The sequence below is a fragment of the Actinoplanes sandaracinus genome (assembly GCF_030009775.1).
Classification (GTDB): domain Bacteria; phylum Actinomycetota; class Actinomycetes; order Mycobacteriales; family Micromonosporaceae; genus Actinoplanes; species Actinoplanes sandaracinus.
Genome location: NZ_JASCTH010000005.1, coordinates 333,146 through 376,330 on the forward strand (window position 1 = coordinate 333,146; position 43,185 = coordinate 376,330).

General features: G+C 71.6%; 37 protein-coding genes and 1 pseudogene. 18 read left to right on the forward strand and 20 right to left on the reverse strand.

The genetic code is table 11. The features are described from left to right. Positions 1–35 precede the first annotated feature (35 nt). Together QLQ12_RS10170 and QLQ12_RS10175 are read right to left on the reverse strand one after the other, a co-directional pair. Positions 36–2,912, reverse strand: a complete 2,877-nt coding sequence (locus tag QLQ12_RS10170) for a M28 family peptidase (protein ID WP_282758955.1) — start codon at positions 2,910–2,912, stop codon at positions 36–38. Between the two features lie 286 nt (positions 2,913–3,198). Next, the gene (locus tag QLQ12_RS10175; protein ID WP_282758897.1) at positions 3,199–3,786 is read right to left on the reverse strand and encodes a hypothetical protein; all 588 of its coding nucleotides are present in this window, start codon (positions 3,784–3,786) and stop codon (positions 3,199–3,201) included. Between the two features lie 27 nt (positions 3,787–3,813). Here QLQ12_RS10175 and QLQ12_RS10180 point away from each other — a divergent pair, with 27 nt between their 5' ends. Then, positions 3,814–4,488: a response regulator transcription factor gene (locus QLQ12_RS10180; RefSeq protein ID WP_282758957.1), complete on the forward strand. Its 675-nt coding sequence runs from the start codon at positions 3,814–3,816 to the stop codon at positions 4,486–4,488. Here the strand turns inward: QLQ12_RS10180 and QLQ12_RS10185 are convergent. Beyond that, positions 4,485–5,135: a PilZ domain-containing protein gene (locus QLQ12_RS10185; RefSeq protein ID WP_282758899.1), complete on the reverse strand. Its 651-nt coding sequence runs from the start codon at positions 5,133–5,135 to the stop codon at positions 4,485–4,487. The two genes, QLQ12_RS10180 and QLQ12_RS10185, sit on opposite strands and share 4 nt — an antisense overlap. Positions 5,136–5,264: 129 nt before the next feature. After that, positions 5,265–5,810 carry a tyrosinase family oxidase copper chaperone gene (locus QLQ12_RS10190; RefSeq protein ID WP_282758901.1) on the reverse strand — a complete coding sequence of 182 codons (546 nt, stop codon included), beginning with the start codon at positions 5,808–5,810 and terminating at the stop codon, positions 5,265–5,267. A gap of 255 nt (positions 5,811–6,065) precedes the next feature. Between QLQ12_RS10190 and QLQ12_RS10195 the strand changes: the two genes are divergently transcribed. After that, entirely contained in the window at positions 6,066–6,497 is a 432-nt protein-coding gene (locus tag QLQ12_RS10195) for a tyrosinase family oxidase copper chaperone (RefSeq protein WP_282758902.1), read from the forward strand. A gap of 56 nt (positions 6,498–6,553) precedes the next feature. After that, entirely contained in the window at positions 6,554–7,363 is an 810-nt protein-coding gene (locus tag QLQ12_RS10200) for a tyrosinase family protein (protein ID WP_282758903.1), read from the forward strand. A gap of 101 nt (positions 7,364–7,464) precedes the next feature. Here the strand turns inward: QLQ12_RS10200 and QLQ12_RS10205 are convergent, their stop codons facing one another. The 5 genes from QLQ12_RS10205 to QLQ12_RS10225 all read right to left on the reverse strand — a co-directional run bounded on the left by QLQ12_RS10205 (position 7,465) and on the right by QLQ12_RS10225 (position 14,813). After that, positions 7,465–9,726, reverse strand: a complete 2,262-nt coding sequence (locus tag QLQ12_RS10205; RefSeq protein ID WP_282758905.1) for a M4 family metallopeptidase — start codon at positions 9,724–9,726, stop codon at positions 7,465–7,467. A 241-nt stretch (positions 9,727–9,967) separates the two neighbouring features. Further along, positions 9,968–10,867, reverse strand: coding sequence for an SCO6745 family protein (locus QLQ12_RS10210; protein WP_282758906.1), 900 nt, complete (start codon positions 10,865–10,867; stop codon positions 9,968–9,970). A 193-nt stretch (positions 10,868–11,060) separates the two neighbouring features. Beyond that, complete coding sequence (locus QLQ12_RS10215) at positions 11,061–11,882, reverse strand: MerR family transcriptional regulator (RefSeq protein WP_282758907.1); 822 nt, start codon at positions 11,880–11,882, stop codon at positions 11,061–11,063. A gap of 33 nt (positions 11,883–11,915) precedes the next feature. Next, positions 11,916–12,611 (reverse strand): hypothetical protein, encoded by a 696-nt coding sequence (locus QLQ12_RS10220; protein ID WP_282758908.1) that lies wholly within the window; start codon positions 12,609–12,611, stop codon positions 11,916–11,918. A gap of 54 nt (positions 12,612–12,665) precedes the next feature. Next, complete coding sequence (locus QLQ12_RS10225; protein WP_282758910.1) at positions 12,666–14,813, reverse strand: ATP-binding protein; 2,148 nt, start codon at positions 14,811–14,813, stop codon at positions 12,666–12,668. Positions 14,814–15,019: 206 nt separating this feature from the next. On the opposite strand from QLQ12_RS10225, the gene QLQ12_RS10230 reads away from it, so the two are divergent. Further along, the gene (locus QLQ12_RS10230; protein WP_282758912.1) at positions 15,020–16,606 is read left to right on the forward strand and encodes a methyl-accepting chemotaxis protein; all 1,587 of its coding nucleotides are present in this window, start codon (positions 15,020–15,022) and stop codon (positions 16,604–16,606) included. A 27-nt stretch (positions 16,607–16,633) separates the two neighbouring features. Here the strand turns inward: QLQ12_RS10230 and QLQ12_RS10235 are convergent, their stop codons facing one another. The 5 genes from QLQ12_RS10235 to QLQ12_RS10255 all read right to left on the reverse strand — a co-directional run bounded on the left by QLQ12_RS10235 (position 16,634) and on the right by QLQ12_RS10255 (position 21,724). Further along, positions 16,634–17,626 (reverse strand): hypothetical protein, encoded by a 993-nt coding sequence (locus QLQ12_RS10235; RefSeq protein ID WP_282758913.1) that lies wholly within the window; start codon positions 17,624–17,626, stop codon positions 16,634–16,636. 147 nt (positions 17,627–17,773) lie between these two features. After that, positions 17,774–19,447: a DEAD/DEAH box helicase gene (locus QLQ12_RS10240; protein ID WP_282758915.1), complete on the reverse strand. Its 1,674-nt coding sequence runs from the start codon at positions 19,445–19,447 to the stop codon at positions 17,774–17,776. Between the two features lie 10 nt (positions 19,448–19,457). Next, positions 19,458–20,411, reverse strand: coding sequence for a polysaccharide deacetylase family protein (locus QLQ12_RS10245; RefSeq protein ID WP_282758916.1), 954 nt, complete (start codon positions 20,409–20,411; stop codon positions 19,458–19,460). 110 nt (positions 20,412–20,521) lie between these two features. After that, a complete protein-coding gene (gene lepB, locus QLQ12_RS10250) occupies positions 20,522–21,133 on the reverse strand; it encodes a signal peptidase I (RefSeq protein ID WP_282758918.1) in 612 nt (203 codons plus the stop codon). A gap of 27 nt (positions 21,134–21,160) precedes the next feature. Next, on the reverse strand, positions 21,161–21,724 hold the full coding sequence (locus tag QLQ12_RS10255; RefSeq protein WP_282758919.1) for a CGNR zinc finger domain-containing protein: 564 nt from the start codon (positions 21,722–21,724) through the stop codon (positions 21,161–21,163). A 101-nt stretch (positions 21,725–21,825) separates the two neighbouring features. Between QLQ12_RS10255 and QLQ12_RS10260 the strand changes: the two genes are divergently transcribed. Continuing rightward, positions 21,826–22,650, forward strand: a complete 825-nt coding sequence (locus QLQ12_RS10260; protein WP_282758920.1) for an SDR family NAD(P)-dependent oxidoreductase — start codon at positions 21,826–21,828, stop codon at positions 22,648–22,650. On the opposite strand, the gene QLQ12_RS10265 is transcribed toward QLQ12_RS10260, so the two are convergent. Both QLQ12_RS10265 and QLQ12_RS10270 read right to left on the reverse strand, forming a co-directional pair. Further along, complete coding sequence (locus QLQ12_RS10265; protein ID WP_282758922.1) at positions 22,634–22,981, reverse strand: hypothetical protein; 348 nt, start codon at positions 22,979–22,981, stop codon at positions 22,634–22,636. The genes QLQ12_RS10260 and QLQ12_RS10265 overlap by 17 nt on opposite strands. 27 nt (positions 22,982–23,008) lie before the next feature. After that, positions 23,009–26,104, reverse strand: a complete 3,096-nt coding sequence (locus tag QLQ12_RS10270; RefSeq protein ID WP_282758923.1) for a helix-turn-helix transcriptional regulator — start codon at positions 26,102–26,104, stop codon at positions 23,009–23,011. Positions 26,105–26,229: 125 nt separating this feature from the next. Between QLQ12_RS10270 and QLQ12_RS10275 the strand changes: the two genes are divergently transcribed. Next, positions 26,230–27,177: a hypothetical protein gene (locus QLQ12_RS10275; protein ID WP_282758924.1), complete on the forward strand. Its 948-nt coding sequence runs from the start codon at positions 26,230–26,232 to the stop codon at positions 27,175–27,177. Between the two features lie 165 nt (positions 27,178–27,342). Here QLQ12_RS10275 and QLQ12_RS10280 read toward each other — a convergent pair whose 3' ends face one another. Both QLQ12_RS10280 and QLQ12_RS10285 read right to left on the reverse strand, forming a co-directional pair. Continuing rightward, positions 27,343–28,866, reverse strand: a complete 1,524-nt coding sequence (locus QLQ12_RS10280) for a non-reducing end alpha-L-arabinofuranosidase family hydrolase (protein WP_407651444.1) — start codon at positions 28,864–28,866, stop codon at positions 27,343–27,345. A 52-nt stretch (positions 28,867–28,918) separates the two neighbouring features. Further along, the gene (locus tag QLQ12_RS10285) at positions 28,919–30,994 is read right to left on the reverse strand and encodes an RICIN domain-containing protein (RefSeq protein ID WP_282758925.1); all 2,076 of its coding nucleotides are present in this window, start codon (positions 30,992–30,994) and stop codon (positions 28,919–28,921) included. 559 nt (positions 30,995–31,553) lie between these two features. Here QLQ12_RS10285 and QLQ12_RS10290 point away from each other — a divergent pair. The 7 genes from QLQ12_RS10290 to QLQ12_RS10320 all read left to right on the forward strand — a co-directional run bounded on the left by QLQ12_RS10290 (position 31,554) and on the right by QLQ12_RS10320 (position 37,916). Continuing rightward, the gene (locus tag QLQ12_RS10290; protein ID WP_282758927.1) at positions 31,554–33,008 is read left to right on the forward strand and encodes a sigma-70 family RNA polymerase sigma factor; all 1,455 of its coding nucleotides are present in this window, start codon (positions 31,554–31,556) and stop codon (positions 33,006–33,008) included. Positions 33,009–33,130: 122 nt separating this feature from the next. Beyond that, a complete protein-coding gene (locus QLQ12_RS10295; protein ID WP_282758929.1) occupies positions 33,131–33,682 on the forward strand; it encodes an RNA polymerase sigma factor in 552 nt (183 codons plus the stop codon). Then, a complete protein-coding gene (locus tag QLQ12_RS10300; protein WP_282758930.1) occupies positions 33,679–34,479 on the forward strand; it encodes a cupin domain-containing protein in 801 nt (266 codons plus the stop codon). The genes QLQ12_RS10295 and QLQ12_RS10300 overlap by 4 nt, the downstream gene beginning before the upstream one ends. A 24-nt stretch (positions 34,480–34,503) precedes the next feature. Beyond that, a complete protein-coding gene (locus QLQ12_RS10305) occupies positions 34,504–35,304 on the forward strand; it encodes an ABC transporter ATP-binding protein (protein ID WP_282758932.1) in 801 nt (266 codons plus the stop codon). Beyond that, entirely contained in the window at positions 35,301–36,626 is a 1,326-nt protein-coding gene (locus tag QLQ12_RS10310) for a hypothetical protein (RefSeq protein ID WP_282758934.1), read from the forward strand. Before QLQ12_RS10305 ends, QLQ12_RS10310 begins: the two co-directional genes overlap by 4 nt. Beyond that, complete coding sequence (locus QLQ12_RS10315; RefSeq protein WP_282758936.1) at positions 36,623–37,228, forward strand: hypothetical protein; 606 nt, start codon at positions 36,623–36,625, stop codon at positions 37,226–37,228. Before QLQ12_RS10310 ends, QLQ12_RS10315 begins: the two co-directional genes overlap by 4 nt. Before the next feature lie 85 nt (positions 37,229–37,313). Beyond that, the gene (locus QLQ12_RS10320; RefSeq protein ID WP_282758938.1) at positions 37,314–37,916 is read left to right on the forward strand and encodes a hypothetical protein; all 603 of its coding nucleotides are present in this window, start codon (positions 37,314–37,316) and stop codon (positions 37,914–37,916) included. Between the two features lie 18 nt (positions 37,917–37,934). Here QLQ12_RS10320 and QLQ12_RS10325 read toward each other — a convergent pair whose 3' ends face one another. Beyond that, positions 37,935–38,912, reverse strand: coding sequence for an AraC family transcriptional regulator (locus QLQ12_RS10325; RefSeq protein ID WP_282758939.1), 978 nt, complete (start codon positions 38,910–38,912; stop codon positions 37,935–37,937). 82 nt (positions 38,913–38,994) lie between these two features. Here QLQ12_RS10325 and QLQ12_RS10330 point away from each other — a divergent pair, with 82 nt between their 5' ends. The 5 genes and pseudogenes from QLQ12_RS10330 to QLQ12_RS10350 form a co-directional block, all read left to right on the forward strand. Continuing rightward, a complete protein-coding gene (locus QLQ12_RS10330) occupies positions 38,995–39,831 on the forward strand; it encodes an NAD(P)H-binding protein (protein WP_282758940.1) in 837 nt (278 codons plus the stop codon). Next, positions 39,828–40,247, forward strand: a complete 420-nt coding sequence (locus tag QLQ12_RS10335) for a pyridoxamine 5'-phosphate oxidase family protein (RefSeq protein WP_282758941.1) — start codon at positions 39,828–39,830, stop codon at positions 40,245–40,247. The genes QLQ12_RS10330 and QLQ12_RS10335 overlap by 4 nt, the downstream gene beginning before the upstream one ends. A gap of 63 nt (positions 40,248–40,310) precedes the next feature. Continuing rightward, positions 40,311–41,408, forward strand: coding sequence for an NAD(P)-binding domain-containing protein (locus tag QLQ12_RS10340; RefSeq protein ID WP_282758942.1), 1,098 nt, complete (start codon positions 40,311–40,313; stop codon positions 41,406–41,408). A 44-nt stretch (positions 41,409–41,452) separates the two neighbouring features. Continuing rightward, complete coding sequence (locus QLQ12_RS10345) at positions 41,453–42,046, forward strand: TetR/AcrR family transcriptional regulator (protein WP_282758943.1); 594 nt, start codon at positions 41,453–41,455, stop codon at positions 42,044–42,046. Between the two features lie 76 nt (positions 42,047–42,122). Continuing rightward, positions 42,123–42,239, forward strand: a pseudogene (locus tag QLQ12_RS10350) (FAD-dependent monooxygenase); the annotation flags it as partial. Positions 42,240–42,490: 251 nt separating this feature from the next. Here the strand turns inward: QLQ12_RS10350 and QLQ12_RS10355 are convergent. Next, positions 42,491–42,988 carry a hypothetical protein gene (locus QLQ12_RS10355; RefSeq protein ID WP_282758960.1) on the reverse strand — a complete coding sequence of 166 codons (498 nt, stop codon included), beginning with the start codon at positions 42,986–42,988 and terminating at the stop codon, positions 42,491–42,493. Between the last annotated feature and the right edge of the window lie 197 nt (positions 42,989–43,185).

Consider the following 43,185-nt stretch of genomic DNA (forward strand, 5'->3'; position numbering starts at 1 on the left):
CTCCACCATAGGTGGAGCACGCCCGGTGACGAAGATCAGAAGGTCAGGGCCCAGGAGTCCAGCGTTCCGGTATCCCCGCGGTACAGGTCACGGACCCGCAGCTTCCAGGTGCCGGAGGCCTGCTCCGCGGAGGCGTCGACGGTGCTGCTCTGCTTGACGTCGTCGTCGCCGTCGAACCGGTTGGCCTTCTTGATCGAGTACTCGGTGCCGTCCGGTGCGATCAGGTGGATCTCCAGGTCGCCGCGGAATCCGTGCCGCACGTTGACGTCCACCTTCAGCGCGGCCGGCGCCTTGCCGGAGCGTTGCACGGTGATCGGCGACTCCACCGCCGAGCGGTCCCGGATCGCGAAGTCGGCGGGGTTCTCCACCCGGGTGCCGGCCGGTTGCGCCGGGGCCTTCACCCCGGTCAGGGCCCAGACGGCGTGCGCGGCGACGTCGGCGTGCGTGTCGAGGGCGTCATGATCGACGTTGCCGGCGCCGTCACAGTCCTTGTGGTAGCACGGGTCGAACGGCTGCCCCGCCTGCCCGTCCCACCGTGCGGCCTGCGCCGGGCTCATCGTCGGCGCCAGGCTGAGCGTGGCGGTGCCACCGGTCGGGATGCCGGCCGCCTTGAACGAGGCGTGGTCGGAGCGGCCCTTCAGGTCGGCGCTCTCCGGCTCGACACCCTCGGCCGTGAAACCGGAGCGCAACGCGGCGGCGATGGCCGTGCCCCTGGTGTCGTCACCGTAGACGAAGTACCCGGGGTTCGGCGATCCGATCATGTCGAAGTTCAGGTAGGCGGTCACCTTCGCCCGCTCGGCGGCGCTCAGCGAGGCCACGTACGCCTTCGATCCGATCAGACCGTCCTCCTCGGCGCCCCACCAGCCGAAGCGGATGCCCTTGTCGCCGTTGGCGCCGGAGGCGGCATAGGCGAGCGCGACCTCCAGGATGCCGGCCGACCCGGTGGCGTTGTCGTTGATGCCCGGCCCTTCCGCGACGCTGTCGAGGTGCGCCCCGAGCATGACGACCCGGTTCGGGTCGCCACGCCCGGGCAGGTCGGCGATCAGGTTGTAACCCGTCTTGCCGGCGTGGGTGAACTGCTGGACCCGGGTGTTGTAACCGGCCGTGTCCAGGCGCTTCTTGAGGTAGTCGAGGGAGGCTTGGTAACCGGCGGTGCCGTGCGCCCGGTTGCCCCCGTTGGCCTGGGCGATCCGGGCGAACTCGGCGAGGTCGGCCCGCAGCGCGGCGCCGTCGATGTCGGCGGCCCGGACGGTGGGCGTCCCGGGCGCGGAGGACCCCGGAGCACTGGGGCTGGGCGCCGTGCTCGGCGAGGCCGGTGCCGAGGCCGACGCTGACGGCGAGACCGGAGCCGACGGCTGCGTGACCGACGGCGACGGCTGCGGCGCCGTGACGGTGCAGGTCGGGTCGCCCTGCGCGGGCACGCTCACGGCGTCCCACGCCGCCTTGACCACGGCGAACTCGGCGCAGCTGTTCGGGTACAGCTCGCGGGCCGCCTCCAGCGTCGCCTTGCGGGCCTTGGTGTAGGTCCAGCCGGACGTCTTGCGCAGCAGCGCGTGGTAGAAGATCTCACCGGCCGGCCACAGCCCGATCCCGGTGACCCGGCTGCCGTTGCAGGTGGTGCTGGCCGGCTTGCCGGCCGGCGCGGAACCCTCGGCGGTCAGGTAGAACCAGTGGTTGAGCGGGCCGGCGGCCGAGTGCACCTCGGTGTTCGGGATCGACGCCGACCAGCAGTTCGGGTCGCCGACGGCCGACGGGTTGTGCATGTTGCGGATCGGGCCGCGCCCGGAGAGGTTGACCTCCTCGCCGACCAGGTAGTCGGCCGGGTCGTTCGGGTTCGCGGCGAAGTGCTCGGCGAGGGTGCCGAAGATGTCGCCGGTCGCCTCGTTGAGGCCGCCGGTCTCGTTGGTGGTGCCGCGGCTGCCGCCCGGAGTGTGGCAGAAGACGCCGTGGCCGAGCTCGTGGGCGACCACGTCGACCGAGTTCACCTGGCGGGCGCCGTCGCTGGTCCGGCCGTACTTCGTCTGGTCGCGGTTCGCGTCGCCGGTTCCGGCGCAGCTGTAGAAGGCGTTGACGTCGTTGAGCCCCACGAACATCGACGCGGTGCCGCCCTTGCCGTCGATGCCGTTGCGGTTGAACTTGGTCTTCAGCATGTCCCACATCACGCCGCCGGCGTACTGGGTGTCGACGCCGCCGGTCGGCAGGTCGCCGCCGGCGCCGTTGCCCCACTTGTCGTCGGTGTCGGCGAGCACCTTGCCGGTGCGGTCGTCGAGCGTCCGCATCCCGCCGCGCGCCGGGTCCCGCATCTCGAACCCGCCGGCGCCGGAGGTGGTGCCGATCGTGACCTGACCGCCGTAGTGGCCCTGCCCGGTGCCACCGGTGATCTCGTCCCACGATCCCGCGTACTGGCCGGTCCGCGCGTCGACGTAGGCGTGCGCGCGGCTCGTCTCGCTGTCGACGACGACCTCCCACACCAGGCGGTCCTTGCCTTCGGCGATCACGCCGAGCGTCGGTTCCTGGCGCACGGTTCCCTGGTGCTTGCCGAGCGCCACCGACTTCGCCTTGGCGGCGCCGACCTTGGGCGTCGTGGCGACGTCGACCTCATCCGCCGGGACGCTGCTGCCCTTGACGGTGCCCTTGGCGTCGGTGACGACGACGACGTCGCCGCCGACGAAGACCGGGAGATCGTTGTACGTACGTGAGTAGCTCACGTAGTTGAGGCCGCGTGGGGTGGTGATCACCGACTGGCGCGTGTAGGTCGCGTCCGGGTCCTTCGTGAACCCGGTGGAGGTGCCGGTCACGTACTGGTCGGCGGCGGCAGCGGAACTGACCGCGCCGCCGTCGGAGAAGTCCGGCTCCGGAATCTGGCCGGTACCCGGGTAGCCGGCCGTGTACGCCGCTCCCAGTCCGAGCATGACCAGTGTGACGCTGCTGAGCGCGGTGACGCGCAGCGCCCTTCTGCTGCGGGAACGCCTCACTGACGGTCCTCCCAAGGCTCAAAGTCGATCTCTGCGTGCCGCGAGAGTCTCGCCGTGTCTGCCTTAAGAGCACCGGAAGGTTAGCTATCGGACCGGTAACGACATGCCGATGTCGGTCGATGCGCCGGAACGGCTCAGAAGCCATGCCCCTCGATGGTCCGCGCCGCCGGGCCGCTGGTCACAAGCCGTACCCGCTCGATGAGCCGCGCCGCCGGGCCGCCGGTCAGGAGCCGTATTCCTCGATGATCTGCGCTGCCGGGCCGCTGTTCCAGTAGGCGGTGACGACGGAGGTGTGACCGGGCCCGGACAGTCGCGTCACCACCACGGTGTCGCTGCGCCGGTCGGTGGTGACCACATAACCGGGCAGCGGGTCGGCGCCGACCACGTCCACCCGGGTCGACGAGTACGCCACGGTGGCGGTGCCACCGTCGGCGGTGACCCGGTAGCGGGGCCGCCGGTCCGGTTCCGACGGCGACGGCGACGCGCTCGGCGCGGCGGTGGCCGAAGCCGTGTCGGCCGGGCGGCTGGTGGCGGTCCGGCTGGGCGTGGGTGTGGAAGCGGCCCGGGACGGGCGGGCCTTCGAGGGGCTGGCGGCCGGACTGGGCGGCGCGGCCGGACTGGGCGTCTCGGCGAGCCCGAACCGGATCTCGGTGTACCGGCGGTTGACGTCGATCGCCACCGGCGGCTCGTCGGTGATCGCCGGAGCGATACCGAGCCGGACGCCGAACCAGGACACAGTGACGGCGGTGACCGTCACAGCGAGCCACCCCGCGATATATCTCCAGCTCCGGCCCATGGTCACATTCTGCACGAGCGATACGGTGGTGCAATGCCCCAGGTGCTGGTGATCGAGGACGACGATGATGTCCGGCATGCGCTCGGCCGGTTACTCTCCGCTACCGGACACGAGACGCGATTGTGTGCCACCGCGCTCGACGGTCTGCGTGAGGTGGCGGCGTGGCCGCCGGACGTCGTGGTGCTCGACCTCGGGCTCCCGGACCTGGACGGCGCGGCGGTGCTGCGCCGCATCCGGGCCACCTCCCAGGTGCCGATCGTCGTCGCCACCGCGCGGGAGGAGGAGAGCGAAATGATCCGGCTGCTGCGCGCCGGGGCCGACGACTACGTCGTCAAGCCCTACTCGGCCGAACAGATCGAGGCGCGGATCGCCGCCGTGCTGCGCCGGGGCGGCGGTGGCACGGCGGCGACCGAGCTGACGGTGGGCGGGCTGACACTGGACCCGCAGGCGCGCACGGCCACTCTCGACGGGGTGCCGCTGCAGCTGTCCCGGCTCGAGTTCGACCTGCTGGCGTACCTGATGCAGCGGGCCGGCAAGGTGGTCACCCGCCGGCAGTTGCTGACCGGGGTCTGGCCGGCCGAGAGCCGGTCGCTGGAGACCGTCGACGTCCACGTGACGTGGCTGCGGCGCAAGCTCGGCGAACGGGCCGCCCAGCCGCGGTACCTGCACACCGTACGCGGCGTGGGGATCCGCCTGTCCCCGCCGGAGGCCGTCTAGGCGTGCGTGTGGCGGCGGCGCTCGCCGATCTCCCAGGAGTAGACGTACTGCCGGATCAACTGGGCCACGTCCTCGACGGCGTCGAAGGTGAGGATCAGGTGCTGGCCCGGGTCTCCGTGGGGAGCCTGGCGCACCGTGTGCACCCGGCCGCTCAACTCCGCCTCGCTGGCGCCCAGCCACACTCGGGCCAGCACCCGGTCGCCGGCGGCCAGCGATGTGGGCTCGTCGATCCAGCAGCGCAGCCCGCCCTCGCTGATGTCCAGCAGCACCCCTTCGGCCGGCTGGCCGCTCACCTCGGCGTCGAGGCGTACGACCGCGCCGGCGCCGCCGCGGACGAACCGCCGCCGGTTGTCGTGCCGAGCGGGGGCCGTGGGCACGAGCGTCCACCGCAGCGGAGCCGTGGCGGACACTGCGATCAGCCGGCTGGGCACCACGATGCGGGTGCGCGGCGGAGCCCAGAAGACCTCGAACTCGTGGCCCGGTTCGAGGACGGCCGGGCCGGCGATCTCCAGGGGGGCCGCCACGCTGAACGAGTCGCCGTCGACCGCCTCCAGCCGTGAGCGGAAGTTCACGCCCTCGCCGAGAACGAGGAACACCGGAGCGCCGATCTGCGGCCAGTCGATCGCAGCGATCTCCGAGGCGGTCATCGAATCAGCTTGGTTGATCATCATTCACCCTCTGCGGCAACCCGTTACGGCCGGTCCTGGCCCACTCCTCCTATCGACGAGGGGACCGGCGGACCTGAGAAAGCCCGCCGGCCTGTTACGGCGGACTCCCTACTTGCCCGTCTTCGGGGTGACCTTGAACTCAGGGCAGTGCGACGTCGGCTCCTCCGTCGTGGCGCTCAGGCCGAGGTCGCCGAGCGCCCGGACCGACGCCTTGGTGATCGCCCGGAGACCGCGTTGCGGCTGGAAGCTCTGCACGGCGCTGGTGTACATGCCGCCGTCGGCGGGATAGACCACCAGCCGCATGCCGTCGATGTAGGCACAGGCCGCCTCGTCACGCCCCCAGCCCATGATGTGGCGCCCGCGGTACGTCTCGAAGAAGCCGGACTTCTTGGCCTTGTCAGCGGCCGGTTTGCTCGGGGCCACCGCCGCCTTGGTCGGAGCGGCCGCCGGCTTACTCGTGACCGCCGCCGCCGTGGTCGGAGCGGCCGCCGGCTTGGTCGGGGCCACCGCCGACGCACTCGGAGCGGCCGCCGGGACGCCGGGGTCGGGGTTGTCGGCGGCGATCGCCAGGCCCGCCGTGGTCATCACACCGACGGTGGCGGCCAGGATGGTGACCGTCCGCCCGACGGTGCCCCGGATCGCTGCCCGCTTCATTTCCTGCTGCATTGAAATCATCACCCTACGCGTTAATCATCGACGTTCTGAAGTCTATTACTGGACCACGTTGCCAGCGTTTTCCGATCCTAGCGCAGTAAACGATTAAGGGCCCGGTACCCGAACGGCGAGAACGGCGATACTTTTGGTGAGCGTGTCACCCGTTTCCTTTCGCCCGACAGCGGCGATTATCACCTCGGCCGCCAATCTGTTTCCTGGCACGACCCGCCGGTACGCGCATAGTAAAGGATTCCCATGAATGACATCAATCGTCGCGACGTCCTGCGTTACGGGGCAGCCGGCGCCGTCACCGCCGCGACCGCCCTCGCCGCGGGGCAGGCGCTGGCCGGGCCCAAGCCCATCCCCCTCCCCCTTGACCCGCGGGACTTCGACGAGCTCTACAAGGGCAGGCGCATCCGGGGCAGGCTCCTCGGCCTCGGCCGCGACGAGCTGCACATCAACAACAAGAAGCTGGCGCTCACGGCCATCAGCACCCTGTTCTTCCCGGAGGACGGCTCGGAGCCGTACGTGGCGATGGGTTACATCAGCGCCATCAACCACTACGACCCGGTGGAGATCGTCGAGGGCCGGAACCAGGACTGCCTCAAGAAGCTGAGCCGGAAGGTCGTCGACATTCTGGGGGATCTCGAACTCGGTGACGAGGCCGCGAAGGGCCACCAGCACTGACTCGCGGCATCCCATCGGCGCACCGCATTCCCCCCGACGTGAAAGGCGACTGACCAATGGCCGTCGTACGCAAGAGCATCGCCGCCATGACGAGCGCGGAGAAGATCACTTTCGTGAACGCTCTCCGCCGGTTCAAGACCACCTCCGCCAACGGGCGCAACTACAACTGGTACATCGACCAGCACATCACCTATTTCGCGCGCACCAACGACAACATCAGCCACGCTCACCAGTCGCCGTCGTTCTTCCCGTGGCACCGGGAATATCTCCGGCTGCTGGAGCTGGACCTGCAGACGGTCAGCGGCAACCCGGCGGTCTTCATCCCGTACTGGGACTGGACCGGCTCGGCCTCGCCGTTCACCGCCGACTTCCTCGGCTCGATCACCAACGGCAGTGTCTCCAGCGGCAACTTCAGCCCCTCCTGGGGCTGGACGATGTACCGGAGCAGCATCGCCACCAGCTTCCTGCAGCGCAGGGTCGGCCAGAACGCCAGCCGCCCCACCGCTGCCCAGGTGAACACCGTGCAGAGCTACACGGTGTACGACCAGTCGCCGTGGAACGCGTCCGTGTCGAACAGCTACCGCAACCGCAACGAGATCGAGCTGCACAACCGCGTGCACAACTACGTCGGCGGCCACATGGCCACCCGGGAGGCCCCGAACGACCCGGCGTTCTGGCTGCACCACTGCAACATCGACCGCCTGTGGTGGCTGTGGCAGAGCAGCCGTGGCATCGACACCTACCAGCCGCGGACCGGATTCACGTCCGGCGTCGTCGACAACAACGAGACGATGCGCCCGTTCGGCGCCGGCCGCACTCCGTCGGCGGTGCGCGACATCACCCCGCTCGGCTACAGCTACGCCTGAGGCTTCCCGGCGGATCGGAGGTCGCCGAGGGCCTCGCCAAGAAACCGCCTCCGGCGCCGGCGGCCTCCATGGGGGCCACCGGCGCCGGAGCTGTCAGAGGGTCAGAGGGTCAGGGTCCAGCTGTTGATGTAGCCGGTGTCGGCGGAGGCGGCGTCCTGCACCCGCAGGCGCCACTGGCCGTTGGCGGCCTCGGTGGACAGGTTCGTCGTGTAGCTGGTGACGATGTTGTCGGCGCTGCCGCCGGTCCGGTTCCGCAGCGTGTAGGCGGTGCCGTCCGGAGCGACCAGCGCGACCACGAGGTCACCGACGTACGTGTGCACGATGTTGACGTCGACCTTGCTGGTCGCCGAGGCGTTGCGGGCGCAGCCGCTGATCGTGACCGCGGAGAAGACGGTGGTGTTGTCCGGGATCGCCACGTCGCTGGCGTTGCCGGCCGTACAGCCCGCGGCGCCGTTGACGGTCAGCGTGAACGTGGCCGACCGGGTGACCGATCCGCCGGCGCCGTTCAGGGTGACGGAGTACGTGCCGGCCGGGGTGGCCGACGTGGTGGCGATGGTGACCGTGGAGGCGCCGCCGGCGGTGACCGAGGCCGGGCTGAACGTGGCCGTCGCGCCGGCGGGCAGGCCGGCGGCGCTGAAGGTCACGGTCTGGGCGCTGCCGTTGGTGACCGCGGTGTTCACCGTGGCGGTGGCCGACGAGCCCGGGTCGACCGAGGCGGCGGCCGGGGCGACCGTCACCGAGAAGTCGTTGCCGGTCGAGCAGGTGGCGTCGTTTCCGGCGACGTTGACGGCGGTCCAGGCGGCCTGAACGGCCTTGTACTCGGCCGAGCACGAGCCGTACAGGTCGGTGGCCGCCCGCAGGGTGTAGGCGCGCGACGTGTTGGCCGGCGTCGAGGTGTTGACGTAGCGGGTGTTCGAGGTGAAGTAGACGTCCAGCGCCCGGTACCAGATCGCGGCGGCCTTGTCCCGGCCGATACCGGTCACGGCGGGCGCCGAACCGCAGACGGGCGAGGTGCCGAACGATGTCGCGCCGGTGCCCTCGGCCAGGTTGAAGAAGAAGTGGTTGGCGGGGCCCGAGGAGTAGTGCACGTCGATGCTGTTGGTGTTGGTCGCCCAGCAGCCGTGCGACGAGCCGTCCAGCGTCGGGTTGTACATGTACCGCAACGGCGTGCCGTTGCCCCGGATGTCGATCTTCTCGCCGACCTGGTAGTCGCCGGGGTCGGCGCTGGTGTTGGCGTAGAACTCGACCATCGAGCCGAAGATGTCGCTGGTGGCCTCGTTGAGGCCGCCGGACTCGCCGGAGTAGGTGAGGCCGCCGGAGACCACGTTCTCGGTCACACCGTGGGCCATCTCGTGGCCGGCGACGTCCAGCGAGACCAGCGGGCGGGTGTTGCCGCTGCCGTCGCCGTAGGTCATCTGGGAGCCGTCCCAGAAGGCGTTCACGTAGGCGTTGCCGTAGTGGACCCGGGACGGCACACCCGTGCCGTTGCCGAAGATGCCGTTGCGGCCGTGCACGTTCTTGAAGTAGTCGTACGTCTTCGCGGCGCCGAAGTGGGCGTCGACGCCCGCCGACTGCCGGTTGCCGGTGGCGCCGGTGCCCCACGCGTTGTCGGCGTCGGTGAAGGTCGTACAGGTGCTGGTGCCGTTGTTCATGTCGCAGGTGCGGCCGTTGCCGTGCGACGGGTCGATCATGCTGTACGTGGAGCCGGAGAGCGTGGTGTCGACCGAGACGTTGCCGGAGTAGACGCTGGCGCCGGTGCCGGCGACCGTCTCGATGTCGTCGAACTCGCCGATGTGCGCGCCGGTGACCGCGTCGGTGATGACGTGCAGACGCGACGGGGTCTGCTTGTCCGTGCCCCACCCGCTGACGACGGTCTCCCAGGCGAGCCGGCCGTTACCGGTGCTCGCGTCGATGAACAGTTCGGGGATCTCGGAACCGGTGATCTCGCCGGCGAAGCGCTCCTTGGCCGCCTTCGCCGCCGTGGCCGCGGTGACCTTCGGGGTGGCGCTCAGAGTGAGTGGGGCATCGAGTCCGACCGAGGCGCCGTCGAAGGCGCCGTCCGGCCGGGTGTGCACGACGAAGTCACCGCCGTAGACCCGCAGACCCTGGTAGGAACGGGTGTAGCGGACGTGCGCGGCGCCGTTGGCGTCCACCTTGGTGCGGTACACGGAGTACGAGTCGCCGGCCCCGGCGGCGATGTCGGCGGGGCGGGTGTCGACGAGACTGTCCGCCCGGCTGATCGCCTGGGCCTCCGACGGCGGGGTGACGGGTGACGGCGGTGCCGCGGTACCGCTCGCGGCGGTGGCCACGAGGGCGCTGCCGACCAGCGCGGTGATGCTGGCCAGCGCAAAGGGTTTCTTCACTCGGTTCCTCCCCGAACCAGGTATTCACGCATTGCCATGCGTGAATTGAGTATGGGGAGTGAATAACGATGAACGTATATATCTTAAGAGTCATACCGCGGTGTACGTGTGCCGACCGGACCGCGACGACGACGCGCAGACATCGACGAGGTGGCTGCGCCGGCTCCGCATCCGTCAGACCATAGGCGACCGCGCCCGGCGGGGCGGTACAGCAGGCTGCACCGCCCCGGGCCGGCCGGCCTCAGCTCCGTGCGACGGCGTTGTCGACGTTCAGCGCCCCGGACGCGACCACCGCCCGGCTCATCGGCCGGGTCAGGTCGGCGAGGCGGGCGCATCCCTCGGCGCCGAGCACCGTGTAGGCGGGCGTGGCGAGCCGGTCGGTGGCCGCCTCGATCCACGCGCGCTGCGCCTGTCCCTTGTCACTCAACACCGGCTCGTCACCCTCGATCAGCCCGCGGTCGCGGAGCCGAGCGGCCGCCTCGGCCCACTGCTCGTCGCTCCATCCCCGGCTGCGCCGGAGGAAGCGGACGGGCACCTCACCGGACGCGCCGTGCAGGATCAGCGCCTCCAGTCCGGTCAGCCCGGCGAGCAGCAGGGCGGCGACGTGCCCATCGCCGCGGAACTCCCGCAGCACCGTCTGGGCGTGCCAGAGGACCAGGTGCGGCTGGTCCGGCCAGGGCAGGGCGGCGTGCGCGGCGAACAGGGGCCGTCCCTCCGGGTGCGCGGCGACGGATTCGGCGGCGCGCCGGGCCAGTTCGGCGGCCTCGTTCATCTCCGGCCCGTGCACCGCGTCGCCGAGCGCGCGGGTCAAGGCGGCGCCGGCGGCCTCCAGCCGTGCCGCCAGCACGGCCGCGGGCGTCGTCACGTCCCAGACCGCCGGCAACGCGCGGGCGACGAGTTCCGGATTGAAGTTGAAGAAGCCGGCCACGACGGGACCGGGGCCGACCGGGCCCATCGCCGCCGCCCGGGAGGCGAAATAGCCGGCCGCCGGTGCGATGCCCAGAGCCGCGTAACGCTGGTGCGCCTCCGGAGTGAAGTAGATCAACCCGTGCAGAGGCTCCGCCGCTCGCCAGGCCTGGCGCACGACGGCCGGGTCGAGTGTGGATGGTTCCCGCCACAGGAGCTCTGTCGAATCCGTCATGTCATTGCCTTCCGCCGACAATGTTACCGACGGGTAGCTTCGCATGCCGGTGACGACCGTGTCACGTACGGGAAACATGCCGCCCCTTTACAGCAGCTCGGCGAGGAGCTGCCCGGGCTAGGCCTCTGCAGGGGAGCCTACGGGAGCCGCCGGCGTCCGGCATCCCCATGACCGCGGGTCCGGCCGCGTCCGGTCACCGCGGTCGCGATTCGACGGTGGCGCTGCTCAGGACCCCGTCGTCATGGATCTCCTGGCGCAACAGGGCGATGTTCACGAAGGTGTCGCCGCCGAGTGGGTGGGCGTTGAGCAGGCGCAGGATCCCGGTGCAGTACTTGGCCATCGTGTTGCGGCCCGGTATGAAGATCGACATCTCGTCGTGTGCCTCCTGCTCCCGGATCACGAAGCCGGGCGGCAACCGCCCGGGTCCGGCGACCGGAACCTCGACGATCCAGAACGGCCCGTCGCCGTCGGCAGCCGGCCGGTCCTGTTCCGGGTTCTCCCGTGCCAGGGTCCGCCAGGGCCGGCCCAGCATCGTCAGGCCGGCTTCGCGCACCGTCTCGACCAGTTCGGCCGTGGCCGCCTCGATGAGGGTCTCGGTTTGCGCCCACTCCTGGGCGTCGCGCCCCAGCGGCGTGCCCCGCACCAGCCTGGTGACCACGGTCGTCGCCGGCACGTGCCGGGGCCGGGGTTCCGGACGGGTGTCGAAGACCGCGCGAGCGGCCTGGATCGCCTCGTCCTGGGCGGCGCGCTGCCGGCGGATGTCCTCGTGGTGCCGGTCGACCAGGGCGAGGGCCCGGTCCGGTTCGTCGAGGGCGCGGCGGACGAGTTTGACGCTCATCCCGGTGTCGCGCAGGAGGGTGACCAGCATGGCCTGCTCGACCTGCTCGAACGCGTAGGAGCGGTAGCCGGTCCGCTCGTCGACCTGAACGGGCACGAGGAGGCCCTCGGTGTGGTAAAAGCGCAGGGCCTGGGGCGTCAGGTGGCACATCTCGCTGAACTCGCTGATCGACAACATGCCGTCAGGATCGCCCTTGCGGTAACGGGAAGGTCAAGCGAGGTCTGCCTCGATGACGGTGGTCGCCGCCCGCAGCAGGGAGACGCCCTCGCCCGCCGCGTGCAGACGGAGCCTCAGATAGGCGTCCTTGGGGCCGCCGGGCATGCTCCGGCCGAGCATGGCGAGAGCGAGCTGGATGGTCGCCCGCACCGACAACGCCTCCGCGTAGCCGGTGAGCAGTTCCTCCGCCCCGGCGTCCAGCGCCCGCATGTCGCCCTCATCGCCCGGCCACGGCAGCTCCGGATCGTGGGCGGCACGGACTCCGGCGGTCAGCGCCGCCATCGCGTCCGGGTCGCGGCTGTAGAGATCGAGGGTGGCGATCGCGGCGCCGCCGCCGGTGAACAGGGGCACCGACACGACCCGCATGCCCAGACCCGCCGCCGTCTCCCGGAAGTGCGGCCAGGTCATCGTCGTGCCCGGGCCCATGGCGGCCGGCGGCGCGGCGGTGGACACCTCTTCGACCGCGTCGATCAGCTCGCCGCTCGCCGCGACGATGCAGGAACCGTCGCCGGGACGCGGGGCGACCGCCGCGTAGTCGACGACGGCGATGCGGTCCGCGGCCAACTGGGCGACCCGCTGCAGCCGGGCGTCGATGCCGGGCATGTCGTCCGGGGTCTCCGCGAGCGCGACGATCGCCTCCGCCAACGGGTGCCCCGTGCTGGTTGGAGTCTGTGCTGACAGCGATGTCATCGGCCTGCTCCCTCCCGTTGTCGTGGAGCTTTCCGATACCCCACTGTCCTGGTTTCACACGATCCGGTCGCCGCCGCCCTCGGCGGTGACCAGTTCGCCCGTGGCGGGGGCCGGGACGGCTGCCGGCAGGGTGAAGCTGAAACGGGAGCCGCCGCCCGGCTCGTCGGCGGCGCTGATCACGCCACCGTGGCGGTGGACGATGCGCTGACAGATGCCCAGGCCCAGACCGGTGCCGGCGAAGGATCCGGCGGTGTGTGCCCGGTGGAAGTTGCCGAAGATCGCCTCGTGCTGGCCTTCCGGGATGCCGATGCCGTTGTCGGTGATCGTCACGGTGACGCGGCCGTCCTCGCGGTCGGCGGAACGGATGTCGATGGCGGGGGCGACGTCCGGGGCGGTGTACTTGATCGCGTTGCCGATCAGGTTGTCGAACAGCTGACGTACCAGCGCCGGGTCCGCCTGCACGCGGTGCAGGGCCCCGATGCCGAACCGCGGCATCGGCGTTCCGGCGGCGATCGCCGCGTCGGCGCGGGCCGACGCGATGTCGGTGACGAGCCGCCCCAGGTCGACCGTGACAGGCTGGATGGCCGCGTCCCGTGCGGTGGCGTAGGCGAGCAGGTCGTCGATCAGCGCCCGCATCCGGCCACCGGCCCGCTGGGCACGGACGAGACTGTTCTCGGCGTCGGCGACCATCGGATGCGCCGGGAGGTCCTGCAACGCGTCGGCGGCGGCATCGGTCCAGCCCCGCATCGCGGCCAGCGGGTTCTGCAGGTCGTGGGCGACGACACCGGCGAACGCGGCGAGCTCGTCGCGATGGCGCCGCTCCGCGGTGACGTCGTGCACGACCACGACGGCCCGGGGAACCCCGTGCTCGTCGACCAGGCGGGTGCCGCTGACGGTCAGGATGCGCCCCTCCGGCGTGTCCGCGTTACGGACCAGCATGTCATGGCGGGCGTGCTCCTCCCCGGCGATGACCCGGGCGTAGGCGGTCTCGTCGTCGGCCATCGGCCGGCCGTCCAGGTGGAACAACCCGTAGTAGCCGGTACCGGCGACCTGGTCATCCGGGCTGGTCCGGCCGCCGAGCAGTCGGACGGTGGCGGCGTTGCGCAGCAGCACCCGTCCCTCGGCGTCGATGACGGTGAGCCCGTCCGCCATCGAGTCGATGATCGCGGTGAGCAACTGCCCGTGCTGCTGGGCCTGTTCCTTCTGCGCCGCGAGGTCCGCTTTCTCCGCGGTGAGCTGCCGCATCAGCGCCCGCCGCTCGTCGCGGCCGAGCGCTAGGGCCAGGCCGATCACGGCGACCATGCCGATGAAGAGCTGGACGACCAGAGCACGGGTGGCGTGGTCGGCGATGCCGGCGAACAACCCGGATCGGTAGAACGTGAACAGCACGGCGGCGGCGCCGCCCAGCAGACCGTGGCAGACGACGAAGGTCGTCGGCATCCGCAGCCCCGCCCACACTGTGAGGCTGATCAGCGCGAACGCCACGGGAAGCCCGTGCAGGAAGGCGAAGGTGAACCAGTACGCCGCCACCGAGCAGACGATCATCGCGGTGTACTCGGCCACCCGCCACCGTCCGGTCGACCGCCAGGCTCGCTGTGCCCAGGGCCGGAGGCGGCGCCAGGTCCAGTCGGCCGGCCGGCGGTGCCAGGCGCCGCTCACCCGCAGGCCGACCCCACCGATGAGCAGCACACTGGCCGTGTTGCGGGCCATCCACAGGGCGCCGGGCAGCCAGGTGACGTCACCACTGATCAGCCACATGCCGGTGACGACGACCAGGGCGCCGAGACCGGTGCCGGCCGCGGCGGCGCCCAGGAGGATCCACAGATCACGGAGCCGGGTGAGTTCCTGGCGGCCACCCTCTTCGCTTGGCGCCTCTCCCCCCGGCGGCGGCTGCCGGCCGCGGAACAGCCACAGGAACAACGCGATCTGGCCGACGTTCGCGACTACGAAGATCACGGCGAGCCGGCCGCCGGCGCCGGTGGCCAGGTTCGCCGCGAAGGTGATGAGCACCAACGCGAGGGCATCCATCCAACGCGTCCGCGGGTCACGTTGCGCGCAGAACCACAGCACCAGCACGCCCGCGGCCGGCCAGACCATGCTCAGCGACGTACCGTCGATGACGGTCATCCGGCCGCCGATCGTGGCCAGCGCGTAGGCCGAGGCGAACAGGATGCTTCGCGCCAGAGATCCGCGGAACGTCATCGTGCACCTCCGCCCGAAACCGGATTGCCCCGCTCCAGCCCTATCGGCACACCAGGCCCCGGTGCTGAACCAGGCGATTCCCCCGGCGGGTCCGGATTCGCCTACGCCGGGGCCGTGATGTGCCGATGGGAATAGAGGCCGGTCCGTCCCGCTTGGGGCGGCAACGAGGTCGGCCCGGATGGCCTGCAGAGTTGCGGAGGTTCGGCATGCGGTGGTTCGACGACTTGTCCGCCCGGTTGAAGATCTACGCCGCGGTGGCGGTAGCCGGGGTGGCGGCGGCGGCGATCGGTATGGTCGGGTTGCAGAAGATGGGACAGATGGCCGACGCGGCCGAGTACCTGTACCGCGACAACCTGGTGCCGGTGGCCCAGCTCGGAACGGTCCAGGAAGAGGTGCAGCGCTCGTGGCTGGCGCTCCTGGACACCGTGGTCGTCCAGCCGAAGGCGGACACCGCCGCCGACCGGAAGACCATGGCCGACGCGGACGCCGAGGTGGACGCGGTGTTCGCCGAGTACACCGCCACCGACATGACCGGCCGGGAACAGGCGGTGCAGGAGTTCCGCACCGCGCTGGGGCAGCTCCGCGAGGTGCGTGACGCCCAACTGGTGCCGCTGGCGCAAGCCGGCGACGTGCCGGGCTTCGCGAAGGTCCGTGACACCGCGGGCCGTCCGGTTCTGAACACGGCGGTCTCCGCGCTGGACGAGCTGGTGGAGATCGAGATGAAGGTCGCCGCCGACAAGCGTGCCGAGACCTCGACGGCCTACCAGTCCGCCCGCACGTTGATGATCGTCCTGCTGGTGGTCGGCCTGGCCCTCGCGCTGGGCATGGCGTTCCTGGTGGTCCGCGGCATCATGAAGACCCTGGAAGCGGTGGGCCGGGTCACCCGGGCTCTGGCCGACCGCGACCTGACGGTACGGGCCGGAGTCGCCGGCCGCGACGAGCTGGGACGGATGGCCACCGAGCTGGACTCCGGCACCATGGCGGTGGCCGCGAGCGTGGATCGCATGGCGCAGGTCGCGGTCACGTTGTCGGCGGCCGCGGTGCACCTGTCAGCCGTCAGCGGCACGTTGCAGGCCGGCGCGGAGGAGGCGTCGAGCCGGGTCGGTTCGGCGTCGGACGCCAGCGAGAGCGTCAACTCCGGTGTGCAGAGCATCGCCGCCGGCGCCGAGCAGATGAGCGCCTCGATCACCGAGATCGCCTCCAACGCGGGCCAGGCGGCGCAGGTCGCCCAGCAGGGCATGACGGTGGCGCAGCAGACCACCGCCCGGGTCGCCGAACTCGGACTGGCGAGCGCGGAGATCGGCCAGGTCGTTCAGTTGATCACCAGCATCGCCGAGCAGACAAACCTGCTGGCGTTGAACGCCACCATCGAGGCGGCCCGGGCGGGTGAACTGGGCAAGGGTTTCGCCGTGGTGGCCGGCGAGGTCAAGGAACTGGCCCAGCAGACCGCGAAGGCGACCGAGGACATCACCGCCCGCATCGGCGCGATCCAGTCGTCCAGCGGCGCCGCGGCCGCGGCGATCGCGGAGATCACCGAGGTGATCGGGCGGATCAGCGACTACACCACCACCATCGCGTCCGCCGTCGAGGAGCAGACCGCCACCACCGCCGAGATGAGCCGTTCGGTGTCCGATGCCGCGACGCACAGCGGGGAGGTGGCCCGGACCGTCTCCGGGGTGGCCGAGATCGCGTCGAGCACCGCCCACAGCGCGCAGGAGACCCAGAAGGCCGCCGCCGACCTGACCGCCATGGCCGACGACCTGACCCAGCTGGTCAACGGCTTCCGCCACTGACCGCCCGGCCCGCCGACGGGCCGCCGGTCACTTGGCCGACGGCTGGATGATCGGCATCTTGTCCGACCCGGAGAACTCCAGCACCGTGTTGGGCCCGGTGATGAACGGGGCGATGGCCTCAGCCGTCAGCGACCGGACGGTGACGCCGTCGTCGAAGGCGTTGTGGTCGCAGCCGGAGTAACGGACGACGACCTCGGATCGTCCGGCGGCGGACGTCACGAGCAGGACGATCAGTTCGCTGCCGTAGGAGGCCTCCGGCAGGCACTCCGCCGGGCGGTCCGGTCCGCCGCCCAGGGGCGCCCGCGCGACGGCCTGGATCGCCCGGCTCGCCGCGGCGCCGTCCAGCCGGAGGGAGGAGATCAGCCGCGGCTGTCCGCCCTCGCCGGCGTCGTCGATCGGGAATCGGCAGGCCGCGACACCGGACACCTCCGCCAGCGACGTCACCTCGACGGGCTTTGCCGGGCGGTGCCGCGGGTCCCCGGCGATCGGGTGCGTGACGGGGCAGCCGGAGCTGTCGACGTCCACCCGCCGGATCGTCTTCACGATGCGACCGCGCAACTCGGCCGGTGCGTTCACCGTGACCAGGACACCGTTCAGGCGGACCGTGGTCTGGTCGCCCTCGTCCCGCACGCCGTCGGGGTCCGGGGTCCGGTCCAGGCCGACCACCGGGCCGGTGTTGGCCAGCAGCGTCGCCGGGTCCGGCTCGCCGCCGGGACACCCGGCGAGGGTGGCCGCCCCGGGCCGTCCGACCATGGGTTCCTTCGTGGGGCCGACGCACCACTGGCTCAGCCGCTGACTGCCGTTGCCCCAGCCCCAATCGCCGGGCACCGCGACCTCCACACCGCCGTAGGACTCCCACCGCCAGCCGGCGGGCAGGGCGGGGTCGGCGCTCGCCGAACCCGCGCTCTCCGGAACCGCGACGGAAGGGCCCGGCTCCGGAGAGCCCGCCGGCCCCGGCGAGCCGCAGGCGGACATGCCGCACACCATCAGAGTCAGCGCCAGAGCTGCCGAGCGTCGCATGTCTCTCCCCACCGTTCGGGCGTCTGCCCCGGATTGGACGCGGATGCCGACGGCACGGTTCCGGTGATCCGCCGCCCTCCACGTTCACCCGTGGAGAGCAAAGACCACGATGGGGTACGGACGACGCCCGCACCCCATGACCGGGCTTCAGCGGGCGAAGCGCTCCCGGCGGACCGTCGGGCGCCGGCCCCTGATGGTGCTGCGCTGCATGGCCGCGATGACCTTCTCCGCGGCCGGCTCGGGAACCTCCACCAGCGAGAAACGGTCGGTGATCTGGATGGCGCCGATGTCGCGGGAGTTGAGGCCCGCTTCCCCGGCGATCGCGCCGACCAGGTCCTGCGGACGGATCCCGGCCCTCCTGCCGATGCCGAAGAACAACCGGGCGACCCCCGCGTCGGGCCCTCGGGAAGACCTGCCGCCCTGGCGGGAGTCGCGGTTCTGGGCGTTGCGGCCCTCCGGCGGCACCACCGGCGTGGGGATCTCGTCCTCCTCGCGGTCGCCGCCAGCCGCCTCGTGCAACAGCTTCACGGCGGCGAGTGCGATGTTCTCGACGTCGAACTCGTCGGTCAGCGAGTCGAGGACGACCCGGAACCGCTCGAGATCGTCGGTTTCCAGGCTGGCCTGCAACGACGTCCGCGTCACCTCGAGCCGCCGGGCCCGCAGGTCGGTGACCGTCGGCAGCTTCTCCAGGGTGATGCGCTGCCCGGTGAGCCGCTCGATGGCCTTGAGCATCCGCTGTTCCCGCGGCTCGGCGAGAGTGATGGCGGAGCCCTCCCGCCCGGCCCGGCCGACCCGGCCGATGCGGTGGACGTAGGCCTCGGGCGCCGACGGCACATTGAAGTTGATGACGTGGGTCAGTTGCTCCACGTCGAGGCCCCGGGCCGCCACGTCGGTGGCGACCAGCAGCTCGGTGCTCCCGGCGCGCAGCCGGCCCATGACCCGGTCACGCTGGTCCTGGCTCATGCCGCCGTGCAGTGCCTCCGCCCGGTACCCACGCCCGTTCAGGGTCTCGGTGACCTGGTCGACCTCTTCCCGGGTGCGGCAGAAGACGATCGCGGCCGTCGGCGCCTCCACGTCGAGGATCCGCCCGAGCGCCGCCGACCGGTGTGCCCGGGCCACGACGTAGGCGCTCTGCCTGACCAGCGGGAGCTCGCCGGGCGCGACGGCCTTGCGGCCCATCGTGATCCGGACCGGATCACGCAGGTGGCGGCGGGCGATGCTGTCGATGCGGGGTGGCATCGTCGCGGAGAACAGCACGGTCTGCCGGGTGGCGGGGGTCTCGGCGAGGATCGCCTCGATGTCCTCGGCGAAACCCATGTCCAGCATCTCGTCGGCCTCGTCGAGGACGACGGTGCGGACGTCGCTGAGTTTGAGCGTGGCCCGCTCGATGTGGTCGAGCACCCGCCCCGGCGTGCCGACGACGACATCCACTCCGCGTTGCAGCGCCTGCAGCTGTCGGCCGATCGGCTGTCCGCCGTACACCGGCAGCACGCGGACGCCCAGATCGCGGCCGTACCGGTGGACCGCCTGCGACACCTGCTCGGCCAGCTCGCGGGTCGGCACGAGAACGAGCGCCGCGGGGCCCACGTCACTGCGGCCGGCGATCAGCCCCTGGAGCACGGGCAGGGCGAACGCGGCGGTCTTGCCGGTGCCGGTCGCCGCCTGCCCGACCAGGTCGCTGCCGGCCACCAGTGGCGGGATCGCCTCCTGCTGGATCGGTGTCGGTTCTTCATAGCCGAGGTTCGTCAACGCACGGAGCAGTTCCGCCCGCAACCCCAGTCCGGCGAAACCCGCCTCGGACTCGAACGGATGATGGTCCATGACGACAACCTTATGAGAACCGCCAGGCTCGTCGCCTCCGGGGCGGGCGAACGTGTGCTCGCTCTCGCCGGCCGGCGGTCCCGCTCGCCGTGCGGAGGCCCGGGACCGAGGTTCGCGACGGGCCGGGCCCGGCCTGGCCGGTGAGGCCGCCGGCAGCGTCCGGAGGGGCCGCCGTGCGCTGCGGCGGCACGTAGTCCTCCAGCAGCGCCGGGGTGAGGCCGGCCCGGTGGATGGCCTTGAGCGCCGCGACGAAGTCGTCCCGGAACGCCTCGCGGAAGTGCATCAGGATGATGTCACCCGGCTGGACCGTCTTGCCCTCCTGATAGCGCACCTTCCCCTTGTGCACCGTTTCGGTCCACATGAAGGCGGCGGTCATCCCGCAGTCCTTGGCCGCCCGCAGCGTCGTGGCGTCCTTCTCCCCGAACGGCGGCCGGAACAGCGTCGGACGGCGCAGGAACCATGCGCCGAGCCGGTCCGCCGAGTCGCAGATCTCGCGGCGCTGGAAGTCGTAGGACCGGCCGCGCAGCCCGGCGTGGGTGACCGTGTGAGCCTCGATGACCGCCCCGGCGTCGACCATCGGCCGGAAATAGGCGGGATCGTCCTTGATCGCGTCGGTCGTCAGGAAGAGCGTGACGGGGACGCCCGCGGCCGCGATCAGCTCCGGCGCCTCGGGAGTCTTGAGGTACCCGTCGTCGATGGTGAGGAACGCGACCTTCTGGTCGGTGGGGATCCGGCGCAGGTACTCCACCGAGTCGCCGGCCGGCAGCGTGATCGGCTGCGGCGGCGGGGCCGGGGCGAAGTCCGGGATGCCGTACCGCGCACGCCGGCTCGCCTGCGCCGACGCGGCGCCGGGGCCGGCCGGGATCGCGGACGTCGCGGGAGAGGCCGGCGCCGAGGGCGGGGCCGACGGGCCCGGCCCGGCCGAGCAGGCGGCCAGCAGGGCCACCGACCCGGCCGCTGCCATCACACGAACCATCCTCGCGTTCCACACCCGGATGATCCTGCTGCGCCCGGTGCCGGGCGCCGGTGAACGCCCCATGCGCACGAGACCGTGGTCACACTCGCGCGGCGCTCTCAGCGCGGATCCGGTACGCCGGCGAACGTTCCGGGCACCGACAGCGTCCGGCTCCTTCCCGGCGGCCAGAAGGTGACGAAGGCCCGCCCCACCAGCCGATCCACCCCGACGGCGCCGCCGCCCGCGTCGAGGTGCTCCCGGGAGTCGGCGGAGGCGCTGCGATGGTCGCCCAGGACGAAGACGCTGCCCGCGCCGACGGTCACGTCGAAGGGCCGGTCGGACGGCTCGTCGCCGGGGAACAGGTAGTCCTCGTCGAGCGCCCGGCCGTTGACCGTGATCCGCCGGTCCCGGTCACAGCAGACGACATGATCACCAGCCACGCCGATGACGCGCTTGATGTAGTTCTGGCCCGGCTCGGCCGACCACGCGGCCGGCGGTGCGAAGACCACGATCTCACCCCGGGCGGGATCCTGGAACCGGTAGGCGGTCTTGTTGACCAGGACCTTGTCGTCGCGGAGCAGCGTGGGCTCCATGGAGGGCGACGGGATCCAGAACGTCTGGACGAGGAAGGTCCGGACCACGACCGCGATCGTCACCGCCACGGCGATCAGGACGATGTGCTCGATCCAGCGTGGCCGGCCGGCCCGGCGGTTGTCGGTCGGTGTGGACATTCGCCGCACCGTACAAGCCGCCCGCCACTATCCGGTCATGCGCCGCCGGCGCAGGGCGCGCATCGAGACCTGTGAGCCGCAGCCGGGACTGCAGTAGGCGCCGGAGGCGTTCCGGGTGCGGTCGAAGAATCCGTGGTGACAGGGTGGGTTGCGGCAGGCTTTGAGGCGGCCCCACCGGTCGGTGGCCGCCGCGTCGGCGACCGCGGCGAGGATCGACCCGAACGCGCCCGGCACGCCTGCCTGGTCGGAGGCGAGCACGGCGCCCTCGGCCGTGATGACGGCGGCCAGCGGATGGAGCGAGGCGGTCCGGCGCAGGTGGCTCTCCGCGGCGGTCAGCGCGTCGCCGCGCCCCTCCCCGGCTCCGGAGTGCGCCAGCATCACGGTGACCAGGGCGTCGCGCAGCTCGCGCGCGCTGGCCGCGTCGGCCGCCGTGACGACGACGTGCGGCTCGATCAGGCCGGCCGCCTGCAGCCAGCACGCCAGGGCCTGGGCGTCGCCGAGACGCTCGACGGCGCCGCCACCGTCGGCCCTGGTGTTCACGAAGTCGAGCACCAGCGCTGTTCCCGGCGGCGGAACGAGAGGGCTACTCATCGGTGAAGCATACCGATGAGTAGCGAGTCAATCGATGTGGCCCATAACACCGGGCAGCAAAAGTGCTTTGATGTTGCGCGCTAAACCCTTACGGTCGCAACATGACAGACGAAGCGAAGACCTGGTTCATCACCGGCGCCACCTCCGGCATCGGACGCGAGCTCACCACCGCCGCACTGCGTCGAGGCGACAACGTCGCCGCCCTCGCCCGGAAGGCCGACGGCCTGGACGATCTCGCCCGGCGATTCGGCACGACGCTGCTCACGGTGCCTGCCGACGTCCGCGACGAGGCGGCTGTCCAGACCGCGGTCCAGCGCACCGTGGAGACGTTCGGCCGCATCGACGTCGTGGCCAACAACGCCGGCTACGGGCTGTTCGGAGCCGTGGAGGAGGCCGGTGACGCTCAGGCGCGAGCCGTCTTCGACACCAACGTGTTCGGCGTGCTGAACGTGCTGCGCGCCACGCTGCCGGTGCTGCGCGCGCAGCGGTCGGGCCACATCCTGCAGGGCTCGTCCGTCTACGGTCAGTCCGCGCACCCCGGCGTGGGCCTGCTGTCGGCCACCAAGTACGCCGTCGAGGGCCTCTCCGACGCGCTGGCCGCGGAGGTCGCCCCGCTCGGCATCCGGGTGACGATCGTCCAGCCGCGGTTCACCGCGACCGGGTTCCTGTCGAACCTGGATGTGGCCACGGCGAAACCGGACTACGACGGCACCGTCCGCGCGGTGCAGCAGGCGATCGGCGAGCTCACGGCCACCGACTTCGCCGACGCCGGGGACATCGCCGCGGCCCTGCTCGGCGTGGTCGACGCCGATGCCGCGCCGCTGCGGCTGGCTCTCGGCACGGCGAGCGCCGAGAGCATGCGCACCGCGCTCCAGGCCCGGCTGCGTGACCTGGACGAGACGGCCGCCGTCACCGCGGCCGTCTGACACACCGGCGCGCCGCCCGGTCCGGACGGCCGGGTGGCGGCCGAGCAGGCGGCGGCCACGGCGCATCGGCAGGCCGTGCCGGGCGGTGCGCACCACCGACTGCGGGGAGCCGCCCAGCCCCACCCACGCCGGCAGCCGCCCGGACTCGGTCTTCGGGAACACGTCGGCGTTTGGTGAGGGCCGGGCGCGTGGTGCCGGTCCAGGTCACCGGCTTCTCGTCGAGCAGCTTGACGAACAGGTCGAGCTTCTCCTCGAACAGCACGTCGTAGTCGTTCATGTCGTAGCCGAACAGCGGGAACGACCCGGTGAACGACCCGCGCCCGAGGATCACCTCGGCACGGCCGGCGGACAGCGACGGTCAGGAAGCGGTCAGGTAGACGCGGCTCGCCTGCACGCGGCTACGCACCTGGAGTTTGTCGAAGATGCGCCCCAGATAGACGCCGACCGTCCGCTCGCTGATGAACAGCGCCTCGCCGATCTCCCGGTTGGTGAGCCCTTCCGCGACAGCGGCCAGGACCTCCAACTCCCGCTCGGTCAGCACGGCCAGCTCGCCGGCCGGCCCGGACAACGCCGCCGGGGGCACGGATACGGCGCCGTGGGCCAGCGACACCCGGTACCGCTGCGCCACGGCGCGAATCTCGCCGGCGAGCGGGCGGGCTCCCATCGCGGCGGCTGTCGCGTACGCCTGACGAAGGCCCGTGACGGCGACAGACCGGCGAACCTTACGCCGCAACAACACCTCGGCATGCCGGAGCCGCGCGTAGGCCGCGGCGTAGGGGTGCTGACGCCGATCCCAGGACGCCGCGGCACGCGCCCACGGGGCGGGATCATGACTGTCCTCGATCCGGCCCAGCTCTCCCGCGCACAGATCGAGGTAGCCCCCCACCACCTCACGCAGGGCGCCGACGTCGCTCAACGGCCGGGCCAGGCGATCGCGTACGCCGTTGAGCCGGCCCAGCGCGCTCGCGTCGACCGGCTGACCGGCGGCGTGCGCGTCCGCCTCCACCCGCAACCCGTGCCAGGCCAGCACGCCGAGCAGCACGAGGTCGTCGGAACGGGTCTCGGTGAGACCACGCTGGATCGCGGCGCGCGCGTCGGCGTACTCCCCCTGCCAGATGGCCAGGCCCGCGCGCAGGGTCAGCATCGGCAGCACGTGCCGGGCGCCGCCGTCGGCCAGCAGGGTCGCCACCGCGTCCAGATCACGACGGGCGTTGCTCACGTCGCCGAAGCCGACCCACAGGCGACAGCGGGCGAGCAGCACCTCCACCGCGGCGGCGCCCGAAGGGCGGAGCCGTATCGCGGTGTCCAGCACCTCATCCGACTCGGCCCACTGCCCGATCCGGAACAGACCGTTGCCGGCGATCGCCAGCAACCGGGTCTGGTAGGCGCGGCCCGCGCCGAGCCGGGTGAGTCGCTCCGCACCGCGCCGGGCCACCAGCACGCCTTCCTCGACGCTGTTCAGCGGCCCGGTGAGCAGCTCGGCGAGATACAGATAGGCCACGCCCAGGTCTTCCGGGTGCCCCGACCTCTCGGCGATCTCGACAGCCTGCCGGATCACGGCGAGACCCTCGTCCGGATCCCCGCGGAACGCGGCGCTGAAGCCCCGCGCGGCGCTGGCCCGGACGATGTCCGCGGTCGAGCCGTTCGTCGCCGCCAGCTCCAGGGCCTCCCGCGCACGCTGGTGGGCGTCCGCGTACCGGCCGAGGTGCAGCAGCAGTTCGGCGAGGAACGCGGCGGCCGAGGCGCGCTGCCGCGGAGTGCAGTCGAGCGCCTCCAAGGCACGCTGGTACTCCACCTCCGCCGGCCGCGGCCGGCCGGCCGCGGCCAGATAGCGTGCCCGCCGGAGGTGCATGTCGACCTGGCCGGGCGCGTCATCCCGGCCGGCCAGATCCTCCAGCCGGGTGAGCGCCAGGATGTGCTCACCGCACTGATGTGCGGACTCCGCGGCACGTTCCAGCAGTTCACCGCGTTGCGGATGGCCCGCGTCGGTCAGCTCCAGCGCGGTGGTCCAGAACTTGTGGGCCTCGTCGAAGCCGTACAGGCGCTCGGCGGCTCGGGCGGCGGCGATCACCGCGGGCAGCGCCCGGGACGGCTCGCCGGCCCGCTGCCAATGGAACGCGAGCCGGGCCGGGTCGTGCTCGCCGTCCTGCCGCTCCAGCGCCTCCGCGTACCGGCGATGCAACGCCGCCGCCTCGGCGGGCAGCACCTCTCGTGCGAGGACCTCGGCCACCAGCCGATGACGTAGCCGGTAGCCCGTGCCGTCGCTGTCCACGAAGCGGTACGCGATCGCGGTGCGGATCGCGTCGATGAACAGGTCCTCGGGCAGCGGCACGACCTGGGCCAGCACGTCGTGCTCCACCGGCTCGACACCGGCGGCGATCGCGTTCACCAGAACGTGTGCGTTCGAGGGCAGCGCGCCCAACCGGGACAGGAAGACCTCGCGCAGGGTGTCGGACAGCTCCGTCCTCCGGTCACGCAGCGCGCCGGCCAGTTCCTCGGCGACGAACGGGTTGCCGCCGCTGCGCTTGTAGACGCTGTCGGCGTCGGCGACCGCCACGTCATCGCCGACGATCGTCCCCACCAGCGTCCGGGTGTCGTCGCGGGACAGCGGCTGCAGGTCCAGCACGCGGATGGCCGGCAGCCGGCGCAGCTCCGCAAGGACCCGGCGCAGCGGATGCGTGCCGTGCAGGGCCTCGGCCCGGATCGCGGCGAGCACCGAGACGCGGATGTCGCCGAGGCCGGCGAGCAGGTACAGCAACAGCCGGCGGGTGCTGCGGTCGGCCCACTGCAGGTCGTCGAGCACCAGGAGCAGGCGCTGGTCGCCGGCTATCACGCGCAGGTCTCGCGTGACCTGCGCGAGCAGCGCGTCAGCGTCGTCCGCGGTCACCGCGAGTGCCGGCGAGTCCTCGTCGTGCCGGCGCAACGCGCGCAGGACCGGGTGCAGCGGCATGGCGTCACCGATGTCCAGACAGGCGCCGAAGAGGACCGCGAAGCCGGAAGCGTGCAGGGCGTCGGCCGTCTCGCGCAGCAGCCGGCTCTTGCCGACACCGCTCTCCCCGGTCACGAAGACTCCGGCGGCGCCGTCGGGACCGGCGCCCCGCAGGATGGACTGGATGTCCGCCAGCACCGCCGCGCGCCCGACCAGTGGACCGTCACTGCGGTAGCCGAACGAGGGCCGCTCAGACTTCACACCCTGGGCCGCGAGCCACAGCCGGCGGAAGCGGCGTTCCACGTCCGCCTGTCCCTGCGCGAGTGCGCCGACGAGTTTTGCCAGTATCTGCCAAGACGGGACACGTCGGCCACTCAAGGCATCGGCCACGGTGGTGTGGCTCACGTCGTCGAGTGAGCGCGCGAGAGACCGCGCGCTGGGCTGCCCGGCCAGTTCATGCAGCTCTTTCAGCGCGTTGACGAGCTCTTCCCTGCCGTGCGCCGGCGTGGGGTCGGTCGTGCCCATGAGTTCCTTTCACACTCCGTCATCATGGTAGACCTACGTACGCCGTTTTACACTGCCTTACAGTTGCGTCGCCACAGTCCCCGTGCCCTCACATCATCGCTTCCCCTTCGTAAGGAGGGCGGCCCGTGCGTTCGACCGAGATCAGAGACGCTCCCCCATCGCCCCCGGGAGCCTTGATTCGCGGCGCCTTCCTGCGCCCGATCCCCGGGGTTCACCTGCGGCGCCGGCACCGCCTCCTGATCGACGAGGTCTGGTATTTCGCCCTGGAGAAGAACCGGTGGCCGACCTATGCGGAGCTCGACCGGCGGCTTGATCACAACTGCGATCTCGCCCTGGACCAGGTCAAGGACACGCTGCCGCGCGGTCTGCTGCATCGCGTCGGCCGGGGCGAGCACACCGATCGAGACGAGCCCGCCGTGATGGCGCTCACCGTCGCCGGGGTGTGTGCGACGGGACGCGGGCGCCGGGAGCTCCAGCTCTTCCTCGACGCCGTCCGATACGCCGCGAAAGTTCAGCGCGAGTACGAGCCCCCGGCCGGCGATCCCCAGCGGCTGCCCGTCCTCACCTCCCAGGCGCTCGCCACACATCTCGGCCGGGAAGGCGGCCCCGGCGACGGCCTCCTGGCGCGGGTCGGCCTCCTGCTCTGCTCGGAGCCCTGGTGTTCCCGGCGGGCCTCACCGTCCGCCGGCGGCTGGGCATTCGACATCGACCGTGGTGTCCGCCGGTTCCGTGACGTCACGACCCTGAAGGACTACTGCCGCCTGCGGCGCAGGCCGGCCCGGGTGGGAACCGCCTCGCACGCACCGGGCGACGGCCAGGCCGTCGTGCCGGCGCCGGCCGGAGGGTCGGAAGCGATCATGGCCGTCCTCACCGGTGTGGGCGCCTACCTGGCCGGCCTACAGGTGCACTGGCAGTTGCCCCGCACCGGCTCTCTCGTCGTCCTTCTCACGATCACCGCGTCCGCGCTGACGGCGGCGCTGCGTCAGAGGCGCTGGCCGTGGCGACCCGCCCCGACGGTCCTCCTGTTGGCGCTGGCGGCGCTGGCCGCGGTGTGCTTCGCCCTGACCTTCTGAAATCCGCGCCCATGCCCGGCGTCCGCGCTTCGCGGGAACAGCGCAGCATTGTTTGGGCTGAAGCCGCGCCCCATGCCCGGCGTCCGCGCGGTGCGGGATCGGCGGGAACGGCCCGAGCCGTTCCCGCCACCATCAGCGGGAACGGCTCGGATCGGTGTCAGGCGGTCAGCGCTGCCGGGTCAGCAGGCCCGGCCGGTACGGCCATTGCCCGTAGTCGCCGCCCGAGTTCGGCGAGCGGCCCTGGTAGAGCAGTTGCAGGTTGCAGGGGTCGATGGTCATGGTCTGGTCGGCGTTGGTGCGCAGCAGCTCACCGTGGCTGATGTCGTTGGTCCAGGTGGCGCCACTGTTGGCCTTGCCTGCGAACGGGTTGCTCTGGGTAGCCGCGTTCGGCGTCCACGAGCCGTTCAGGCTGCTGGCGGTGAAGGACCGGAAGAAGCGACCGTTGGAGCCCTGCGCCTCGACGATCATCAGGTACTGGTTCTGGCCCTGCACCTTGTAGACCTGCGGCGCCTCGAACAGGTTCTCCTTGGTGTCGCTCATGATCGTCGTGTACGACGAGCCGAAGTTGCCGGGGAAGTTCCCGATCGGCATGCTGGTCCGGTAGATCTTGCCGTTGTCGCCGGCGAAGAACAGGTACATGTTCTGCCCGTCACCGATGACCGTCTGGTCGATCGGGCCGGTGTCCGAGCCGGTGATCGACCCGGTGAACATCGGCTGTGCCGCGGACCAGCCGTTGGGGTTCGTCGGGTCGTTGGAGGTGCGGTAGAAGAACGCCGCGCCGGCGCCCCACTGGTAAGTGAGCACCCAGATGTTCTTCGGCGCGAAGTAGAACAACGACGGCGCCACCGTGCCCTGGTTCATCGCGTTCTGCGACGCTGAGGCCATCTCCGACCAGTTCGTGAACAGGCCGAAGTTCATCGAGCCCCAGCCGGCGCCCCCGGGGGTGCCGTGCGTGGTCGCGTACACCAGTTGCTTGCCGTTGTAGGGCGCGACGGTGAAGTCCTTGAGCGACGCCCAGCCGGGCCGCGGGTTCGCCAGCACGCCGGTCGACGACCAGCGGTACGACGACGGCAGGGTGCACGTGCCACCGGTCGGGGACGACGACGGCGTGGTGCCGCCGAGGCGGACGAGTTGCCACTGCTGGTTGGCGCCGTTCCAGTCGCTGTACTGGACGATGTTGGCCCCGTCGGCGGTGGATCCGCCCTGGACCTCGACGGCCTTGCCGCTGTTGCGGTTGATCAGCTGGATGTAGCCGTCGATGTCCTGCACGCTGAACTGCTGGTTGGTCGTGTTGTTGTCGGCCCACTGCACGATCGCGCCACCGTCGGCGGTCGACAGGTTGTGGACGTCGAGGACCTTGCCGGAGTGCTTCGACTTCAGCCGGTAGAAGCCGTTGCCGGAGTTGACGAACTGCCACTGCTGCTGGGCGCCGTCGTTACGGGTCCACTGGGTGATCCGGCCACCGTCGGCGGTGGACAGGTTGTAGACGTCGAGAGCCTTGCCGCTGGTGCGGTTGACCAGCACGTACGACGCGTTGGTGTCGATCGTCGCCGCGGACGCGGCCGAGGCGGTCACCGCGACGGCTCCGCCGCCGGCGAGCACGACCATCGCGGCCAGAGCGTTACGCCACCATGTGCGGCGGTTCGGGCGGGGAGTCCCGGCGGACGGTTCCGGGGGTACGGGTTGCATGCGTGTCTCTCCTCGGGGGATGCGGTGGTGGGGAATGGACCGGGGATCATGGTCAGGGGGTGGTCAGGTCGAACCGGTTGACGGTGACGGCGCCACCGAGAGCCTGGGTGGCGTGGTTGAAGATGCCGAAGCGGTAGCCCATGAAGAACTGCCAGGCGTTGTTGAGGGTGAACGCCGGCCCCAGGGGCGTGAACGTGGTGCCGTTCGTGCTGTAGGAGAAGGTCGCGGCGCGGCCGGAGCCGGGCCGGATGTCGGCGCTCGCCCGCAGCCAGATCCGGCCGCCGGTGACGGTGGCGCCCGCGGCCTCGGCCCCCGTGCCGGTGGTGGCCCAGCTGGAATTCATGGTCAGGCCGTTGGTCATCGACACCCGGGTGACGCCGTTGTCCTTGCGGACGCCGATCCAGGCCGAGGAGTCGCGGAGCATGGCCAGGCCGGCACGATCGCCGTTGGCCATCTGCGAGTAGTCCAGTTCGATGGTCGCGGTGGACGACGGCCCCTGGATGCGGTGGGTGAGCGTGTTCCGCGCGCTGTAGAGGTCGCCGGTCACCGTCGCGGTGGACAGCCGCAGCCCGCTGCCGACGCTGAACTTGCCGGTGTCGGGATTGTGGTTCCACTCCCACCGGTGTCCCAGCCGGTCGCCGGTGAAGGTGTCCGGGCCGGTCATCGGGCTCACCGTCTTCGACGTGGTGATGGCGGGCTTCGGGTAGCTGGCGCCCCAGCGGCCGTTGACGGTGGTCAGGACCGGCCAGTCGCCGTTCCAGGTGATCGGGGCGAGGGTCGGCACCCGGCCGCCGGGGTAGGCGTCGGTGAAGGCCATGTACCACCAGTCGCCGTTCTGGGTCTGCACCAGTCCACCCTGGTGCGGCACGCCGCCGCCGGGGATCGGGCCGGGCAGGTCGAGCAGCACTTGGCGTTGCTCGTACGGCCCCCACGGGCTGGTCGAACGCAGCACGTACTGGCCGTTGGCGGGGCGGGTCAGCCAGATGTAGTAGTAGTTGCCGCGCTTGTACATGCGGGCGCCTTCGAGGGTGCCGATGTTCGACGGCGTGGTGTAGACGGTCTGGGCGCGTACCTGCGAGGTCAGGTCCGGCGAGAGCTGGGCGACGCTGATCGTGCCGTTGCCGTAGGCGACGTACGGAGTGTCGTTGTCGAACATCAGCCCGGCGTCGTAGTAGCAGTTGTTGAGCCGGGCCTTCTTGCTCCAGGCGCCGTCGACGGCGGACGCGGTGTAGACGTAGGTGCGGTTGAACTCGGTGCAGCCGAGCCAGTAATAGGTGCTGTTGCTGGGCCGGTACTGGAACGCCGAGGCCCAGATGCCCTTCACGTACGCCCGCCCGCCGTTGAGGTCGTAGGCGCCCGAGTCGAAGTCCAGCCGCGGCACCGAGTGGCCGGCGTACTCCCAGTTGACCAGGTCGTAGGAGCGCAGGATCGGCGCGCCCGGCGAGTAGTGCATGGTCGACGCCGAGTAGTAGTAGGCGTCACCGACCCGGATGATGTCGCCGTCGGCGAAGTCCTGCCAGACGACCGGGTTGGTGAACGTCGCGCCGTTCGACGGCGTGGTGCCGCCGAGGCGGACGAGCTGCCACTGCTGGTTGGCGCCGTTCCAGTCGCTGTACTGGACGATGTTGGCCCCATCGGCCGTGGACGCCCCCTGCACCTCGACGGCCTTGCCGCTGTTGCGGTTGATCAGCTGGATGTAGCCGTCGATGTCCTGCACGCCGAACTGCTGGTTGGTGGAGTTCTTGTCGGCCCACTGCACGATGGCGGCGCCGTCGGCGGTCGACGAGCCGGTGACGTCGAGGACCTTGCCGGAGTGCCTCGACTTCAGCCGGTAGAAGCCGTTGCCGGAGTCGACGAACTGCCACTGCTGCTGGGCGCCGTCGTTACGGGTCCACTGGGTGATCCGGCCACCGTCGGCGGTGGACAGGTTGTAGACGTCGAGAGCCTTGCCGCTGGTGCGGTTGACCAGCACGTACGACGCGTTGGTGTCGATCGTCGCCGCGGACGCGGAGGAGACGGTCACCGTCAGCGCCGTGACGCACCCGAGCAGGAGCGCCGCCGCCGCGGCCACACGTCGCAGCAGGCGGCGCCGGGGCACGGCATCTGAGGTGCCATTGCTTGCGTGCATCGTTCGCTCCTTCGCCGAGGGTGGAATGGGGGCCACCGCGACGGCATACGAGGGTGTCACCATAGGGATGAAAACCGCGCCGGCCACCGGCCCGCACTGCGGAAAGGCACCGACGAATCGTCGCCAGACGTGAGCGCTCACAGGCTTGGATGAATATTGCCAGAGCATTTCGTAGCCCTCAAGCTCTCCTCGGCGCGCATCGGCCGGACCCGGCCAATGGACGAGTATTCCCAGGCCAGCGGGTTGCCATCGCCTCCCGCAGGCGCGGCACACGACTGCCGACCATGCGGTCAGCCGGCTCGTAACAGGTTTTCCCGGAATCGTGGAGCAGGCGTCGAAAGACGTGGCAGAGGCCCATTTCTCGGCGTTTCGCACGGGGTGGTCGGGAACTCCGCGTCCCGGCGCCGACTTCCGTATCTCATTCGGCGTAACACTTTTCTTCGGCCGCTCTTTTCAAACTCCGAATGTTCGCGTTCACAAAGACGGGCAGGGGCCTACAGTGACGCACCTTCGACATCCTCCCCCCATCTAGAGTCGGGGGTTCCACGGAAGGAATCTGATGAGGGCACTGGACACGGACGTGGCCGCCGCCGTCACCGCGGCACAGCGCGGCGACCGGCAGGCGCTGGCCGGCCTCGTCACCACCTACCTGCCGCTCGTCTACAACGTCGTCGGCCGCGCGATCGACAACAGCGCGGATGTGGACGACGTCGTCCAGGACACCATGTTGCGTGCCGTGCGCGACCTGCCCGCCCTGCGCGCCCCGGCGAGCTTTCCGACATGGCTGGCCGCGATAGCCGTCCGCCAGGTCGGCACCCACCGGCACCGGCAGCAGACCGCCGTCGCGCGGACCACCGGCCTCGACCAGGCTGTCGGCCGCCCCGACCCGGCCGCCCACCTCGAAGGCGTGAGCCTGCTGGAGACCGAACTCACCGCACAGCGGCGGGAGGTGGCCGAGGCGAGCCGCTGGCTCGATCCCGACGACCGGCTCCTGCTCGCGTTCTGGTGGCAGGAAGTCGCCGGGCTGATGAGCCGCGGCGAGGTCGCCGCGGCGATGGGCCTCGGCGTCGCCCACACCGGGGTACGCCTCCAGCGCATGCGCGAGCACATCGACGTGGCCCGGGCCGTCGTCGCCGCGCTCGGCGCGCGCCCGGCCTGCCCCCAGCTCACCGGGCTCGTCAGCGGGTGGGACGGGCGGCCCGGCAGGCTGTGGCGCAAGCGTCTGGCCCGGCACGTCCGGGCCTGCCCGATCTGCTCCTCGGCGGCCCTGGAACGCCTGCCGGTCGAGCGGCTGCTGGCGGGCCTGCCGGCCATCGCGGTGCCGGCCGGGTTCACCGAGCAGGTGCTGTCGCAGACCACGGCCCTCCCCTCGCAGGTGCTGTCGCCCGCCCCGGCCGCCACCGAGCCGGTAGCGGCGCCGGCCACGGTGGCGTCCGCCGGGATGACGGCCGTCGCCGCGGTGACCGGCCTCGCCGTGGCCACCGCCGTGGTGGTGGGCCTCCCCGGCGCGCACGAGCCCCGGACACCACAGCCGGTCACCGCGCCGGCCGCGACGACGGCCCCACCGCCGGCGTCCCCCGCACCGGCGCGGATCACACCGGGACGCCTGTCGCTCGAATGGGCCGGCGGCGGTTACCTCACCGCCCGCGACGACGACGTGGCCACCGTCGCCGCCGTCGGCGACCAGGACCGCCGCAAGGCCACCTTCGTCGCGGTCGCCGGGCTCGGCGACCCGGCGTGCTTCTCGTTCCAGACCCTCGACGGGCGGTACCTGCGGCACTACGAGCTGCTCGCCTACACCCACGACCCGAACGACACCGGCATCTTCCGCCAGGACGCCACCTACTGCCCCGAGCCGGGCGTGACGGCCGACTCGGTGATGCTGCGATCACACAACTATCCCGACTTCTACCTGCGCTGGACCGGCAGCGAACTACGGATCGGCCACTTCGACGACAGCAGCGGGTTCCGCACCGACAGCAGTTTCCGGATCCGCCCCGCGCCGGGCGGCTGACGCGGTCCTCCGGGCACGCTCGGGAGACGAACCTCGGCGTGCCCGCGCGCGACAAGATCTAAAGTGACTCAGGTCACAGCAGTTGGTGGACCCGTACGTGATCGGCTTTCGTCTTGCTGGTTGTGAAACGAAGTCTCAACGCGGCCGACGAGGAGGAACTCGTGCGCCGCACCGCCGCCGGGGACCGGCGCGCGTTCGACGAGCTGTACCGGCGAACGTCGCCGTGGCTGCTCACCCGTCTGCGGCGACGGTGCTCCGACGACGACGTGGTCGCCGACGTGATGCAGGAGACCTACCTGGCGGTGTGGCGGGCGGCGGGCGGCTTCGCCGGGGTCAGCGCGTCCGGCAGCGCGGCCGGATGGCTGTGGACCATCGCCGCGCACCGGCTCGTCGACGCGTTCCGCCGGCGGGCCCGGCAGAACCAGATTCCGGCGGTGCCGCTCGCCGAGTCGGTCGCCCCCGCCGCCGAGGACGAGGTCATGGCGGTACGCATGGGCCAGGAGCTGGAGCAGGCCCTGCTGGAGCTTCCGCCCGAGGCCCGGCAGGTGCTGCGGGCGATGGTTCTCGACGGGTTCTCGGTCCGGGAGACCTCCGTGCTGCTGGGCGTGCCGGAGAACACCGTGAAGTCGCGGGCCCGCCGGGCCCGGATCGCTCTTCGGGAGGCGCTGTCGTGACCACTCATCTGAGCCCAGCGGTGATCGCCCGCTACGCCGACCGGGATGCGGCCCTCGACGAGGTCACGGTGTGGTCGATCGAGGTGCATCTGGAGGACTGCCCGGACTGCCGTGCCCTGGTGGCCGGCGCCACGACGGACGACACCCGGGCGCTGCTGGCCCGGATCAGCGCCGTCGTGGACGCCGGCATCGCCACCGGCCCCGCTCCCGCGCCGCGGCGCAGCCGGGCGGCGATCCCGAACCGCTGGATGGTCTGGCACCTGTTGCCGTGGCTGACCATGACGGTGGCGGTGCTGAGCTGCGCGGTGCTGCTGCAGGCGCTGGAGCCGACCATGCCGTCGCTGGTAGCGCTGTTGGCCCCGGTGGCGCCGCTGCCCGGTGTGGCGATCGCGTGGAGCAGGCGCGCCGACCCGGCATGGGAGCTGATCGCCGGCACCCCGGCGGCCGGGCTGGCGATGCTGCTGCGGCGCACGGCCGCGGTCCTGGCCGTGGTCGTGCCCGCGCTGGCGCTGGCGAGCACCCGTACCGGCTTCTCCCTGGCCCTGACGCTGCTGCCGTGCCTGGCCTTCACCGCGGGGACCATCGCGGCGGGCTCGTTCGTCGGGGTTCGTCTCGCCGCCCTCGTGCTGGGCGGTGGATGGGCGCTGGCCGTGGCGGTGCCAGCCCTGCTCACCGCCGAACTGCCGGTGATCCTGCAACCGGGCAGCTCGCTGCCCTGGGCGCTGCTCACCCTCCTGCTGGCCGCCGTCGCCGCACTGCAGAGCGACAGCTTCCGCCGGCTCTCCAGCCACAACTGATTCACGAAGATCGAAGGGAAACATATGCGTACGGTGAGCGCGGCTGAAACGGCCCCCACCACCTATCCGTGGGCGGTCCATGCCGAAGGGCTCCGGGTGCGCGCCGGCCGGCATCTGGCCGTCGACGGGCTCGACCTGACGCTGGACACCGGCGTCCACGGGCTGCTCGGGCCGAACGGCGCCGGCAAGACCACCCTGATGCGGGCGCTGGCCACGGTGCTGAAACCGGCCGGCGGCAAGCTGACACTGCTCGGCGAGTCGGTCGACGCCCGGGCCGACCTGCGGCGGGTGCGCCGCGGGTTGGGCTATCTGCCGCAGCAGTTCGGGTTCTACCCCCGCTTCACGGTGCGGGAGTTCGTCGAGTACATGGCATGGCTCAAGGAGATGCCGAAGGCCGCCGTGCCCGGCGCGACGCAGCGGGCGATCGAGCGGGTCGGCCTCGCCGCCAAGGCGGACGCGCGCATGAAGACGCTGTCCGGCGGCATGCTGCGCCGGGCCGGCATCGCGCAGGCGATCGTCAACGACCCGGCCGTGCTGCTGCTCGACGAACCGACCGTCGGCCTCGACCCGGAGCAGCGCCTCGACTTCCGCGAGCTGCTGCGTGACGTGGGCGTCGACACCTGCGTGCTCGTCTCCACCCACCTGGTCGAGGACGTGGTGGCCGCCTGCACCGACGTGGTGCTGGTCAACGAGGGCCGCCTCGTCTATCAGGGCACCCCGGACGACCTGGTCACACAGGGCGGCGACAACTTTCCGGGCGACAGCCCCGCCGAACGCGGTTACTCCGCGCTGCTGCGCCGCCATCGGACGGAGGGGGGCCGATGAGCCGCGTCCTGCTCATCGAGCTGCGCCGCTCAGCGGCCCTCGGAACCGCCCTGATCCTGGCCGTGGCGGGTGTGGTGCTGCTGTACTTCGCCGGCGACGCCGAGGCGTTCAAGACCGGGTGGATGCAACTGGCCATGAACCAGCGCCTCTTCCTGGCCGTGCTGTGGCCGCTGGCGCTGGCCGCCGGCGCCTGGCAGGCGAGCCGTGAACACCGGTCGAAGGTGGCGGAGCTGTTCGACAGCACCCCGCGGCCGACGGCGCACCGGACGGTGCCGACGCTCGGCGTGATGGCTGTCGCGGTGATCTGCGGATACCTGGTGATGGGCATCGCCGGCGGCCTGTCGATCATCAGCACCGCCGAGTACCTGCCGGTGGGAGTCTTCGTGGTCACGGCGGTCGGCGCGCTGGCGCTGGTCGCGGCGGTCTGGCTCGGCCAGGCGATCGGCCGGCTGCTGCCGTGGCTGCTGACCGCGCCGGCGCTGGGCATCGCGGGCCTGGCGCTGCTGCTGCTCATCCCCGCCGCGACGCGGCCGCACGGCTGGCTGGCTCTGGTCTTCTCCCCCATCTACGAGATGAACATGCCGTCCGCCTACGCCACGGTGCCCGGCAAAGTCAGCGCCGCCCAGGCCGTCTGGCTGGCCGCCCTGGCCGGGACCGCCGTGCTGCTGTCCGTGGCCGGCAGCCGGCGGCTCCGGGTCGCGGCGCTGCTGCCCGTGGCGCTGGGCGCCGCGCTGGCGATCGCGGTGATGCCGCACCAGAACAGGATCGTCACCGACGCGGTCGACCCGGTGGCGAAGGCGCTGGTGTGCACCGACGACGAGCCCCGGGTGTGCGTCGGCCGCGTCCACTCCGGACTGCTGTCCGCGGTGACGGCGCCGGCCCGGGAAGGACTGGCGGCGCTGGCGAAGCTTCCGGGCGCGCCGACTCTGGTGCACGAGGACACCACCACCTACTTTCCCGACGTCTATCCGCAGTGGCGCACCGACGTGACACTGGTGCGCGTCAACGCCGGCGCGAGCGGCCACGTCGTCGACAAGGGCGGTGTGCGGGGGGCCGTGGTGACCGGGGCGTTCGCCAGCCCACCCGGGTGTGAGGAGTCGGCGCCCGCACCGGACCGGTTCGCGGCCGCCTACTGGCTGATCGGGCGTGAACCGCTGATGGGCGACTTCTACGAACCGGAGGAGGTCGCGGAGGCCATGCGGTTGTGGAACGACCTGCGGCGACTGCCCGAGGGCGAGGCGCAGGCCCGCGTGGCGGCGCTGCGTCAGGCCGCGCTGGCCTGCGCGGCCTCCGACGGACTGTTCCCGCAGGACAAGCCGTGAGGTGGCTGGCGCTGTACCTGCGGTCCCGGCGGGCGCCGATGGCGCTGGTCACGGCGGCCGGCAGCGCGGCGCTGATGTGGATGCTGTGGTCGGTGTCCTCCGACACCCGCGACGTCGACCCGCAGATGGTCGTCCTGACGGTTCTGCTGCTGGTCGCGGCCCTGACCGTCACCCTCGGCGGGCCGGACGACGCGCTGGAGAAGACCGCCGCGTTCGCCTGGCTGCCGCGACGGACCGCCCACCTGCTGGCGGCCTTCCTGGTCATCGCAGGGGTGCTGGTGGCGACGCTGGTCACCGGGGCCCGGTTCGGTCCGGGCTGGCTGGTGGCGCGTGACGCGGCCGGGCTGCTGGGGCTGACCGCCCTCGGCGCCGCGACGATGGGCGTCGCGCGGGCGTGGTTCCTGCCGCTGGGCTGGACCCTGGCGGCGATCCTGTTCCCGCAGTCGGAACCGGTGATCGGACGGGTCCTGACGTGGCAGGCCCAGGACCCGGCGAGCACCGCCGCCGCGGTCACGGCCGGGTCGCTCGCGGTCGGCGGGCTCATCGCGTACGCCGTGGCCGGACCGGCCCGGAGCGCGCCCGCCGAGGCCGCCCAGCAGTGACCTGCCGAGGCCCTCATCCAGCCGGGTGAGGGCCTCGCCCCCTGCGGCGGAGTTCGTGTCACAGCGTGCGGCTACAGTGCGCCGCATGGGATTGAGTATCAGTGTCGGCAACCCCGCTGTCGGCGACGCCGAGGGCGAGGAGCACTACCGCCAGGCGATCACCGCCCTGGCGCGGGCCCTGGCCGAGGAAGGCGCAACGGACTGGACACCGCCGGCGCCCGGGGCCGCCGAGGATTCCGCTCCCCTGCCGGCGGCCGGGTTCCCCTACGGCTATCTTCACCGGCTGCGGCGCGTGTTCGCCCTGCATGTCGAGGGGCAACCGGTCACACCCGTCACCTCGGCGGCCGACCTCGACGCCGCGGACGGCTACATCGACGACGCCACGTCGATGCTCAACTCCCACCTGCTCTGCCACTCGGACACGAGCGGCTACTACGTGCCGGCGCCGCTCGACGACCCGGTCTTCCTGGCCCCGGACACGCAGGTGGCCGGCGGTGGCATCGTGGGCTCCTGCCAGGACCTGCTGGACGAGTTGCACACCATCGCCCCGGTGATCGGCATCCGGCCGGAGGCCACCGGCGCCACCGCCGACGACGACCCGTTCGCGGTCGAACAGCTGGTGTGGCGGGCGCTGTACGACTGCTGTCAGGCGAGCATCGCCACCGGCCGGCCCGTCGTCTTCCACTGAGCCGGCCGCCGGTGCTCCTCAGGCGAGGGCGCCCTGCCGCTCGACCGGGCCACGGGCGCGCGGCACGGACCCCCGCCGGAACTCGCTCGGGCTGACGCCACGGGTCCTCTTGAACGCCACACTGAACGCGAAGGCGTCGGTGTAGCCCACGGCGCGGGCGACCTCGGCGACGGTCGCCGCCTCGCGCTCGGCCAGCAGGTCGGCCGCGAGCGTCATCCGCCAGTGGGTGAGATAGGTCAGCGGCGGTTCGCCGACCAGGTCGGCGAACCGTTTCGCCAGCGTGGATCGGGACACCCCGGTGCGGTCGGCCAGCGCGGAGACCGTCCAGGCCGCCGCCGGTTCCGCGTGCAGCAGGCGCAGCGCGTCGCCGACCACCGGGTCCCGCTGGGCGGCGTACCAGGCCGGGGGCTCACCGCCGGGCCGGTCGAAGTAGTCGCGCAACGCGCAGACCAGCAGCCAGTCCAGCAGCCGGTCCAGCACCACCTGCTGGCCCGGGGTGTCGGCGGCGACCTCGGCGGCGAGGTGGTCGAGCACGGCGTCGGCCCCACCGCCGGAAGCCACCCGCAACACGACCGGCAGGGTGTCCAGCAGCCGGCGGCTGATCTCGCCGCACACCGGGTAGGCGCCGACGATCAGCGTCGTCGCGCCGTCGCCCGGGTCGCCGCAGCTGTCGTCGTTCCAGCCGCGCCGGTGCCTCGTCCCGCCCTGCTCGGGCGACGTGCAGTGCTCGCCGCACGCGACCGGCACGGCCGTGGTGCCGATCCGGTCGACGAAGGTGAACGGCGCGGGACCCCGCACGATGACCGTCTCGCCGGCGCGGAGCCGTTCGGGCGGGCGGTCCTCGGGCACGATCCAGCCCGACCCGCCGAGAACGGTGCACAGCGTCAGCGGCGCGCCGTCCACGAAGCGCAGCGCCCACGGTGGGGACAGGGTCGAACTGGCGAATAGCGAGCCCTGGGCCCGCATCCCACGGAGGAGGTCACCGAACGCGTCCACCCTGCCGAGGTTAGACGATGACACAGGGGATCCGGCTTCTCACCCATGGAATCGTCCGATCAGGCGGCGTTGAATCGTTGGCATGAGCGATGACATCACCCTCGTGCTCGGCGCCACCGGCAAGACCGGCCGCCGGGTCGCCGCCCGGCTGCGGCTGCACGGTGGGCCGGTCCGCGCCGCCTCGCGGTCCAGCGCCACCCGGTTCGACTGGTCCGACCCCGGCGGCTGGGATCCGGCCCTGCGCGGCGTCACCGCCGCGTACGTGGTGCCGCCGCCCGTACCCGGCCCGGTCCACGAGTTCGTGGCGCGGGCCACGGCCGCCGGGGTGCGGCGCCTGGTCCTGATCTCCGGGCGCGGCGCCGACTCCTGGGGCGACTCCACGTTCGGGCTGGACATGCGCTCGGCCGAGGACGCGGTGCGGGGCTCGGGGCTGGAGTGGACCGTCCTGCGGTCGTCGAACTTCGATCAGAACTTCGACGAGGACGTCTTCCACGCCCCGTTGGTCGCCGGCGAACTCGCGCTCCCGGCCGGCGCCGTGCCGGAGCCGTTCATCGACGTGGAGGACGTCGCCGAGGTGGCCACCACCGTGCTGACCGAGCCCGGCCGGCATGCCGGGCGGATCTACGAGTTGACCGGGCCGCGAGCGCTGACCTTCGCCGAGGCGACCGAGCTGATCTCGCGGGCCGCCGGGCGGCCCGTCACCTACAAGCAGATCTCCCCCGCCGAGTACGCCGCGGCGCTGGTCGAACAGGGCTGGGGCGACGGCGACGCCCACCACCTCGCCGAGATGTTCGTGCTGATGGAGCGGGGCATCCTCGCCGAGACGACGGACGCGGTCGCGACCGTGCTGGGCCGCCCGCCCCGGAGGTTCGAGGACTACGTCGTGCGGGCGGCGGCCGCGGGGGTGTGGCGGTCATGAGCCCCGTCAGCCCGCTGACCGCCGAAGACCTGGAGCTTCTGCACCGCCCCCTGCACGGAATGCTGTCGGTGGCCGGCGGGACGCAGCCGCCGCAGCCCCGGCCGGTGTGGTTCGAGGCCACCGCGGAAGGGACCGTCCAGTTCTTCACCGAACCGGACTCGGTCAAGGTACGGCGGCTGCGCCGTGACCCCCGCGCCTCGATCGTCGTCGCGGCCCCGGTGGGCGAACGCGAACGCTGGCTGTCCGTCGCCGGGCGCGTCACCTTGGAGCCCGGCGGGGCGCACGACCTGTGCCGCCGTCTCGCCGCCCGCTACTGGGGCCCGGACGGCCGGGCCGGCGATCTCGCCGTCCTGCTGGCCGCCGAGCAGATCCGGGTCGTCATCCACCCGGAGACCGTGCACCGCTACGTGGGATGAGACATCGGCCCGTCCGGCCGAGTCACGGAAATACGGGGGCGGCCGGACGGGTTGGCAGTGCGCGTGGATGCGGCGACAGTGGTGGTCATCGGCGGCGGGCAGTCCGGGCTCTCGGCGGGGTACCACCTGAAACGGCACGGCTTCGCCGACGCCCTCGACAACCCCTCCGGGGAGCGTACGTTCGTGGTGCTCGACGCCGCGCCCGCGGCCGGCGGCGCCTGGCGTGACCGCTGGGAGTCGCTGCGGATGGCGACCGTGAACGGCATCTTCGACCTGCCGGGCTTCCCGCAACCGCCGCTAGACCCCGGCGAGCCCAGCCGTACGGCCGTGCCGCGCTACTTCGCCGACTTCGAGCGGGCGGCCGGCCTGCCGATCCTGCGCCCGGTGCGGGTCACGTCCGTACGACCGGGCCCGGACCGTGGGTTGATCGTCGAGGCCGACCGAGGGCGCTGGGCCACCCGGGCGATCGTCAACGCCACCGGCACGTGGACCAACCCGGCGCTCCCGGTCTACCCCGGGCAGGACACGTTCACCGGGCCGCAGTTGCACACCCGCGACTACGTGTCCGCGCAGCGGCTGGCGGGGCTGCGGGTCGCCGTCGTCGGGGGCGGGATCTCCGCCGTCCAGCTGCTCGAGGAGATCTCCCGGGAGGCGGTGACGTTCTGGTACACCCGCCGCGAACCCGTGTTCCGCGACGGCTTCGACCCGGAGGTCGCCGGTCGCGAGATCATCGCGAAGGTGACCGCGGACGTGGCGGCGGGCCGGCCCACCGGCAGCGTCGTCTCCTACACCGATCTCATCTGGACGCCGTACGCCCTTGCCGCGAAGCGCCGCGGGGCGCTGGAGCGGCGGCCGATGTTCACCGCGATCGAGCCTCACGGTGTGCGGGAGGCCGACGGGTCGTTCACGTCCGTCGACGCCATCGTCTGGGCCACCGGATTCAAGGCGGCGCTCGCCCATCTCGAACCGCTGGGCCTGCGCAACGCCGACGGCGGCATCCGGATGACCGGCACCCAGGTCGCCGGCGAACCTCGGGTGCACCTGGTCGGGTTCGGCCCCTCGCAGTCGACCGTCGGCGCCAACCGCGCCGGCCGCGACGCGGCGAACGCGATCGTCAGGCACCTGGACCGCCCCACCGCCGTTCCCGCCGCGCGTGGTTGATCCGCGACGGCGACCCCGGCCACGACGTGGCTAGAGTCGCTCGCATGTCTACCGCCGACCGTCCCGGCCTCACCGACCGTCTCGTCGACGAGGCGGCGCGCATCCTGGTCGAGTCCGGGCCCGCCGGCCTGTCGCTGCGCAGGCTGGCCACGGCCTGCGGGGTCTCGACCATGCCGGTCTACACGCTCTTCGGCGACAAGCAGGGCCTGCTGGCCGCCATGCACCGGGAGGGGTTCCGCCGGCTCGGCGCGGCCCTCGAACAGGTGGCCGTCACCGGCGACCCGCTGGCGGACCTGACCGCCCTCGGCGCTGCCTACCGCGCCGCCGCGCTGGCCAGCCCTCATCTGTACGCGCTGATGTTCGGCCACATGGCCCCCGACTTCAGCCCCGGCGAACAGGGCCGGGCCGCCGCCGACGCCACCTATCAACCGCTGGTCGACGCGGTCGCCCGCTGTCAGCGGGCGGGCGTGCTGCGGGGTGACGACCCGCAGCGCATCGCCCTGCATCTGTGGGCGGTGGCGCACGGCATGGTCAACCTGGAGCTCAACCGGCAGCTGCCGCCGCTGGGCGATCCCGCCGACCTCTTCCGGGAGGCGCTCGGTTACGCGGGCGCCCCGTTCCTGACCGCACCCGCCTGAGCTTGCCGTCAACCTAAGCGGCGCCACGGTGTTGCGCGGGCACGAGGTCGCCGGCTTTGAACAGAGCAACACCGGTGTGACCGTCCAGACCATCGCCGACGGCTCGCCCATCGAACTGCGCGCGCGGTATCTCGTAGGGTGCGACGGGGCACGGAGCTTCGTGCGCAAGAGCCTCGGTGTCGGCTTCCCTGGCGTCACGAGTGCCAACATCTCCCGGCTCGCCCGCATCACCGTCCCGGCGGACGCTGTGGCCCGGGCCGACGATCACCTCGAGCTGCGCGGATTCGGCCGGCTCGTTCCATTCCGACCCCACCGGACCAGACACGGATCGAACACCATTTCCCCTGCCGACGGGCTCGACCGCTCCGCCACGAATGATCTGTACATCGTCAGCACGCATGAACCGCGTGGTGACAGCGAGCCGACCGACGAACTCAGCCGCCTTCAGGCGCCGGGATGGCGCCATTCCTTCAGTCTGCGCTCGGGGAAGGTGTCGGCGGCCGGCCAGAGCCGCACCCGCCATCTGTCACCAGGAGTGATCGAGCCTGGCCAGCCGCGGTTGACGAAGCCCTGACCCGATATCCGTGCGGCATACCGACCGCTTGGCACCTCGAAGTTCACGACCGTGTCTGTGGGGCTGAAGTAGCGCAGCAAGTCATCGACCACCAAGAGACCGGCCTCGAAGACCTCCTCCCATGCGTCGTGATCATCAGGCGGCCGAGCGTCCCACAGCTCCAGACGCAACGGCATCTCGAAGTTGTTCTGGTGAGGGGATATGACGATGACCCCGGTGTCGTCCGCCGCGATTCCCGGGCCGTTGATCGCCTGCTCCAACAGGGCCATGTAGTCGGCATCCGGTGATGGATTGCCGCAGAGGCAGAACTGGCCGTGGTCGAGCCGAACGACACTCTCCGCTACCCGGCGCGGCGCTGGAAGGCTCATAGAGGGCATTGTTCCCGGCCGGATGGGGTACCGCCATCTCTTACGCGCTGGTCATGATCAACCTGCTGTGAGAGGGCGGTAGGAAAGATTAGGTCCGTTTCGTGGCGAGAGTGAATATTCCGGGTTCGTTCTCGATCAGGATTCCGCGGCTGACCATGCGTTTGAGTCGTGCCCGGGCACCTTCGACGTGCTTGGGG

Excerpts from the sequence above, each read along its gene's own strand:
- QLQ12_RS10320 (WP_282758938.1), top strand. The coding sequence starts at position 37,314 with ATGGGATTGAGTATCAGTGTCGGCAACCCCGCTGTCGGCGACGCCGAG.
- lepB (WP_282758918.1), bottom strand. The coding sequence starts at position 21,133 with ATGTCCACACCGACCGACAACCGCCGGGCCGGCCGGCCACGCTGGATC.
- QLQ12_RS10195 (WP_282758902.1), top strand. The coding sequence starts at position 6,066 with ATGAATGACATCAATCGTCGCGACGTCCTGCGTTACGGGGCAGCCGGC.
- QLQ12_RS10220 (WP_282758908.1), bottom strand. The coding sequence starts at position 12,611 with ATGACATCGCTGTCAGCACAGACTCCAACCAGCACGGGGCACCCGTTG.
- QLQ12_RS10190 (WP_282758901.1), bottom strand. The coding sequence starts at position 5,810 with ATGAAGCGGGCAGCGATCCGGGGCACCGTCGGGCGGACGGTCACCATC.
- QLQ12_RS10345 (WP_282758943.1), top strand. The coding sequence starts at position 41,453 with ATGTCTACCGCCGACCGTCCCGGCCTCACCGACCGTCTCGTCGACGAG.
- QLQ12_RS10305 (WP_282758932.1), top strand. The coding sequence starts at position 34,504 with ATGCGTACGGTGAGCGCGGCTGAAACGGCCCCCACCACCTATCCGTGG.
- QLQ12_RS10170 (WP_282758955.1), bottom strand. The coding sequence starts at position 2,912 with ATGCTCGGACTGGGAGCGGCGTACACGGCCGGCTACCCGGGTACCGGC.
- QLQ12_RS10200 (WP_282758903.1), top strand. The coding sequence starts at position 6,554 with ATGGCCGTCGTACGCAAGAGCATCGCCGCCATGACGAGCGCGGAGAAG.
- QLQ12_RS10270 (WP_282758923.1), bottom strand. The coding sequence starts at position 26,104 with ATGGGCACGACCGACCCCACGCCGGCGCACGGCAGGGAAGAGCTCGTC.
- QLQ12_RS10355 (WP_282758960.1), bottom strand. The coding sequence starts at position 42,988 with ATGAGCCTTCCAGCGCCGCGCCGGGTAGCGGAGAGTGTCGTTCGGCTC.
- QLQ12_RS10255 (WP_282758919.1), bottom strand. The coding sequence starts at position 21,724 with ATGAGTAGCCCTCTCGTTCCGCCGCCGGGAACAGCGCTGGTGCTCGAC.
- QLQ12_RS10310 (WP_282758934.1), top strand. The coding sequence starts at position 35,301 with ATGAGCCGCGTCCTGCTCATCGAGCTGCGCCGCTCAGCGGCCCTCGGA.
- QLQ12_RS10330 (WP_282758940.1), top strand. The coding sequence starts at position 38,995 with ATGAGCGATGACATCACCCTCGTGCTCGGCGCCACCGGCAAGACCGGC.
- QLQ12_RS10240 (WP_282758915.1), bottom strand. The coding sequence starts at position 19,447 with ATGGACCATCATCCGTTCGAGTCCGAGGCGGGTTTCGCCGGACTGGGG.
- QLQ12_RS10215 (WP_282758907.1), bottom strand. The coding sequence starts at position 11,882 with ATGTTGTCGATCAGCGAGTTCAGCGAGATGTGCCACCTGACGCCCCAG.
- QLQ12_RS10185 (WP_282758899.1), bottom strand. The coding sequence starts at position 5,135 with ATGACCGCCTCGGAGATCGCTGCGATCGACTGGCCGCAGATCGGCGCT.
- QLQ12_RS10335 (WP_282758941.1), top strand. The coding sequence starts at position 39,828 with ATGAGCCCCGTCAGCCCGCTGACCGCCGAAGACCTGGAGCTTCTGCAC.
- QLQ12_RS10245 (WP_282758916.1), bottom strand. The coding sequence starts at position 20,411 with ATGGCAGCGGCCGGGTCGGTGGCCCTGCTGGCCGCCTGCTCGGCCGGG.
- QLQ12_RS10285 (WP_282758925.1), bottom strand. The coding sequence starts at position 30,994 with ATGCACGCAAGCAATGGCACCTCAGATGCCGTGCCCCGGCGCCGCCTG.
- QLQ12_RS10235 (WP_282758913.1), bottom strand. The coding sequence starts at position 17,626 with ATGCGACGCTCGGCAGCTCTGGCGCTGACTCTGATGGTGTGCGGCATG.
- QLQ12_RS10230 (WP_282758912.1), top strand. The coding sequence starts at position 15,020 with ATGCGGTGGTTCGACGACTTGTCCGCCCGGTTGAAGATCTACGCCGCG.
- QLQ12_RS10225 (WP_282758910.1), bottom strand. The coding sequence starts at position 14,813 with ATGACGTTCCGCGGATCTCTGGCGCGAAGCATCCTGTTCGCCTCGGCC.
- QLQ12_RS10280 (WP_407651444.1), bottom strand. The coding sequence starts at position 28,866 with ATGCAACCCGTACCCCCGGAACCGTCCGCCGGGACTCCCCGCCCGAAC.
- QLQ12_RS10290 (WP_282758927.1), top strand. The coding sequence starts at position 31,554 with ATGAGGGCACTGGACACGGACGTGGCCGCCGCCGTCACCGCGGCACAG.
- QLQ12_RS10210 (WP_282758906.1), bottom strand. The coding sequence starts at position 10,867 with ATGACGGATTCGACAGAGCTCCTGTGGCGGGAACCATCCACACTCGAC.
- QLQ12_RS10260 (WP_282758920.1), top strand. The coding sequence starts at position 21,826 with ATGACAGACGAAGCGAAGACCTGGTTCATCACCGGCGCCACCTCCGGC.